General features: G+C 43.4%; 54 protein-coding genes (2 of these 54 running past the window's edge). 22 read left to right on the forward strand and 32 right to left on the reverse strand.

Features of this window, described 5'->3' with window-relative positions; all coding sequences use genetic code 11:
- On the reverse strand, nucleotides 1-706 hold the start of the coding sequence (locus ACE1TF_RS09400) for a 3-hydroxyacyl-CoA dehydrogenase/enoyl-CoA hydratase family protein (RefSeq protein ID WP_375016173.1). Its footprint begins 1,676 nt before the window's first position; the window shows 706 of its 2,382 coding nt (coding positions 1-706); the start codon lies at nucleotides 704-706; the stop codon falls past the left edge of the window.
- A 260-nt stretch (nucleotides 707-966) separates the two neighbouring features.
- Between ACE1TF_RS09400 and ACE1TF_RS09405 the strand changes: the two genes are divergently transcribed.
- Together ACE1TF_RS09405 and ACE1TF_RS09410 are read left to right on the forward strand one after the other, a co-directional pair.
- Nucleotides 967-1,203: a hypothetical protein gene (locus ACE1TF_RS09405; protein ID WP_042401308.1), complete on the forward strand. Its 237-nt coding sequence runs from the start codon at nucleotides 967-969 to the stop codon at nucleotides 1,201-1,203.
- Nucleotides 1,200-1,526, forward strand: coding sequence for a spore coat protein (locus ACE1TF_RS09410; protein ID WP_375016175.1), 327 nt, complete (start codon nucleotides 1,200-1,202; stop codon nucleotides 1,524-1,526). The genes ACE1TF_RS09405 and ACE1TF_RS09410 overlap by 4 nt, the downstream gene beginning before the upstream one ends.
- 102 nt (nucleotides 1,527-1,628) lie before the next feature.
- Here ACE1TF_RS09410 and ACE1TF_RS09415 read toward each other — a convergent pair whose 3' ends face one another.
- The 3 genes from ACE1TF_RS09415 to ACE1TF_RS09425 all read right to left on the reverse strand — a co-directional run bounded on the left by ACE1TF_RS09415 (nucleotide 1,629) and on the right by ACE1TF_RS09425 (nucleotide 5,069).
- Entirely contained in the window at nucleotides 1,629-2,069 is a 441-nt protein-coding gene (locus ACE1TF_RS09415; protein ID WP_375016177.1) for a hypothetical protein, read from the reverse strand.
- Nucleotides 2,070-2,087: 18 nt separating this feature from the next.
- The gene (locus ACE1TF_RS09420; RefSeq protein ID WP_375016179.1) at nucleotides 2,088-3,167 is read right to left on the reverse strand and encodes a response regulator aspartate phosphatase; all 1,080 of its coding nucleotides are present in this window, start codon (nucleotides 3,165-3,167) and stop codon (nucleotides 2,088-2,090) included.
- Between the two features lie 768 nt (nucleotides 3,168-3,935).
- A complete protein-coding gene (locus ACE1TF_RS09425) occupies nucleotides 3,936-5,069 on the reverse strand; it encodes a M20 family metallopeptidase (RefSeq protein WP_375016181.1) in 1,134 nt (377 codons plus the stop codon).
- A gap of 293 nt (nucleotides 5,070-5,362) precedes the next feature.
- On the opposite strand from ACE1TF_RS09425, the gene ACE1TF_RS09430 reads away from it, so the two are divergent.
- The 7 genes from ACE1TF_RS09430 to ACE1TF_RS09460 all read left to right on the forward strand — a co-directional run bounded on the left by ACE1TF_RS09430 (nucleotide 5,363) and on the right by ACE1TF_RS09460 (nucleotide 13,425).
- Nucleotides 5,363-6,943, forward strand: coding sequence for an ABC transporter substrate-binding protein (locus ACE1TF_RS09430; RefSeq protein ID WP_052364183.1), 1,581 nt, complete (start codon nucleotides 5,363-5,365; stop codon nucleotides 6,941-6,943).
- A gap of 81 nt (nucleotides 6,944-7,024) precedes the next feature.
- Nucleotides 7,025-7,942: an ABC transporter permease gene (locus ACE1TF_RS09435; protein WP_375016184.1), complete on the forward strand. Its 918-nt coding sequence runs from the start codon at nucleotides 7,025-7,027 to the stop codon at nucleotides 7,940-7,942.
- Nucleotides 7,943-7,963: 21 nt separating this feature from the next.
- Nucleotides 7,964-8,881, forward strand: coding sequence for an ABC transporter permease (locus ACE1TF_RS09440; protein ID WP_375016186.1), 918 nt, complete (start codon nucleotides 7,964-7,966; stop codon nucleotides 8,879-8,881).
- Nucleotides 8,882-8,899: 18 nt separating this feature from the next.
- On the forward strand, nucleotides 8,900-9,892 hold the full coding sequence (locus ACE1TF_RS09445; RefSeq protein ID WP_375016188.1) for an ABC transporter ATP-binding protein: 993 nt from the start codon (nucleotides 8,900-8,902) through the stop codon (nucleotides 9,890-9,892).
- Entirely contained in the window at nucleotides 9,885-10,880 is a 996-nt protein-coding gene (locus tag ACE1TF_RS09450; RefSeq protein WP_375016190.1) for an ABC transporter ATP-binding protein, read from the forward strand. The genes ACE1TF_RS09445 and ACE1TF_RS09450 overlap by 8 nt, the downstream gene beginning before the upstream one ends.
- A gap of 12 nt (nucleotides 10,881-10,892) precedes the next feature.
- Nucleotides 10,893-12,251, forward strand: a complete 1,359-nt coding sequence (locus tag ACE1TF_RS09455) for a M20/M25/M40 family metallo-hydrolase (protein ID WP_375016192.1) — start codon at nucleotides 10,893-10,895, stop codon at nucleotides 12,249-12,251.
- A 1-nt stretch (nucleotide 12,252) separates the two neighbouring features.
- Nucleotides 12,253-13,425 (forward strand): M20 metallopeptidase family protein, encoded by a 1,173-nt coding sequence (locus ACE1TF_RS09460; RefSeq protein WP_375016194.1) that lies wholly within the window; start codon nucleotides 12,253-12,255, stop codon nucleotides 13,423-13,425.
- A gap of 1,417 nt (nucleotides 13,426-14,842) precedes the next feature.
- On the opposite strand, the gene ACE1TF_RS09465 is transcribed toward ACE1TF_RS09460, so the two are convergent.
- Nucleotides 14,843-15,448 carry a YajG family lipoprotein gene (locus tag ACE1TF_RS09465; protein ID WP_375016196.1) on the reverse strand — a complete coding sequence of 202 codons (606 nt, stop codon included), beginning with the start codon at nucleotides 15,446-15,448 and terminating at the stop codon, nucleotides 14,843-14,845.
- A 76-nt stretch (nucleotides 15,449-15,524) separates the two neighbouring features.
- Between ACE1TF_RS09465 and rbsK the strand changes: the two genes are divergently transcribed.
- Nucleotides 15,525-16,400 carry a ribokinase gene (rbsK, locus tag ACE1TF_RS09470; protein ID WP_375016199.1) on the forward strand — a complete coding sequence of 292 codons (876 nt, stop codon included), beginning with the start codon at nucleotides 15,525-15,527 and terminating at the stop codon, nucleotides 16,398-16,400.
- A gap of 153 nt (nucleotides 16,401-16,553) precedes the next feature.
- Entirely contained in the window at nucleotides 16,554-17,321 is a 768-nt protein-coding gene (locus ACE1TF_RS09475; protein ID WP_042402536.1) for a C40 family peptidase, read from the forward strand.
- Between the two features lie 25 nt (nucleotides 17,322-17,346).
- On the opposite strand, the gene ACE1TF_RS09480 is transcribed toward ACE1TF_RS09475, so the two are convergent.
- The 3 genes from ACE1TF_RS09480 to ACE1TF_RS09490 all read right to left on the reverse strand — a co-directional run bounded on the left by ACE1TF_RS09480 (nucleotide 17,347) and on the right by ACE1TF_RS09490 (nucleotide 20,305).
- A complete protein-coding gene (locus ACE1TF_RS09480; RefSeq protein ID WP_375016201.1) occupies nucleotides 17,347-18,537 on the reverse strand; it encodes an iron-containing alcohol dehydrogenase in 1,191 nt (396 codons plus the stop codon).
- 133 nt (nucleotides 18,538-18,670) lie between these two features.
- Nucleotides 18,671-19,429, reverse strand: coding sequence for an SDR family NAD(P)-dependent oxidoreductase (locus tag ACE1TF_RS09485; protein ID WP_375016203.1), 759 nt, complete (start codon nucleotides 19,427-19,429; stop codon nucleotides 18,671-18,673).
- Nucleotides 19,430-19,444: 15 nt separating this feature from the next.
- The gene (locus tag ACE1TF_RS09490) at nucleotides 19,445-20,305 is read right to left on the reverse strand and encodes an ROK family protein (RefSeq protein ID WP_375016205.1); all 861 of its coding nucleotides are present in this window, start codon (nucleotides 20,303-20,305) and stop codon (nucleotides 19,445-19,447) included.
- A gap of 146 nt (nucleotides 20,306-20,451) precedes the next feature.
- Between ACE1TF_RS09490 and manA the strand changes: the two genes are divergently transcribed.
- The 3 genes from manA to ACE1TF_RS09505 all read left to right on the forward strand — a co-directional run bounded on the left by manA (nucleotide 20,452) and on the right by ACE1TF_RS09505 (nucleotide 25,316).
- Nucleotides 20,452-21,411, forward strand: coding sequence for a mannose-6-phosphate isomerase, class I (gene manA / locus ACE1TF_RS09495; RefSeq protein ID WP_375016207.1), 960 nt, complete (start codon nucleotides 20,452-20,454; stop codon nucleotides 21,409-21,411).
- An 11-nt stretch (nucleotides 21,412-21,422) separates the two neighbouring features.
- Entirely contained in the window at nucleotides 21,423-23,294 is a 1,872-nt protein-coding gene (locus ACE1TF_RS09500) for a BglG family transcription antiterminator (protein ID WP_375016209.1), read from the forward strand.
- 90 nt (nucleotides 23,295-23,384) lie between these two features.
- On the forward strand, nucleotides 23,385-25,316 hold the full coding sequence (locus tag ACE1TF_RS09505) for a fructose-specific PTS transporter subunit EIIC (protein ID WP_375016211.1): 1,932 nt from the start codon (nucleotides 23,385-23,387) through the stop codon (nucleotides 25,314-25,316).
- Between the two features lie 37 nt (nucleotides 25,317-25,353).
- On the opposite strand, the gene ACE1TF_RS09510 is transcribed toward ACE1TF_RS09505, so the two are convergent.
- The gene (locus ACE1TF_RS09510) at nucleotides 25,354-25,581 is read right to left on the reverse strand and encodes a hypothetical protein (protein WP_042402521.1); all 228 of its coding nucleotides are present in this window, start codon (nucleotides 25,579-25,581) and stop codon (nucleotides 25,354-25,356) included.
- Nucleotides 25,582-25,773: 192 nt separating this feature from the next.
- Here ACE1TF_RS09510 and ACE1TF_RS09515 point away from each other — a divergent pair, with 192 nt between their 5' ends.
- Both ACE1TF_RS09515 and ACE1TF_RS09520 read left to right on the forward strand, forming a co-directional pair.
- The gene (locus ACE1TF_RS09515; RefSeq protein WP_375016214.1) at nucleotides 25,774-26,268 is read left to right on the forward strand and encodes a hypothetical protein; all 495 of its coding nucleotides are present in this window, start codon (nucleotides 25,774-25,776) and stop codon (nucleotides 26,266-26,268) included.
- 53 nt (nucleotides 26,269-26,321) lie between these two features.
- On the forward strand, nucleotides 26,322-27,119 hold the full coding sequence (locus ACE1TF_RS09520) for a sulfite exporter TauE/SafE family protein (protein WP_375016216.1): 798 nt from the start codon (nucleotides 26,322-26,324) through the stop codon (nucleotides 27,117-27,119).
- A 38-nt stretch (nucleotides 27,120-27,157) separates the two neighbouring features.
- Here the strand turns inward: ACE1TF_RS09520 and ACE1TF_RS09525 are convergent, their stop codons facing one another.
- The 6 genes from ACE1TF_RS09525 to ACE1TF_RS09550 form a co-directional block, all read right to left on the reverse strand.
- Entirely contained in the window at nucleotides 27,158-28,339 is a 1,182-nt protein-coding gene (locus tag ACE1TF_RS09525; RefSeq protein ID WP_375016218.1) for a thiolase family protein, read from the reverse strand.
- 1,154 nt (nucleotides 28,340-29,493) lie between these two features.
- Entirely contained in the window at nucleotides 29,494-30,279 is a 786-nt protein-coding gene (locus tag ACE1TF_RS09530; RefSeq protein WP_375016220.1) for a tyrosine-protein phosphatase, read from the reverse strand.
- A gap of 225 nt (nucleotides 30,280-30,504) precedes the next feature.
- On the reverse strand, nucleotides 30,505-31,155 hold the full coding sequence (locus tag ACE1TF_RS09535) for an ABC transporter permease (protein ID WP_042402507.1): 651 nt from the start codon (nucleotides 31,153-31,155) through the stop codon (nucleotides 30,505-30,507).
- Nucleotides 31,156-31,182: 27 nt separating this feature from the next.
- Nucleotides 31,183-32,061 (reverse strand): glycine betaine ABC transporter substrate-binding protein, encoded by an 879-nt coding sequence (locus ACE1TF_RS09540; protein WP_042402504.1) that lies wholly within the window; start codon nucleotides 32,059-32,061, stop codon nucleotides 31,183-31,185.
- Between the two features lie 12 nt (nucleotides 32,062-32,073).
- Nucleotides 32,074-32,727: an ABC transporter permease gene (locus ACE1TF_RS09545; RefSeq protein WP_042402501.1), complete on the reverse strand. Its 654-nt coding sequence runs from the start codon at nucleotides 32,725-32,727 to the stop codon at nucleotides 32,074-32,076.
- Nucleotides 32,727-33,872 (reverse strand): ABC transporter ATP-binding protein, encoded by a 1,146-nt coding sequence (locus tag ACE1TF_RS09550; protein WP_375016223.1) that lies wholly within the window; start codon nucleotides 33,870-33,872, stop codon nucleotides 32,727-32,729. The genes ACE1TF_RS09545 and ACE1TF_RS09550 overlap by 1 nt, the downstream gene beginning before the upstream one ends.
- A 225-nt stretch (nucleotides 33,873-34,097) precedes the next feature.
- On the opposite strand from ACE1TF_RS09550, the gene ACE1TF_RS09555 reads away from it, so the two are divergent.
- The 3 genes from ACE1TF_RS09555 to ACE1TF_RS09565 are packed head-to-tail and all read left to right on the forward strand — an operon-like array spanning nucleotide 34,098 to nucleotide 36,635.
- A complete protein-coding gene (locus ACE1TF_RS09555) occupies nucleotides 34,098-34,940 on the forward strand; it encodes an ABC transporter ATP-binding protein (RefSeq protein WP_042402498.1) in 843 nt (280 codons plus the stop codon).
- Entirely contained in the window at nucleotides 34,873-35,655 is a 783-nt protein-coding gene (locus ACE1TF_RS09560) for an ABC transporter permease (RefSeq protein ID WP_042430862.1), read from the forward strand. Before ACE1TF_RS09555 ends, ACE1TF_RS09560 begins: the two co-directional genes overlap by 68 nt.
- The gene (locus ACE1TF_RS09565) at nucleotides 35,652-36,635 is read left to right on the forward strand and encodes an ABC transporter substrate-binding protein (RefSeq protein ID WP_375016226.1); all 984 of its coding nucleotides are present in this window, start codon (nucleotides 35,652-35,654) and stop codon (nucleotides 36,633-36,635) included. The genes ACE1TF_RS09560 and ACE1TF_RS09565 overlap by 4 nt, the downstream gene beginning before the upstream one ends.
- Nucleotides 36,636-36,679: 44 nt before the next feature.
- Here the strand turns inward: ACE1TF_RS09565 and ACE1TF_RS09570 are convergent, their stop codons facing one another.
- Complete coding sequence (locus tag ACE1TF_RS09570; RefSeq protein WP_375016228.1) at nucleotides 36,680-37,033, reverse strand: DUF2200 domain-containing protein; 354 nt, start codon at nucleotides 37,031-37,033, stop codon at nucleotides 36,680-36,682.
- 126 nt (nucleotides 37,034-37,159) lie between these two features.
- Between ACE1TF_RS09570 and solA the strand changes: the two genes are divergently transcribed.
- Nucleotides 37,160-38,302, forward strand: a complete 1,143-nt coding sequence (gene solA, locus ACE1TF_RS09575) for an N-methyl-L-tryptophan oxidase (RefSeq protein WP_375016230.1) — start codon at nucleotides 37,160-37,162, stop codon at nucleotides 38,300-38,302.
- Between the two features lie 28 nt (nucleotides 38,303-38,330).
- Here the strand turns inward: solA and ACE1TF_RS09580 are convergent, their stop codons facing one another.
- The 6 genes from ACE1TF_RS09580 to ACE1TF_RS09605 all read right to left on the reverse strand — a co-directional run bounded on the left by ACE1TF_RS09580 (nucleotide 38,331) and on the right by ACE1TF_RS09605 (nucleotide 44,764).
- Nucleotides 38,331-39,617 (reverse strand): GntP family permease, encoded by a 1,287-nt coding sequence (locus ACE1TF_RS09580; protein WP_375016232.1) that lies wholly within the window; start codon nucleotides 39,615-39,617, stop codon nucleotides 38,331-38,333.
- Between the two features lie 321 nt (nucleotides 39,618-39,938).
- Nucleotides 39,939-40,853 (reverse strand): N-acetylmuramic acid 6-phosphate etherase, encoded by a 915-nt coding sequence (gene murQ / locus ACE1TF_RS09585; protein ID WP_375016234.1) that lies wholly within the window; start codon nucleotides 40,851-40,853, stop codon nucleotides 39,939-39,941.
- 13 nt (nucleotides 40,854-40,866) lie between these two features.
- On the reverse strand, nucleotides 40,867-41,625 hold the full coding sequence (locus ACE1TF_RS09590) for an HAD family hydrolase (RefSeq protein WP_375016236.1): 759 nt from the start codon (nucleotides 41,623-41,625) through the stop codon (nucleotides 40,867-40,869).
- Nucleotides 41,625-42,449 (reverse strand): carbohydrate ABC transporter permease, encoded by an 825-nt coding sequence (locus tag ACE1TF_RS09595; RefSeq protein WP_042430845.1) that lies wholly within the window; start codon nucleotides 42,447-42,449, stop codon nucleotides 41,625-41,627. Before ACE1TF_RS09595 ends, ACE1TF_RS09590 begins: the two co-directional genes overlap by 1 nt.
- 11 nt (nucleotides 42,450-42,460) lie before the next feature.
- The gene (locus ACE1TF_RS09600) at nucleotides 42,461-43,402 is read right to left on the reverse strand and encodes a carbohydrate ABC transporter permease (RefSeq protein ID WP_375016238.1); all 942 of its coding nucleotides are present in this window, start codon (nucleotides 43,400-43,402) and stop codon (nucleotides 42,461-42,463) included.
- A gap of 63 nt (nucleotides 43,403-43,465) precedes the next feature.
- Nucleotides 43,466-44,764 (reverse strand): ABC transporter substrate-binding protein, encoded by a 1,299-nt coding sequence (locus ACE1TF_RS09605; protein ID WP_375016240.1) that lies wholly within the window; start codon nucleotides 44,762-44,764, stop codon nucleotides 43,466-43,468.
- 248 nt (nucleotides 44,765-45,012) lie between these two features.
- Here ACE1TF_RS09605 and ACE1TF_RS09610 point away from each other — a divergent pair, with 248 nt between their 5' ends.
- The gene (locus tag ACE1TF_RS09610) at nucleotides 45,013-46,344 is read left to right on the forward strand and encodes an oligosaccharide flippase family protein (protein WP_375016242.1); all 1,332 of its coding nucleotides are present in this window, start codon (nucleotides 45,013-45,015) and stop codon (nucleotides 46,342-46,344) included.
- A 1,419-nt stretch (nucleotides 46,345-47,763) separates the two neighbouring features.
- Here ACE1TF_RS09610 and ACE1TF_RS09615 read toward each other — a convergent pair.
- From ACE1TF_RS09615 to ACE1TF_RS09660, 10 genes are all read right to left on the reverse strand, one after another.
- The gene (locus tag ACE1TF_RS09615) at nucleotides 47,764-48,612 is read right to left on the reverse strand and encodes a polysaccharide deacetylase family protein (protein ID WP_375016244.1); all 849 of its coding nucleotides are present in this window, start codon (nucleotides 48,610-48,612) and stop codon (nucleotides 47,764-47,766) included.
- A gap of 15 nt (nucleotides 48,613-48,627) precedes the next feature.
- Nucleotides 48,628-49,386 carry an SDR family NAD(P)-dependent oxidoreductase gene (locus tag ACE1TF_RS09620; protein WP_193744246.1) on the reverse strand — a complete coding sequence of 253 codons (759 nt, stop codon included), beginning with the start codon at nucleotides 49,384-49,386 and terminating at the stop codon, nucleotides 48,628-48,630.
- Nucleotides 49,376-50,566, reverse strand: a complete 1,191-nt coding sequence (locus ACE1TF_RS09625) for a M20 metallopeptidase family protein (protein ID WP_375016246.1) — start codon at nucleotides 50,564-50,566, stop codon at nucleotides 49,376-49,378. The genes ACE1TF_RS09620 and ACE1TF_RS09625 overlap by 11 nt, the downstream gene beginning before the upstream one ends.
- A gap of 15 nt (nucleotides 50,567-50,581) precedes the next feature.
- A complete protein-coding gene (locus ACE1TF_RS09630; protein WP_375016248.1) occupies nucleotides 50,582-51,568 on the reverse strand; it encodes an ABC transporter ATP-binding protein in 987 nt (328 codons plus the stop codon).
- Nucleotides 51,552-52,562: an ABC transporter ATP-binding protein gene (locus tag ACE1TF_RS09635; RefSeq protein WP_375016250.1), complete on the reverse strand. Its 1,011-nt coding sequence runs from the start codon at nucleotides 52,560-52,562 to the stop codon at nucleotides 51,552-51,554. Before ACE1TF_RS09635 ends, ACE1TF_RS09630 begins: the two co-directional genes overlap by 17 nt.
- A gap of 8 nt (nucleotides 52,563-52,570) precedes the next feature.
- Complete coding sequence (locus tag ACE1TF_RS09640) at nucleotides 52,571-53,461, reverse strand: ABC transporter permease (protein WP_375016252.1); 891 nt, start codon at nucleotides 53,459-53,461, stop codon at nucleotides 52,571-52,573.
- 26 nt (nucleotides 53,462-53,487) lie between these two features.
- Nucleotides 53,488-54,438 carry an ABC transporter permease gene (locus tag ACE1TF_RS09645; protein ID WP_042428202.1) on the reverse strand — a complete coding sequence of 317 codons (951 nt, stop codon included), beginning with the start codon at nucleotides 54,436-54,438 and terminating at the stop codon, nucleotides 53,488-53,490.
- An 81-nt stretch (nucleotides 54,439-54,519) separates the two neighbouring features.
- Entirely contained in the window at nucleotides 54,520-56,118 is a 1,599-nt protein-coding gene (locus ACE1TF_RS09650; protein WP_375016254.1) for an ABC transporter substrate-binding protein, read from the reverse strand.
- 24 nt (nucleotides 56,119-56,142) lie between these two features.
- Nucleotides 56,143-56,526, reverse strand: a complete 384-nt coding sequence (locus tag ACE1TF_RS09655) for a RidA family protein (protein WP_375016256.1) — start codon at nucleotides 56,524-56,526, stop codon at nucleotides 56,143-56,145.
- Entirely contained in the window at nucleotides 56,519-57,184 is a 666-nt protein-coding gene (locus tag ACE1TF_RS09660; protein WP_042402484.1) for a helix-turn-helix transcriptional regulator, read from the reverse strand. The genes ACE1TF_RS09655 and ACE1TF_RS09660 overlap by 8 nt, the downstream gene beginning before the upstream one ends.
- 421 nt (nucleotides 57,185-57,605) lie before the next feature.
- On the opposite strand from ACE1TF_RS09660, the gene ACE1TF_RS09665 reads away from it, so the two are divergent.
- A protein-coding gene (locus ACE1TF_RS09665; RefSeq protein ID WP_375016258.1) for a FadR/GntR family transcriptional regulator crosses the window boundary here: on the forward strand, nucleotides 57,606-57,671 show its 5' end (the start). 609 nt of this gene lie beyond the right edge of the window; the window shows 66 of its 675 coding nt (coding positions 1-66); its start codon is at nucleotides 57,606-57,608; the stop codon falls past the right edge of the window.

Below are 57,671 nucleotides of genomic sequence, written 5' to 3' on the forward strand. Positions count from 1 at the left end.
CGACTTCTGTGATGGACAAGCCGTTTTTAACCATCTGCTCGACGGATACGAGTAGACCGTACGTCCCGATCCGGTTTCCAATAAAGTTCGGCGTGTCCTTCGCTTCCACAACACCTTTACCGAGGGCATCCTCAGCAAACGCTTTCATAGAAGCGAGCACTTCAGAATCGGTATCTTTCGTTGGAATGATCTCCAGCAAATGCAGATACCTCGGTGGGTTGAAGAAGTGTGTCCCAAGAAAATGTTTGCGGAACGTCTCTGAACGACCTTCTACCATCGCATTCACAGAGATTCCTGACGTGTTGGAACTCACAATCGTCCCAGGCTTTGTATGTGCTTCTACTTTTTCAAACAATTGTTGTTTCACTTGTAAGTTCTCAACGACCACTTCAATAATCCAATCAACATCGGATAATTTCTCTAAGTCGTCTTCTAAGTTTCCAACTTCAATGCGATGAGCATTTTCCTTTGATGCAAGTGGCGCTGGTTTTTGTTTGAATAGCTGCTTTTTCGCCTCTACCGCACGCTTATTGCGGATCGATGCATGTTCAGCCGATAGCCCTTTTGCTCGTTCTTCATCCGTTACGTCTTCTACTGGTAAATCCAAGAGAAGAACGGATATGCCTTGATTTGCCAAATGTGCAGCAATTCCTGATCCCATCACGCCTGAACCAAGTACAGCAGCACGTCTAATGTGAATAGTCATGTTCGGCCTCCTTTTTTGAATGAATCCTCATTCATTATATTCGCTAATACAAGAGCACTCACGATTGTAAATGCTCTTCATCCGTCGGAATTGGTTAAATTGCGAATATATTATCTACCTACACTATATAAGATTTTTAACCGTCTGACAACTAAAAAATTTTAGCGTAAAGCGCATACAGCTTTTTAATATCGGTGATGCTACACGTTGATTAGATTTTCTTTAGGAGGGCTAATATGGATCTTCACAATCAACAACCGATGAACCAACAAAACCAAACGATGAGTCAACCCCCTGCAATGATTTCAACGAAAGATCAACTGTATCTGTCTGATATGTTGAACTGGAACTTAACTGCCGCGAAGAAAGCACGTTTTTATGCTCAACATGCGATGGACCCAAAAATTAAAGAAACGCTTGATCAAGTAGCTGGGATGCACGAAAAACATTACCAACGCTTACTTCCACATCTCAATAGTCAAGGAGGTACACAATGACAAAAATCCAAAACCCAAAAACAGAAGTACCGAACTCAAAAGAGATGAATGACAAAGATTTTATGACTGACATGCTAACCACTGAAAAATATATGGGATCGTCCTACACAACGGCGATGACAGAAGCGAGTCATAAAGCGTTATATGATGAGATTTCTTCAATTTGCAACGAGACAATTGACTGTCAACGCAACCTTTACAATCAAATGTTCGCAAATGGCTGGTATGCGTTGGATACGGCACCAGGTCAAGCCATTCAACAAGCACATCAAGAATATGCCGGCATGACGAACCAACTTCCAGGAAACGGGATGGCTCATTAATCATCCAGCGGAATAAGCATCGAAAAAGCCCAGGTTATGTGAACCCGGGCTTTTTCGACAATAAATCAAACCATCTACCAATGGTTTGATTTATTGATTAGGCTATTCAATATCTACCCGGCCATTTAAAAATGCATCATTGTTTTCTTCGATATCTACCCGTCCGTCCGTTGATGAATCATCATGCTTTTCGATATCTACTCGGCCATCCGTTGATGAATCGTCATGCTTCTCAATATCTACCCGACCATCCGTTGATGAATCGTCATGCTTCTCAATATCTACCCGACCATCCGTTGATGAATCGTCATGCTTCTCAATATCTACCCGACCATCCGTTGATGAATCGTCATGCTTCTCAATATCTACCCGACCATCCGTTGATGAATCGTCATGCTTCTCAATATCTACCCGACCATCCGTTGATGAATCGTCATGCTTCTCAATATCTACTCGTCCATCGGACTCCTCGTCGGCAAGAATGATGCCAGTAGGGGACACAGCAAGCAGCAAAACAAGCACAGAAGCAATCATTTTTTTCATTGATAAAATCTCCTTTTTTTAGGTTAAAATTCCTTCTTTTTGTTGATCAGATATCGTTTCCAGTAACATTGAAGAGTACTTGTGAGCGGTATGAAAGTCTTCATCATTAACGTAGTGCAGTCTCACCTCCCTTACTAGCTCACCGAGATCATAATGAAGTCCATGGCTAGACAACATTTCCAATGACTGATCAACCTGTTCTTGATTGAGTCCATTTGGGTGAAAAAAACCTTCCATAAACATACATCGAGAGATCTGTTCGATCAGGCCAGCTTGTTCAGCCTGATGTCTCGCGTTGTTTAAATAATGAATTCCTTCAGTGTGAAAATCCAATTTAAAGCAAACATATGCCAAATCACACTCTGTTTTGATCGACAATGTGCCGCGATGATTGATTTGCAATTTTAACGCATTTTCGAATGCCCGTTTACTAATGTGCAACTTTTCCTGCTTCATAAAATAAAGGCCTTTTGCTCGAAATACAATCGATTCAGTATACGAATCATCAGCAGCATGCATCAAGCAGTCATCAAAATATTTATTAGGTAGGTCAAATGTGAATGTGTCTTGCTTGATGCCACTAATAAGAACCATCGTGTTCACAGTCTGCCGATAATGCTTCTTGCTCGGCTTAAATATCCGCTGGGCTTCTTTTGCATATGCCAATGCCAAAGGGTATTGACTCAACCGATAGTAACAAGCACTTGTTCTGAGGTAAAAATCGGCTTGTTCTAGCGGATTAATATTGGAGAGCAACCGCTCCGCTTGAATGAAACTTTCAAGTGCCTGTGAATATCTCTCGTTACTAAAATCCGAGAAGCCTTTGACATAGTAACCCAAATACTGAATGGCTGTATCAGACTCCCGAATTGCGTCTTCAATAAAAGTCTTCGGTTGTACAGGCTCGTTTAAAACTTCTCGTGTCATGACTTTATGACGAAATTGAACAAGGTTAAAATATGTTTTAAGAGGTTTGCTGTTAGTTAATTGGATCCTTGGCTCAGCTTCGGTTCTATAAGCTTCCGCTCCCTCCTTATCCTCAATTAATATGCACTGATACCAAGCGTGTAAGATGTTAAAGAAATCTTCTTGGTGCAAAAAATCAACCCCTAAGACAATTGTCATTGGTAGAGTAGCAGATAAAATGACAAGAAGGAAGGAAATCATTTAAATATGTTGATAATTCGATTATTTTCGACAATAATTGCTATTATCGGTGATTCAAACTTCCTAGTTCACTGGGAATTAAGCTATAAAGGATGAAATAAAGTCATTCATTGACTGGCAAGATGTAGAAAATATATCATGATTTCATATGATTTGACCTTTATGACAGGGGGGTCTTCATATCCCTGTCTCGTAGCTAAATCACTCCAATAGTTTTTGTACCGAGAAGTGAAGGAGGTTCGACTCAATCGTCACGGGAATGCGAGGACAAACATATACACCGCTTTGGAACTAAATTGTCGTTCACTTGCCCTAACGTGATGATTCTGATTCCATAAACAGATGTTTGGAAGGAGATGGCCATCGATTGGAACCAGAACGAGGCAAAACAGTCATATCTGAGTGAATCTGGTTCCAATTGATGATCTTTGGAACCAGATTCATCCGTTCGAAGTTTAAAGGTTCGTAAACTTATCACTTTATAAGTTCCTCGTTAACCGCAGCTAACGAGTCTGCTCTATACAAGGATTCGGGGAACATATCGCGTTGCGAGTGTACATGATTTCATCATCGAATCGTTGTTAGATAATTTTTCAAGCAAAATTACTCGTATACGTCTTCCAATTTGCTTTTAAGCACCTCCCCATCACCGATGCTGGGCACTGAGCAAGGTGATCGACCAGTACTATGGTCTTTTTATTATTTCGCCAACCGCAGCAGCACTTCAGCGAGTAAGTGCGTTCGTTCGGGCAAGGTAGGTAGCTCTAAATACTCTTCGCTACTATGAGCCCCTCCACCAACAGGCCCCATACCATCAATTGTCGGGATCCCCATTGCACTTGTAAATGAAGCATCAGAACTTCCGCCTGTGCCTACCTCGGTTACGTGTAATCCGATCTCTTCACCCGCTTGTTGGATGAGCGCTAACAATTGAACGGTTTGTTCGTTACGCTCCATCGGTGGTCTGCCAATCCCACCTGTAACCGTCGCTTTCGTTCCATCTAAAGACTCTTTGTTACATATGGCTGTTATTTGATCCGTAAGTACTGGACCTTGCTCGGCGCTCGAAATTCGTAAATCAATTTCTGCATGGGCATGCTCAGCAACTGTATTGACTGTCGTTCCACCTGAAATGATCCCGACGTTCACACTCACACCGTTCTCATGGTCAGAAAGTGCATGAAGCTCTGTCGTTTTTCTCGCCAATGCTTCAATTGCACTGCTTCCTTCTTCAGGATTGATGCCTGAATGCGCAGCGATTCCTTTGATATTTAATACGAAGCGACCTCCTCCGCGACGAAATGTAACGAGTGATCCATCCTTTCTAGCTGGCTCCATTACAAGAACAGCCTTCTTCCCTTCGGCGACGCGTTCAATAATATTTCTCGAGGAAGGCGCACCAATTTCTTCGTCACTCGTAAATAAAATTTGTGTATGTTTAACCGCCTGTTCTCCCCCATGCTCGAGTAACGCTTTTAATGCATACAACATGGAAATATGGCTGCCTTTCATATCAATGACCCCAGGTCCATAGGCCCGGTCTCCAGAAATGCCAAATGGCCGGGCAGCAACCGTCCCTTTCGCAAACACGGTATCCATATGAGCAAGTAGCAATACGTCAGGTGTTGCGTCCGGATAGGAGAGCAAAAAACTATCTCCATATTGCTCATCGGCGAACACTTCAGTGCGGTATCCTAGTTCGCTAAACCAGTCTTGTAAAAGATTACCGACACGGTCAATTCCTTCTTTGTCATGGGAACCGCTGTCAATGTTCACAAGTGTTTCTAACTGCTCAATCATCAATTCAATTTGTGAATGAATATACTCTTTCATGTAAAATCACTCCATATGTAAGATTTTCTTACTGCGATATTATAATTTTCTAAATATAATATTGCAAAATGAATATTTTAACTTTAATATAGTATTACACAATCGTAATAAAGTGTATAGACTTGATTTACTAGAGGGGGTATTGGCAAGAATTTTCAGCAAATTCAAACGAAAATCGGTGTTTCTCAAGGGGAACAGAATCATCATTCATTACTACAGAGACGAAAGAACCCACTGCTATTAGTGAATACCAATGCTCTATGATTTTCTTACAATTATTAGGGGGGATTACATTGAAAAAACATGCATGGATGATTGCGTTTGCTCCTGTTGCACTTTTAAGTATGGCTGCATGTGGTAATGGTGGGGATGGAGATGAAGCCGCTTCAAGTGAGATTGATGAAGATATTGAAATGGATGTGGATGAAGATAGTCGTGACTTAACGATCGCACTTGGTACAGACATTGTCACGTTTGACATTCATGACCATAACAACACTTCTACTGAGGCTGTTCACGTAAACATGTTTGACTACCTCGTTCAAAATGATCATGAGAATGAAGAATTCATCCCTAAATTAGCAGAAGATTACGAACTTGTTGATGATTATACGTGGTCTTTCACTTTGCGTGAAGGGGTTACTTTTCACAACGGCGATCCCCTAACATCAGAGGATGTGAAATACACATTGGAGCGAGTGGCAACCGATGAGTCTCTCCAAGAACATTCTCTTTATAACGTCATTGAAGAAGTTGAAGTTATTGATGAGTTAAACTTCAACATCATTACGGCTGAGCCCGAGCCGATTTTACTTAATCGACTTTCGAGAATTGGCTCTGGCATATTGCCAAGTGAATATATCGAAGAAAATGGTTGGGATCATTTCTTAGAAAACCCGATAGGGACCGGGGAATTTCAATTTGTGGAGTGGGCTCGTGACGACCGCGTCGTGTTTGAAGCTTACGAGGATTATTGGAATGGCCAAAACGAAGAGTGGGATACGTTGACATTCCGAATTATTCCAGAAAATTCAACGCGTGTCGCTGAACTTTTAACGGGTGGCGTTGATATTGCGGTAAACGTACCCCCTAGTGAATGGGAAAGAATCGAAGATGCAGACGGCGTGTCTTTAATGTCAGAATCTTCCAACCGAGTGCTCATGCTCATGCTTCGAAATACAGAAGGGTACCCAACTTCTGACCCGCTTGTCAGAGAAGCCATTGACCTTGCGATTGATAACGAAGCCATTATTGAAAGCATTTTAATGGATGCTGGAACCGCTACGAGAACGCGGGTGACACCAGGAAATAATGGGGCCAATGAGGACCTTTACGAAACGAATGTGTATGACATCGACCGAGCACTAGAACTCATGGCCGAAGCAGGTTATGAAGAAGGGTTTGATATGACTCTTCATTCTCCAAGAGGACGCTACCTCCAAGACACTGAAGTCGCAGAACTTGTCGCTGGAATGCTTGCAGCGATTAATGTGAACGTGAACTTAGAATTTATGGAATGGAGCAACTTCGTTGATTTAAGACAGAGCGGTTCACACGAAGACAGTTTCATGATTGGCTTTGGAAACTCAATGGCAGATGCCGATAACGCACTTGATCGCTACTACTCCACCGAGTCTGAAGGAGAACATGATTATGTGAATGCCGAAGTGGACGAGCTACTTGACGCTGCAAGACAGAACATGGACTTAGATGAACGAGCAGAGCAACATCAGCGTGTGCAAGAAATCATTGCTGAAGAACGCCCTGACATTTACCTTCATCAAGAGTCCATAAACGTTGGTGTGAACGATCGATTAAATTACACGCCAACGTTTGATGAGATGTTCTACGTAGATACGATTACACGAAACTAAAATTGCCTGACCGAAGAAGAGCACAAGGGTGTGTGTATTCCCTTGTGCTTCATTTACTACATACTAAAAGAGGTGAAGCCGATGACACGGTATTTATTTTGGAGGATCCTGCAGATCATTCCTGTTCTGTTCATCATCTCTTTCATTGTATTCTTTCTCGTCTATGTAGCTGGAGATCCAGTTTCGTTGATGCTACCAGAAGATGCAACTGAAGAAGATCGACAAGTACTCCGAGAAGCATTAGGGCTGGATCAACCGTTTATCGTTCAGTACGGAAACTACGTGTGGGGCATGTTACAAGGAGACTTCGGGACGTCTTATCACTACGGTGGCGATGCCATGAGCATCGTTCTTGAGCGACTTCCCGCAACATTCGAGCTCGCACTCGCAGCCATCGCTTTTGCCATCATCATTGCCATCCCGCTCGGTGTTTGGTCTGCTACCGTCAAAAACTCCCCAATTGACCTTGTTGCAACAGGAATTGCTGCACTCGGTAAAGCGATGCCAAACTTCTGGCTAGGCATTATGCTCATTCTTTTCTTTTCCGTCACTCTCGGTGTGTTGCCAGTGTCAGGTCGGGATTCAATGAGCCATTTGATCTTGCCTGCGATCACGCTCGGAACCGGAATATTCGCAGAGATGACTCGCCTTATTCGTTCGAGCATGTTAGACACGCTAAACCAAGACTATATTCGAACTGCCAAAAGCAAAGGCCTGAAAAACCGAGTCGTTATTTTCAAACATGCGTTTAAAAATACGCTTATTCCTGTCATTACGATCACGTTTTTACAAACGTCTACGCTTGTAGGAGGTACGCTCATTACTGAAACAGTATTTGCTTGGCCAGGCATCGGACAACTCATTATCCAAGCTGTCAACACGCGTGACATGGCGATCGTCCAAGCGAGTGTATTCATTATTGCACTCATTGTTATTCTCATGAACTTAGTAGCAGATATTCTTTATCGACTGTTTGATCCACGTGTGAAATATGACTAGACATGAAGGAGGTGTCCACGAATGCAAACATCAGAAGCAACAAACCAAATAGATAAAAAACCGACAAGCGGATTTTCAAAATCATTTAAACGATGGCGATTCCTTCTCTTTAAAAGTAAAACCGGTACCGTTGGCGTGTTCACGCTCCTAATCATCACGCTCATTGCGATACTCGCCCCCCTCCTATCTCCACACGCACCAGACGCTGTGAATGCCGTCGATCGGCTCCAACCACCGGTGTGGCTTGAAGGCGGGACGATGACTTATATTCTCGGTACCGACCACCTTGGACGAGATATTCTTACACGGTTATTCTATGGAGCTCAAGTGTCTTTACTCGTTGGCATAAGTTCAGTTGTTGTTGCAGGAATTATCGGCGTAACGGTTGGTTTAATCGCTGGCTACTACGGTGGATTCATTGACAATGTGTTTATGAGAATTGTTGATTCCTTTTTATCCATTCCTAATATTCTATTTGCCCTCGTCATCTTGAGTATATTTAGTCCAGGAATGTTGACATTGATCGTTGTACTCGGGGTCACAAACTGGGTGAATTATGCAAGACTGATTCGTGGTGAAGTCTTAACGTTAAAAGAGAGAGAGTTTATAAAAGCTGCAACTTCTATTGGGGTGCGCAAAGGGAAAATTATCGTCCGACACCTTTTACCAAATGTGATGTCTTCGTTTATCGTCATATCAACACTTACGGTGGCGACAACGATCATACTTGAAACATCCCTTAGCTTCCTCGGCTTGGGCATTCAACCACCTCAAGTATCATGGGGCGGCATTTTAGCAGATGGCAGAGACTATCTAGCGACGAGCTGGTGGCTTGCGACTTTTCCTGGCATTGCCATCACCATTACTGTCCTTGCTGTCATCTTCGTAGGGGATTGGCTTCGAGACGTATTGGACCCTCGATCAGTAGCGAAAAGGTAGGAAAGAAAGGTGATAGAAATGGAACAACAGCCCTTACTTACAGTCCAAGATTTGCGTACTCATTTTCATACCGAAAACGGTATCATCCCTTCTGTTGATGGGGTTTCCTTTACGATTAAACAAGGGGAGACCGTTGCACTCGTCGGTGAATCTGGCTCTGGGAAAAGCGTTACATCACTGTCCATTATGAAATTGATTGAAGACCCTGGTGAAATTGCCGGAGGGAAGATCGAATTTGAAGGCACTGACCTCGTGAAAGAATCTGAAAAGAAAATGCGGCGAATTCGCGGCAACGATATCGCAATGATCTTTCAAGAGCCACTTACTTCATTAAACCCTGTTTTTAAAATCGGCAATCAGCTTTCTGAAATGCTCATCTTGCACAAAAAGATGTCCAAAAGTGAAGCAAAAGAAAAAGCGATTGAAATGCTCGAGCGTGTGGAAATTCCTCGTGCTCGTGACATTTACAATTCTTATCCACATTCACTGAGCGGCGGAATGCGCCAACGAGTAATGATTGCGATGGCACTTTCTTGTGATCCAAAGCTGTTAATTGCCGATGAACCGACAACGGCTCTTGATGTGACCATTCAATCACAAATCTTGCAGCTCATGAGAGAAGTGACAGATAACTTCGGGACGTCGATCCTTTTTATTACGCATGATCTTGGGGTCGTTGCGGAAATGGTTGATAAAGTGGTCGTCATGTATGCTGGTCAAGTCGTTGAAATGGCTGATGTGTACAGCATTTTTGCGAAGCCAAAGCACCCGTATACGAAAGGACTGCTCGATAGCACCCCGAAAATACATGAAGAAAAAGATGAACTCGAATCCATTGCAGGTGTCGTGCCGAATCCGTTAGAAATGCCGACGGGTTGTCGTTTTGCTCCCCGCTGTCCGCAAGTGATGGACATTTGCACTCAAAAAGAGCCCCATCTGCTCGACGAAGAAGAAGGGCAAGTACGTTGCTGGTTATTTGCGGAGGAAAGCGAGGGGGTTGCCAATGCCTAACGTAGAAGACAAAATCTTAGAAGTGAACAACCTGAAGAAATATTTCACCATCAAAAAAGGATTGTTCGGGAAAAAGAGCGAGCAATTAAAAGCGGTTGACGACATAAGCTTTTTCGTGAATCGCGGGGAAACGCTTGGCATTGTTGGAGAATCCGGCTGTGGGAAATCAACTACAGGCAACGCGATCATGCGTCTGCTCACCCCAACGTCTGGTGAAATCTTCTTCGATGGTGAAGATTTTAGTAAACTCTCATCAAAGGCGTTACGTGAAAAGCGAAAAGATATGCAAATGATCTTTCAAGATCCATTCTCATCGCTGAATCCACGAATGAAAGTTTTTGATATTATTGCAGAACCATTACGTACTCATCACTCGTATTCAACGAAACAATTAAAATCCGAAGTGCTTGATTTAATGGGTAAAGTCGGACTAAGTGAAGCACAAGCGTATCGCTTTCCCCACGAGTTCAGTGGCGGTCAACGGCAACGAATCGGCATTGCTCGTGCCATTGCTTTAAAGCCGAAGATCATCGTTTGTGACGAGCCCGTCTCCGCACTTGATGTATCTATTCAAGCACAAATCTTAAATCTATTAAAAAAGCTGCAAAAAGACATGGACTTAACGTTTGTATTTATCGCCCACGGACTGCCTGCAGTTAAACATTTCAGCGACCGTGTCGCTGTGATGTACCTTGGAAAAATTGTAGAGATGACGACCAAAAAACAGCTGTTTGATCAGCCGATGCACCCATACACAATCGGACTGTTAGAAGCCGTTCCTATCGCTGACCCAACGAGAAGAAAGAAACACGAACGGCCAGAAATTAAAGGGGATATCCCAAGTCCAATCAACCTTCCAACTGGTTGCAGATTCCATACTCGCTGTCCTATGGCAGCGGAGAAATGTAAAGTCGAGATTCCAGAATTTGAAGAAAAAGAAGCTGGGCATTATGTCGCTTGTCACTTTCCCGTCCGAAACAAAGACTAGGAGGCTCATAATATGAAAGAAGTGTATCAGTATATCGACGATCATCGTGAGGAGTACATTGAATGGCTACGTGATTTATGTAAGCAACCAAGCGTCGCTGCCCAAAACCGCGGGATGGAGACGACCGCTACTATGGTTGAAGATTACTTACAAAAGAAGACAGGTGCCGTATCAGAACAATTGGAGACGAGTGGCTTTCCCGTCGTTTTTGGTGAACTAGACACCGGTGCAGAAAAGACGCTCTCTTTCTACAATCATTACGACGTCCAGCCAGAAGACCCCATTGAGTTGTGGGAAAGTGATCCTTTCTCTGCGGATATTCGCGATGGCAAAATGTATGCACGAGGGGTCGCTGACAACAAAGGAAATTTGATGGCGAGAATTTGTGCGGTACATGCCTACACGAACGTGTATGGCAAACCGCCTGTAAATGTGAAATTCATCTTTGAAGGTGAGGAAGAAATCGGGAGTGTTCATCTCGAAGAATTCGCGGATCGTTACCCGGACAAACTTGCGTCCGATGGTTGCATTTGGGAATTCGGCTACAAAAATCCGAACGGACAGTTGCAAGTCTCTCTAGGTGTGAAAGGGATGCTTTACGTAGAACTAGAAGCAACAGGAGCAAACACCGACTTACACTCGGCAAATGCCGCTGTTATCGAGAATCCCGCATGGCAATTAATTTGGGCCTTAAATACGTTGAAAAACGAACAAGAAGAAATCCTCATTGATGGTTTTTACGACCGTGTGCATGCACCAACACCGATTGAAAAGAAAATTCTCGAAGACATGAACTATGAAGAAAATGCTACCCTCTCCGCTCTTGACCTTGACGGCTTCTTGCTAGGCTTATCTGGTATGAGTTTGAAAGAAAAGTTGTTATTCCAACCGACATGTACAATCTGTGGTATCGAGTCAGGGTATACCGGGGAAGGCTCAAAAACGGTTCTTCCGTCTAAAGCAAAAGTAAAGCTAGATTTTCGACTCGTTGGTGACCAAGATCCGAATGAAATCCTTGATTTGCTGAAGAATCATTTAAATCAAAATGGGTTTTCTGACATCAACGTGACGAAATTATCCGGATGCCACCCTGCCAAGACGGATCCGAGTGACCCACTCGTTTCAACGATCGTAAACAATGTCGAACGAGTATACGGTGAAAAGCCCGTCGTTCTTCGCAACACACCAGGCACCGGTCCAATGTATGACATCTGTCAAAAACAAGGAATTCCAGCAGTGTCACTCGGTGTTGGCAATGAAAACTCAAGAAATCATGCACCAAACGAGAACATTGCCATCGAAGACTACATTGATGGCATTAAGATGATGGCAACCATCGTGCATGAATTCGCAAACGATCCGGAGGAATAACATGAATACACGTAAACGCGCAGAAGCAATAAAACGAGAACTCATCACGTGGCGAAGACAGTTTCATCAACATCCAGAGCTTGGTTTTGAAGAGTTTGAGACGCGCAATTATGTAGAGAAGCAGCTACAATCGTTTGGTTTGAGCGCGACGCGACTTGCAAAAACGGGGCTCACTGTATTCATTCCAGGAAAGTCAAACGGCCCGACTGTCGGCTTGCGCGCAGACATGGACGCACTTCCGATGCAAGAAGCCAATGAGCAGTTGGACTATCGCTCTAAACATGATGGCATTGCCCACATGTGTGGTCATGATGCGCATACGGCAATGTTGCTCGGTGCCGCGAAACTTCTCGCAGATGAACCACCTGAACGCGGGAATGTAAAGTTGCTATTCCAACCTGCAGAAGAAGGGTTACGTGGGGCAGAGCGCATGATTCAAGACGGGGCACTCGACAACCCGAAAGTGGAAGCGATTGCTGGTACACACGTGTATGCCAAAAATGAGATTGGTACGGCATCGGTTACAAAAGGACTGAGCTCCGGAGCTGTCGATGTATTTTCTGTAAAGATTGTTGGTAAGGGCGGGCACGCCGCCCACCCTTACCTTGCAACCGACCCAATCACGATAACGGCCGAAGTCATCTCTTCACTACAACAAATTGTTAGCCGGCATGTCGATCCATTGTCCTCTGCTGTCTTGTCGATCACCCGTATTCACGGGGGTTCTGCAGACAACGTCATTCCGAACGAAGTCGTCTTTGGTGGTACCGTGCGAACGTTAGAACCTTCCGCCCGTGACCTCGTTGAGTCGGAAATGCACAGAATTGTTAAAGGAATTACCGAAGCATTTGACGCGCAATATGAGATGGATTACCGACGCGGGTTTCCTTCCGTATACAACGACCCACAGCTCATCCCGGTCCTTGAACAATCGGTGGAGAATGTGCTCGGTTCTGGAGCGCTTCATTACGGAAAACCGTCCATGGGCGGAGAAGATTTCTCATATTATACCGAGCAAATTCCAGGCACAATGTTTCGCCTCGGTGTTGGCAACAAAAGCAAAAACATCGACGCTTCTCTTCATTCCCCCAATTTCAATATCGACGAGGATGCCTTGCCACTCGGCAGTGCCCTGCTCACTGAATGGGCGTATCGCTATTTAGCTGCCCGTTAAACGTGCGTAAAGGTGGAAGGAGCTTCGTTTCATATTGAGCTAAGCAATACATGCTAGTGGGAACTCAAAACATCCAAGCATATGAAGAAGTTTGAGTGTGCAACCTCTCTCTACAGCGGTTGAATTGGTGTTTGCTCACATAAAGGGCGATTTGCCTACCAACTGGGAATATTCAGGAGATCGGCAATCTAGATTGCCCCCGAAATGATCTAGATCGCGTTAAAACGATGGTTTATTCCAGATACTTTGCGATCTATATAGAATGACCTTAACATTTTCCTAATTGCGCAGTTTGTTGTTGCCTTCCACTGCATGCGGATGCTTGCACTCCGGAGTACAAGGGCAACATCGGAGGTCAAAAGGCGACCACCGTGTTTGCTATACAGTCCAGACTATAAGGGCAACATCACCTCACCCTGCGCTGCAGCTTGTGTTCGCTGTGTCTACTTGATACTCCAGAGCATAAGTGCAACAACGGTGGTCAAAAAACGCCCAACAGGTTTTCTTGACACTCCAGAGCACAAGGGCAACACGGTTCACGTTCCTGCTTCCTGGCTACGGTGTGTGGAAAGAAGTCCAAATGCCCCATATATTCATTAATGTGACACTTGAGAAAGAAAAATCATGATTTTAAACGTGAATGCGCACATAAACGGTTTGAGGGCTGGATTGTCACATACGTGACCGGCCATCACTTGCTTGTGCCAGGTGGTGAGCCTCGGTCCCAACTTTTTACCCTTTGGCAAACGTTTTTCGTGTTGCCCGAAACCCTTGCAGTGACGAACAACGATCGGCAATGAAGTTGCCGAAGTGCAACGAGATGAATTTCAACAGACAATATGCAAGCAATCACCCGCAAAGACCGATCTCGGTCATTCGATTCAGTGAATTTCTTTCGTTCAACTTATATAGATCGTTTTCATGATGATCTAGATCGTGCTAAAAACAACTAAGTACTGTTAAAATATGCTGAGTTACTGAACTTCTCACGATTTTGCACCCACTCATCGTGAGTGAGGCAAAGTGTGTAAGTGTTTGAGAGAATAGTCCTAGTTTTTGGAAATAGATTGTCGGTTATTCTCATTAAAGTGCTTGATCTGTTTCCATAAACGCCTGTTTGGAATGAGACGGCCATCGATTGGGAACAAAGCCCAGCCAAACCGGGCACGGGTGGGTGATTAGGTTCGCAATCAAGGAACTTTGGAAACAGCTAAAAAACAGTTATAAGATTCCCTCATATCCCCGATTATCATCTATAGATAGAAAACAAACGTTTTTCAAAATGGTATTGTTAAACCCGAGAGAACTTCAACTGGTTTTTCCGCCCTTGGAAAGACAGTTCCATTCAAAAAAATTTAACGTTTATCACACATCCATTTCCCTTTCTCTGGACACCTACCCCTACTACCCTCATCATCTAATCACCCTTCTCCGCTCCAAAACTCACGACATCAACCAGCTCTGTAATATAGTTAGGTTTTGATTCTTCTAATCTCACTTCACTGAACACTTCTCCGACTCCTGGACAGAAATAGGTTCTGCCTACTTCAACATGTGTATCGTTGGACTGTACTTGGGCAACACATTTTTCGTAGTTTTGGTTTTTTATGTTCACTTCATAAAAATGTTTGTCTACTTCAAATGTAAAAAGTTCATCTTCCCACGGTTCAGACTGAAGTAACGTGTGCGGAGCATCTTTTTCGGACCTTAATGTTCGCTTGCCTTGCAGCGAGTCTTTCGTCAATTCATACTGTCCGCGACTCGTCATTTCTTGATTAACAGTTTGTGTAATTGTATAATGCATACTTGTTGTCGGCTCGATTTTACGTTCTTTCAACGTTCGATCATCGGACCCTTCATAGTGCATTTCATATTTCAACGTAACCGCATCGGTCGGTAAATACTTCGAAAAGTTGAGCTGTTCAAAATCAATCACATCTCTTTCTGTCACACGAACCGCTTGTGAGGAAAAAGAACAGCTCGTAAGTATGAGTAAGACAAACAAAAAACTGAATCTCTTCAAATGATCCACTCCTCTACTCTCTTCTATTCAGGTAAAGAAGCAATCATGACTTTAACATTCAAAAGGGGTACGGATAATGATTACTGTTATTGGCAGTGTGAATATGGATTTGATTACGTCTACAAAGCAACACCCCGCAATCGGCGAGACGGTTCTAGGTGAACGGTTCGCTATCTCTCCTGGCGGAAAAGGGGCTAATCAAGCCACAGCAGTTGCACGACTTGGCGAACACGTTCAACTCGTCGGACGCATCGGCAAGGATGAGTTTGGCCGCGCTATATATGAACAATTGCATCAAGAATCTGTAAACGTGGACGACGTTCGTGCTGTTGAAGAACATACAGGCATCGCGTCGATCACCGTCCAAAACAATGACAATTCGATCATTGTCGTCCCAGGTGCGAATTTTACTTGGGCGGCAACTGACGCTGAAGCCTACCGAAGTGTGATTAAAAACGCTACGACTCTCCTTCTTCAACTTGAAGTTCCTATCCCATTCGTTGAAGAAGTCGTACGTATTGCTTGGGAAGAAAAGACGACCACGATTTTAAACCCTGCCCCAGCACAACGACTGCCCGAAAAGATGATTGATCGTGTGGATTATTTAACGCCAAATGAGTTGGAATGCAAGGCGTTGTTTAATCTAGCGGCTGAGGAAGCTGTTGAAAAGTATCCGAATAAACTTATCGTCACAAAGGGAAAAGATGGGGCAATGTTTCACGATGGAAACGAACGGATTATCGTGTCTAGTTTCCGAACAAATGGGGTGGATAGTACGGGTGCAGGTGATACGTTTAATGGTGCCTTTGCTGTTGCGCTAAACACTGATCAGACATTACGAGAGTGTATCGCGTTTGCGAACGCTGCCGCCTCATTATCGATTGAAAAGAGCGGAGCCCAAGCGGGGATGCCAACAGCCACGCAAGTTTGGGAGCGACTAGGCACAAAGTAATGTCACTTTGTGTCATATTTTGACTAAAATTGGAATATTATTGTAATCAGTATGTCATGAAACCGACATTCTTTCGCAATCTATCTTCCTTATGATGAGGGTGTTGCTTATTTACCTCGTCACGGAAATACATAGAAAAAGGATGTTGAATTCATGCGTTATACTCGTCTAACAAAATTTGTCGTTACGACTAGCTTTGCTGCTAGTTTGTTCGCTTTTTCACCTTCTATTTTTACTGAAACTGCTTCTGCTTCTGCTCCTGCAGGAGACACAGCAGCCGTTGAAACTGTAGCTGTGGAAGCGAGCGCTACAGGCATTGTCCAAAGTGGAGATCGTGGACAATCGGTCGTAGACCTTCAGTCTGCTCTACAAGACTCCGGTCATTCTCACGTAAACGCCGATGGTATTTTTGGACCGATTACGGAAGAAGCGGTTCGGAGCTTCCAACAAGCACAAGGGCTTTCTGTCGACGGCATTGCAGGGCCAAATACATTCCAAGCGTTGACAGGTCGTTCAGAAGTGAAAAGTGTGTCAACAGAAACGTCTACTTCAACCGAATCGAGTACATCAGGTGTCATTGGCACGGCACAAGGGTTAATAGGAACTCCATACTCTTGGGGCGGAACGACGCCAGCTGGATTTGATTGTAGTGGGTTTTTAAACTACGTATTCGCGCAGAACGGTCAATCATTACCTAGAACAACACAAGCGATCTATGACGCAGGCACGCCAGTGTCCGCTCCAGCTGTTGGAGATCTCGTGTTTTTCCAAGGAACGTATAACACGTCTAACACGGCAACACATGCCGGTATCTACATTGGCGGCAACGAATTTATTCACGCAAGCTCTAGCGGAGTGCGTGTAGACAACTTAAGTAGTAACTACTACCAAAACCATTTCTTAGGTTATCGCTCAATGTAAAATAAACCGCTGAAGCCAGATGGCTTCAGCGGTTTATTTCGTCCAATGCAAAGTATTGATAAGCATACGCTCGCTCGTAGAGCGTGACGATTTCTTTCTTATCTGGAACTCTCGGGTTATTGCCTGGACTGCCACTCAATAGCGCTTCTTCTGCCATCTTCTCCCGAGATTTCATGTAATCTTCTTCAGAAATTCCGTATGATTGGAAATTTCCGATATTTAAATCTTGGCATAACCGCAACAGATCTTCCACGAGTGCTTTCGCCCCGTCTGCTTGGGATAGGCTTTCTCTTTCTGGACGAACCTTACAGGCAAGCTCATATAGTCGTTGTTCGCACGCTGGCACAGTATATTCTAATACAACTGGAAGTAACATCGCATTTGAAATGCCGTGAGGAACATGGAATTTCGCACCAATTGGTCTAGACATGCCGTGCACAAGGCAAAGGGAAGCGTTCGAGAACGCCATACCTGCAAGCATCGCTGCATACATCACCTGATGGCGCGCTTCATAACGGTCTCCGTGGTGATAGACGTCCCGAAGGTTATCTAACAAAAGTGATAATGCATTTACGGCTAGTTGATCAGTAAACGGATGGGCATCTTTTGATAAATAGGCTTCAAGTGCATGCGTAACTGAATCAATCCCCACTGCTGCTGTAATCTCTCGAGGGGTCGTGAGCGTTAGGCGCGGATCGACGATCGCAACTTCTGGCATAAATGCCGGTTGCTTAATCATCATTTTCATTTCATCGGAAACATCGGTAATGACCGTAGCATCGGTCACTTCCGAACCTGTTCCCCCAGTCGTAGGAACAGCAATCAAAGGAAGTCCCGGCTCTATAGCCATTTTCGCTTGATTCATATAGTCACGAATTTGACCACCGTTCGTATGCACAACAGCTGCAGCTTTCGCCGTATCAATGCAACTGCCCCCACCAACCGCAACGATATGGTCACACTGTTGCTGTCGAATAAGTTGTAAGGCATCTGTCACATACGTATCTTTAGGCTCACCAGCAATCCCAAGATACACAACCGAGTCTATGTTTTGATCGTATAATAATTCTGAAACTTCAGCGACGACACCTAACTCTCTCATGACTTCATCACTAATGATCAATGCGCGATTTCCTAGTTTCTTAGATAAAAGCCCTACTTGTTGTAACGAGTCCTGGCCATACACAAGTTCCTTTGGAAACTGCATCGTGTGCATACTTTTCCTCCTCACTACTTTGTAAAGCGCTTTCAATTGTTAATAATTTGAAAAATCAATATTTTAACATTGTAGCATATCCCTAAATAAAATCAAGCCACTTCGCTAGTGTTGTAGCAAAGTGACTTCTTTTTTAACGAACAGAACCACCGTCAATCACAAGTTCATCTCCGGTCACAAACCTCGACTCATCAGAAGCAAAATATAGTGCACCATAAGCAATATCTCGGGCTTCCCCGTAGTAAGGTGGAAGAGGAACAACGTCTTTATTCCGTTCAGCGATTGTTTTTTGGCGCTCTCCCATAATCGGTGTCTTAATAGGACCTGGGAAAATGGCATTCACACGAATCTGATCTTTGGCAAAGTGGTTGGCGGCGTGTGTCGTTAGCGCACGGACAGCTCCTTTTGAAGCACTGTACGCTGTCCCGTTTCCAGCAGCTGCACCACTGCCGGTCAATGCCGCCACTGAAACGATGTTAATGATTGACCCTTTTCCTAATTGTTGCATATGTGGAATCGTCTGCTGCATCCCGAGAAATACACTCGTCGCATTCGCATCCATTACGTTATGCCACACGTCTAGCTCTGTGTCCAACAGCTTATCCGGGCGATGAATACCGGCATTGTTGACCAAAATATCTATTTTGTGATACGTATTAAGCGCACACTGCACCGTGTGTGCCCACGCTTCTTTTTTTGTCACATCTAACGTGGACCTTGTGACGGACAATCCTTCGCTTTGCAAATTGTCTACTTCCTGTTTCAGTAGCTGCTCGTCAATATCGGCCAGAACAACATTTGCCCCTTCTTCTGCAAACAATCTGGCAGTCCCTAGCCCGATGCCGCTCGCTGCTCCCGTAACGATGGCGGTTAGCCCTTCCAATCTCGACATGTTCGGATCCCTCCGTTATTCGTTATACGCTTCGTTTCCTAATAGAATTGCCCCTCTTGCCCCCGACTCTCCTTTTAATCCAGGGGAAACGATAAACGACGCCACCGAAGGAATATCCACATACCCTCCTAAATGACGAAGAAACGCTCGACGAACCTTCGGCATAATTTCCGGTTGGTTCATCACGCCGCCACCGATGATAATCTTTTCTGGCATGAGCATGAACGTGTATTGCGCGAGCGCTTGTCCGAGGTAATCACTTTGTAATGACCACACATCTCCTCTTTCGGACAAGTCAGACCCTTTTTTCCCCCATCTCGCTTCAATTGCAGGGCCAGAAGCCATACCTTCAAGACAATCTTTATGGTAAGGACAAATCCCCTCAAAATTATCTTCAACGTTTCTCTTCACTTGAATATGTCCCATTTCAGGGTGAGAAAACCCTTGCATGACGTTTCCGTTCATAATCGCTCCTGCACCAATTCCGGTCCCTACCGTGATGTATAGACAACTATCCAACCCTTTGGCTGCTCCTTCTTGATGCTCAGCGTAGGCGGCTGCGTTCACATCTGTAGTGATTTTGACCGGAATATTCAACTCATCAGCAAACACTCGATAGAGCGACACTCCAATCCATGGAATTTTTGGTGTATTTCCGATCACACCGTAATTGTCGTCTTGAAGATGGACAGGCCCAAATGATCCAATTCCGAGCGCATCAATCTGTTGCTCTTTGAAAAATTGAACGAGTTGTGGAAGTGTCTCCTCTGGTGTTTTTGTCGGATATGTCTCCCGTGCAACAATCTGACCTTTTGCGTCTGCCACCGCACAGACCATCTTCGTTCCTCCTGCTTCTAACCCACCAATACGAACCATTCACATCACTCTCCGCCGTCGTGTTCCTTGAGTTTTAATATATCAAACAGAGATTCCAAGAACAACTCGGACGTTTTCTATTAGGCAAGTGCCAAACAAATATGATAGTTTCTACATAGATTGTTACACAGAGGAGTGACCAACTCATGAATGAACCAATATTTTTTACACCTGTATTTAAACACCGTGTTTGGGGAGGAAAAAACTTGCAGTCTTTCGGGTATACGCTCCCTTATGAACGCACAGGGGAGTGCTGGGGAATTTCCGCGCACCGAAATGGAGAGAGCATCGTCAAGGGGGGGCGGTATGACAACGTGACACTTCGCGATTTATACCGAGACGAACCTGCCTTATTTGGTGAATCCTTAACGAGCGAGGAGTTCCCACTGCTCGTTAAACTCTTAGATGCTACAGATGATCTGTCTGTGCAAGTTCACCCGAATGATGAGGAAGCAAAACAACTCGAAAACGATGAAGCCTACGGAAAAACAGAATGCTGGTACGTCGTCGATGCTCGTCCTAATTCAGAACTTATCCTCGGTCATCACGCCGAAACAACGGAAGAATTTCAGAAGAAAGTTGCTGAAGAAGACTGGCATGGTTTATTGAAAAAAGTGCCTGTTCAAAAAGGAGACTTCGTCTACGTTCCGAGCGGCACAATTCACGCCATCGGCAAGGGGATTATCATTCTCGAGACACAGCAAAGTTCCGACACGACGTACCGTGTGTATGACTTTGACCGAGTTGAATCCGATGGCAAGAAACGCGAATTACATTTAGACAAAGCCATTCAAGTAACGAACACACCCGATAAACAAGAGATAGGCCGAGAGAACACGACCATTTCTGCATCTGCTGGAGGCATTATCAACCGACTTGTCCAAGCACCATCCTTCTCCGTTTACGAATTATCGGTCAGAGGAGAATTTCAATTTGAACGCCCAGGATCTTATCTGCTCGCAACGGTCGTCCAGGGGGAAGGAACGTGTCACACGAATCAACAAGCATTTTCTCTTGCGGCTGGTGACCACTTTCTTCTACCGAATGATTTGAGAAATATTGTGATGGACGGGGATATGACGATCATTTGTAGCCATCCAAACTAAGGAGCGACACTATGACTTCAAGACAAGTGGCCATTGTTCTCTATTTATTCGTCCAGAACGGCCCTGTATCCATTCAGGCAATTGCCGAGACGATCAATTGCTCGGATAAAACCGTCCGTAATGAGTGGTCAGCTATCGATGAATATTTTCAATCGCATCAGCTCGGACGCGTCGTTAGAAAACAGAGTAAGGGCGTGTACCTTGATCAAACCGATGAAGAAGCCGATCGCTTACGAGAGTTACTCTCATCTGAAGGAGCCCCTAAGCAAACAAACCGTCACGATGAACTTGCGAGAATGTTAGTATCAACGCGTGACTCGCTGACCGTTACACAACTTGCCGACCATTTTTATGTGAGCCGCTCCGTTATTCGTGAAGATTTAACAGGTGTTGCCGTTCAAATGCAGAAGTTCGGCATCGGGTTGGAACGAAAACCGAATGTCGGCATTGTCATCACCGGTGAAGAAAAAGATCGCCGCTCCTTTCTTGCCGAGCTGTTCCATCGATCATTTCAGGCTTCGGGCCAGATTCGAGACTGGTTCTCCCCATTTGACTGGGCTGCTGTCGAACGAGTCATTCGGTCTATTGAGAAAGAGCGGAATTGGACACTCACCTACCGAGCCAGAACTTCGATCATCGTTCATATTCTTTTATCAGAGAAACGAATCAAACAGAAATTCTTCATAATGATGAGTGAACATGACAATTGTTACCCCGATTACATGAACGACCTTATCCACCAGTTAGAATCCTTATTCAACATTCGGTGGAAAAGTGCCGAGAAGCGCTATTTGTTTTACCATTTCCAAAGTGCTCGTATCGAATTGAATGAGTCTTCTTCAGAGCACAGCTTCCTAACACTCACTTTGAGTGATTCAACCTTACGATTTACAAACCAATTAATGGATGATGTAACCGAACGAACCGGGTATCCATTCAGAAATGACCAGAATCTATTTCGTTCTCTTGCACTTCACTTAGAAGGAAGCTTAATCCGCATTCAGCAAAATTTCCGAATGCACAATCCGCTCGTGTTTGATGTGCGCAAACAATACCCGTATTTATTTGAGATGATCTTGCAATCGCTAGAACGATTAGACCTTTCTCTTAACTGGCATCATGATGAAGTCGCCTATTTAACGATTCATTTTCAAGTTGCGCTTGAACACTTGGACGACCGAGTTGAAGACCCTGTGCGCATCGCGATTGTATGTCCAGAGGGTCGAAGCATGGGGAAACTTTTAGAAGCGAAAATCAAACAGTTAAATCATTCCGTCACCATTGTGGCCACAAATTCAGAGCCTGAGTACATCCGTTCCGCAGAAGTTGACCTGATCGTCTCAACCGTACCGATAAACTCTGCTGAAAAACCTGTCATTGTCGTATCTCCATTTCTAAAAGCTCATGAGCATGACTTGCTTATTCAGGCAATCGTCAACACGCAAAAGCCAGAAGTGTCCGCACTCAAAACGTTGTTAGGCAGTGCCGATAATATCCATTTTTTATCTTCCACTCATCGTTTTCAAGTAATAGAAGACCTTGTACAACCACTCATAGACACGGACAGAGTTAATACCGTTTACATGGAGAGTACATTCGCTCGAGAACAGCGGTCGTCTACGTATATCGGCGGTGGCATCGCTATCCCTCACGGAAGTCCCGATCATGTGTTTACACCTACTTTGAAAATGGGCATCTTACCTGAACCAATCGATTGGGACGGCAACCAAGTCCGTATCGTTCTCTTGATCGCCGCTGATCTTCAACACGGTGAAGACATGAAGCAGTTATTCCGAGAAATCTCGCAATTGAGTGACCACCCTGACCGTATTCACCGATTTACCGTCATGACAAATGCTTCTTCTATTTTTGAATTGCTTTAATCGTTTCCGTAAGTGCACACCATTCCGGTAAAAAAACGTTTACATTCTCTCTCTTACGAAGTAGTATGATTGGAACGAGGAGGGAGAAACATGAAGAAAATTGTTGCTGTAACGGCATGCCCCACTGGCATCGCCCACACATACATGGCGGCTGAGAACTTACAAAAAGCAGCCGCTGAGCTCGGCGTAGAAATTAAAGTTGAAACACAAGGCTCTGTCGGTGCGGAAAACGTGCTCACGTCTTCTGACATTCAAGATGCAGAAGGTGTGATCTTCGCAGCGGATAAAACGATTGAGAAAGACCGTTTTCAAGGCCTCCCCTACGTGGAAGTCGGTGTACAAGATGGTGTGCATCGACCGAAAGAACTTATTGAGCAAATTCTACAAGGTGATGCCAAAACAATCCAAACCGGTAATGGACAAGAAACAAAGAATGAAGACAAGCAACAAAACCCGATTTACCGCCACCTTATGAACGGCGTTTCATTTATGATTCCGTTTATCGTCGTCGGCGGGTTACTCATTGCCATATCCATCTCACTAGGTGGTGTGCCTACCGAAGATGGAATGGCTGTTCCAGAAGACTCCGTCTGGAGCATTATTGAAGCCATCGGGGCAAGCGCCTTCACATTCATGGTTCCAATTCTTGCCGGTTTCATCGCAATGAGCATCGCCGACCGGCCTGGACTCGCGCCAGGAATGATCGGCGGGTTGCTCGCCGCTGACGGTTCCATCTACGGTAGTGAAGCAGAAGCAGGGTTTATCGGCGGCATAATTGCCGGTTTTCTCGCCGGCTATGTTGCCCTCTTAATTAAGAAGATTCCTGTACCTAAAGCGGTGCAGCCAGTAATGCCGATTATATTTATACCCGTTCTGTCCTCACTCATCGTCGGACTTCTCTTCGTCTTTGTCATCGGAGAGCCTGTTGCCTTCGTCTTTGATAGTTTGACCCAATGGCTAGAAGGATTAGAAGGAACGAATGCAATATTACTCTCCTTAATTCTTGGAGCGATGATTTCCTTTGACATGGGGGGGCCAGTCAATAAGGTTGCCTTTTTATTCGGTGCTGCGATGATTACCGAAGGAAACTTGGCCATTATGGGCGCTGTAGCAACTGCGATTGCAATCCCACCGATCGGACTCGGTCTCGCAACATTTATCAACCGCAAAAAATACGACCAGTCCGAGAGAGAAACTGGAAAAGCCTCATTTACGATGGGCTTGTTCGGAATTACAGAAGGTGCAATTCCTTTCGCTGCAAGAGACCCATTCCGGGTCATTCCTACCATCATGATTGGTTCGATGGCCGGAGCAGCGATTGCAATGGCTGCTAATGTTGGCGGCAGCGTTGCCCACGGCGGTCCGATTGTTGGTGTGCTCGGTGCAATCGACGGTGTGATTATGTTCTTTGTCGCAATATTGGTCGGTTCTGTCATTACAGCTATACTTGTGAACCTCATAAAGAAAACCGTAACAGAGAACACCGGGTCAGCCCCTGCTGTGAGTGCGTCTAATGATCAAGCGAAGGAACAAATTGCACCTACTCAGCCTTCGACGGTCTCTTTTGAAAAACTCACAGACCTGATCAACAAAGATTTAATTGTACCTACCCTTCAAAGCAACACACGCGATGGGGTCATTGATGAACTCATCGACAAACTGCATGAAGAGGATGTCATTACTGACGTACGAGCGTTCAGAGAAGTAATTCTTGAACGTGAAGCCGAAGGCTCAACGGGGTTAGGCATGCAGATTGCGATCCCGCACGGAAAGTCTGATCACGTAAAAGAACCTGCTGTTGCTTTTGGAATCCAACGTGACGGTGTCGATTGGAACAGCCTTGATGGTGAGCATGCAACACTCATCTTTATGATTGCTGTTCCAAAAGAAAGAGAAGGCGATGATCACCTTAAAATCCTGCAATTACTCTCACGAAAACTAATGGACGATAAATTCAGAGAAGACTTGTCCAAAGCAACATCAATGGATGACATCTACGAGCGCTTAGATGAAATACGCTAAAAAGGAACAAGCTGAGGACTCACCTCGGCTTGTTCTTTTAGTTCCTATACTCATCTGACCAAGAATCCGTTGCCCGTTCGAACCCTCGATTTATTCGCTTAAATCGCTCATCTGTATCCTTTTCAAACTGCTCATCGATTTGTTGAAAGCGACGGTCTGCGTCATCAATTCTCTTGTTCATTCCCGAGAATCGATGATTAAAATCACGTTCAAAAGTTTTTAACGAGCGTCTTAAATCATTGAAGAAGTCATTGGAATGTCTCAAATAAACGCCCCCTCAACGCTAAACTATGCACGAACTCACGCCGAAGTGTACTGACGATCACTGTTGGAAAATTAGGTCTTAATGCTTAATTTGTGCGATTGATGCATCCATTTACATTGTTTTATCGTATTTTCTTACAACTAGGTAATCTATGCCTGTCCAGGCATTACCAAATTGGGAAGGATGACAAATATGGACCATCACATTGAAATTAGCGGATCCATGTCACTTCACCCTCAAGACAATTACATGATTGGCTATTTGACATTGCAATATTTTGACGTTGGAGCTGAAGAAATGATAGCCATTGGCTCTTGTCAGTATTATTTGTTCAATGAAACGAGCATGTCTAAATTGCCTTCTAAAGGAATTTCTAAAGATGTTTCCTCAGTATTGAAGGTATTGTCAAAAATAGATGATGGGGTGAAGGAATGGGGAAACTTCGCAGTTGTAGAAGAAATGTATATCGAAACGAGCTTTGACAGCTTAACGATGAGAGAGTTATTTCTAAAAAAGATCGTCCAGTACTTTCAATGGATGAACGTGAAGCATTTATACGTGACTGCAAAAGTTTTTTTTCGCAACACGTCATACGACTCTCAACATATGAATCACCTTTTGTCTCGCGACTTTTGTTTCGTTCGCGCACAAGGTGAGCCGCTCATTCTCCACCAGTACCCATCATAGCCATGTTACAATTAAGGGGTGTTGTAACGTTCGGGTAGGAAGGAGTGGGGACGGTGTCCATTTTAATTTTTACGATTATTGGCATACTCATTGGGGTACTTTCTAGCCTGTTTGGTTTAGGTGGTGGACTCATTGTTGTACCGATTTTGTTTGCATTACTACCTGAATCAATTCCTGCATCTTACCTCATGCATACAGCCATCGGAACGTCTCTCGCGGTAATGATTATCAATTCCTTAAATTCAACGCTTAATCATTCTCGTCAAAACAATGTTAAATGGCCGATTTTTCGGTTTTTCGTGTTGACGATCTCGATGGGGGCATTCGTTGGCGGTGTGATTGCCAGTTACGTGCCGAGTGACGGGTTACGCTATGTATTTATCGCATTTCTTATTTATGTAATCATTTCAAACGTGGCAAAGCGGACGTTTACAAATGCCTTTACAGAACATGCTTTCACCTATCCGAAAAAATCCTCCGGTGCCATTAGCGGCATCGTTATCGGCTTTGTTTCCACACTGTTAGGAATTGGTGGCAGCTTAATGACCATTCCCTACCTACGAAAACGGGGGCTACGCATGCTACACGCCGTTGCACTCGCAACCCCGCTCGGTTTACCCATTGCTATTGTAGGTTCAATTACGTACCTCATTACAGGATTACAAGCTGAAGGCATGCCTGACAGTACCGTAGGCTTTATTTACTTACCTGCGCTCCTTGGCTTCACGCTTGGTGGATTTGCCGGAGTTCCTTTAGGAAGAATCATCGCTCAAAAACTTCCAGATGGACTATTCTCCAAAATATACTTACTTCTGTTAGTGCTCGTTGTCTTGATGATGATTTTCGGATAAAAGCGTGCCTGCCATTGTTTTGCAGGCACTGCTCTATATCAAACCGCTTCCACAACGATGGTAACCCCTTGCCCACCTCCGACGCAAAGGCTAGCTAACCCAAGGGATTTCTTTTGCCGATGAAGCTCGTGAAGTAAAGTGACGACAATTCTTGCGCCCGAACAACCTACAGGGTGGCCCAGTGCAACCGCTCCACCGTTGACGTTAATCTTCTCATCAGGAATTTTAAGCTCACGGTTCACAGCGATCACCTGTGCCGCAAACGCCTCGTTCAGTTCGAACAGATCAATGTCTTCTAAGCTTAATTTCGTTTTTTCCAATGCTCGCTTTGTCGCTGGTACAGGTCCAATTCCCATAATTGCTGGGTCGACAGCCGCACTGGCAAACGACGTGATCTTCGCTAACGGAGTGAGTCCGTATCGCTCGACAGCTTCTTTAGACGCAAGCAGTGTCAGCGCCGCTCCATCATTTAAGCCTGAGGCGTTACCTGCAGTAACTGACCCTCCCTGTTTAAAAACCGGTGATAAGCTCGATAGCTTTTCGAGCGTCGTATCCCGAGGGCCTTCATCTACGTGAAATGTGCGGGTTTCTTTTCTCTGTTGGACCGCGAGCGGAACAATCTCTTTTTCAAACTTGCCTGCTTGAATAGCAGCTAGCGCTTTATTCTGACTGTTTAGCGCAAACTCGTCTTGCTCTTCACGTGAAATCCGATACTGGTCGACAAGATTCTCAGCAGTCACACCCATATGATAGTTTTCCATCGCACAGTGCAAGCCGTCGTATGTAAGCGCATCGACGAGCTTCGTGTCGCCCATTTTCTGGCCGTCTCTTGAACCAAATAACAGTCTTGGAACACGAGTCATGCTCTCCGTTCCGCCGGCTAACACGAGTCCCGCTTCTCCAACAGCAATTTGCGTCGCACCGAGCGTCAGCGCTCTCAGCCCAGAAGCACATTGTTTATCAATGGTCATTGCTGGCGTTTCCACACTTAGCCCAGAGCGCACACCGATTTGCCTTGCAGGGTTGCCCTTTAGACCTGCTTTAAACACATTGCCAACAATCACTTCATCTACTGCATCATAAGGGATCCCTGTTGATTCTAATATCGATTCTGCAACAGGCACAGCAATATCAATCGCTGATTGTCCTTTTAACGTCCCCAAAAATGTGGCAATAGCTGTTCTTTTTGCATCTACGATATACACATCATTCATGATCATCACTCCTTATTTACTAATGAAGATATCGGAATTGATATAATTTTATCATAATATAAAAAGATCAGTTCAAAAATGTACGTAGCATTGTTTTCTAGATACTCTTAACCTTCCTCGGATATCACCGTCCCATCAAAGCGATTATGTAAGCTCACTGAAAAAATCGCTTCTCACACTCTAAGTTACTCGTGAACGCGAACGACCGAACTCGATCTATATAGAATGAACTTAAGATTTTCCTAATTGCGCAGTTTGTTGTTGCTTTCCACTGCAGGCGGATGCTTGTACTCCGGACGATAAGTGCAACATCGGTTCACGTTTTTGCCTCCTGGCTACGGTGTGTGGAAAGAAGTCCAAATGCCCCATATATTCATTTATGTGACACTTGAGAAAGAAAAATCATGATTTGAAATGTGAATGCGCACATAAACGGTGTCAACTGTCACAAATATTGCGATTTGTGACAGTTGCGTGCCGAAAGTGCCCGGTTTGAGGGCTGGATTGTCACATACGTGACCGGCCATCACATGCTTGTGCCAGGTGGTGGGCCTCGGTCACGACTTTTCACCCTTCGGCAAACGTTTTTCGTATTGCCCTCAACCCTTGCAGTGACGAACAACGATCGGCAACGAAGTTGTCGAAGTGCAACGAGATGAATTTCAAAAGACAATATGCAAGCACTCACCCGCAAAGACCGATCTCGGTCATCCGATTCAATAAATTCCTTTAGTTCAACTTATATAGGTGGGGATTTCAGCTACATGGCGCGTTGTGATCGTTAAGAATCCCACCATAGAACCGTGTATGTGGGAATATAGACTTTCTATGTGGGGATTCCTTGCTGAAAATGGTTCCCCATTCAAGAAAATCCCATCATAGGCAGAGTCTATGTGGGATTATTTATTGATAACAAGCGAAACACGGTTATACGTATTTCTATTCCCCTCTTTCGGTGAGCTGAATGGCTTTACACGTAAAAAGAAGTGAGACGTGGGATGAAACTATTAGAATAAAGAGTGACTAACCAATCGCCTCAACACATCAGTCCTCCGCTGTATAGTAGACTAAGCGAACAAAGTTGGTACTGCACTTATAGTCAACACAACCTACCTAAAATGTGAGCGTGAACACTTACTTGCACGCGCAAAACCTGTCCGTCATTGCACCCTGTACTTATTGTTAGCCGTCCATAAAAACACCCGTTTCCCAGAGAGGCGCACTGGGTCCTCACGCTCTATGTGTTGACTGTGGATGAGCAAGTCAGCATTGTCTTTGTAATAATCAACTTTCTGGCTACCGAATTTTCGAGCGATTTCTTGATAGGATTTCTGTAGTCGATGCTTTCGACCGCCATGGGTATCAGAGCCAATAAAATGCGTTAAGCCGCATTTAGCCAATTGGTAAGCGAACTTCTTCGTGCCGCCTCCATAATCACCAAGCAGGCTCCCAGCTGCTAGTTGAACAGCGATCCCACTTTGTACGAGGTCGAACAACCAGTCAGGATCACTTTGAATCGCCTTGTTCTTTTCTGGTTGAGCAAGCACCGGGATGATGCCATGTTGTTGTAATGTGAGCAACTCATCTGCAGCAAACGTAGGGATACTATTCTTCGGTAAGTCAATAAGCAAGTATTGTCCCCGATCAGCAAGAGTACACAACTCTCCATTCTCGAGCCCTTGGATCATATTTTCAAAAATAAGCGGCTGCTGACCTGCTAACACTTTCACGGGTACACGTTCACTATGCAGCCGCATATGCAAACGACGGGTCGCATCAAGAATCTTCCCTCTCGTATTCCGATACGACCCCACCCCGTGATGAGGTGTGAGTACCATATGAGTAATTCCTTCGCGAGCCGCCTTTTTCGCATCTTCGACACTCTTTAAAATGTAACGCGATCCATCATCAATATGCGGTAGAATATGACTATGAATGTCAATCAAATGACTCTCCCCTTTTCCACAATCGAGCAATTAACTAGAACTTTAATCCTATTATACATAACCTTTTTGATTATTTACACTGTTTTTTTATTGTTGGTATGTTTAAAGACCTACACCGTTAGTACGAATGCTAAAATTGTATGGGGCGATTATTGAAGGATATTAATCGTGACAAAATATAAAAAAAGCAGAAAGATCATCATTCTGATCTTTCTGCTATTCCATCTACGTAGCTGGGCTCGTTTTTCTTTTCGTATATTTTTCAAAGAAGCCTAGAATCACATCGGCAAAAATTGCGAGCAATGCTGCTGGTATAGCCCCTGCATAGATGCGAATGTCATTCATCGTATTAATACCTGCAAAAATCTCACGCCCTAAACCATCTCCACCAATCATTGGCGCAAGTGCAGCGACGCCTACAGCAATGACGGCTGCGACACGTAAGCCAGCCATAAGAAACGGTAAAGCAAGGGGAAGTTGCACTTTGCTTAAAAGCTGCATACTCGTCATCCCCAAGCCTCGTCCCGCTTCAGAGATACTTTTGTCAACTTCTTTTAGGCCAACATACGTATTGCGAATGATTGGCATTAATGAGTAGAGAAACAACCCGACAACGACGGTGTAAAACCCAAGGCCGAAATAGACCATGAGAATGGCTAACAAAGCTAAACTCGGTATGATCTGAATGATGTTAGCAATCGATAAAATGACTCCGGCGACTTTTTGGAAACGGGCACAAATGACCCCTAATATAACGCCAACGACGAGTGCCATCCCTACACCGATGAGCACCATGATGAGATGCTCAATCGCTAAGTCTAGCAACAAGTCCCAGTTTCGTGTCATATACTGAAAAAGTTCTGTTATAAACTCCATCGGACCCCTCCGGACGGTGCGATATGATTAGTCAAGCAGCCCTTGTTCCTCTAAATACTCGCGAGCAACGTCGCGCTCACTTCGGTTGTTAATATCTACCTCATAACTTAGTTCTGTAATTGCTTGTTCATCAAACATGCCAGTGAGTGTGTTGAGCACTTCTTCAAGTTCTGGGTATTCTTCTAACGTTTCATTTTTTGCAACGATAGAAGCATCAAAAGGCGGGAAGAATTGTTGATCATCTTCTAGCGTGACAAGATCATACTCAATGAGTCTCGGGTCCGTTGAATAGGCCAAAACGATATCCACTTCTTCATTGGCGACTGCCGAATAGACGAGGTTAATGTCCATTGAGTTTGTATCCGCAAAGCTAAATCCGTAATGGTCAACAAACGATTGGTATCCGTCCACATCACGCTCAAGCCACGTTGTATCTACTCCAAGACTCAGTTCGTCTGCCACAGCCTCAACGTCAGATACCGTCTCTAAGCCGTACTCGTCAGCAAGGTCTGCACGCACCGTCATAATGTACGTATTCTCAAAGCCTAGCGGATCAAACCACTTGAAATTAAAATGCTCATCAAATCCTTCTTGTGCCATTTGCAACACAGCCTCAGGATCATTCGTCTCTTCAACCTCAAAATGATTGTTAAACACTTCTCCACTGTAGAGTAAACCAATGTCGAGCTCTTCTTCCTCTAGCGCACTAATAACCATTGGACTGGCTGAGATGTCCGGTGTTACATCTGCACTTAAGTCAGTATGAGCTTCAATTAGCGCCTCATTCATGTAAGCTATAAGTTTTGTTTCTGTATACGTTTGTGCGCCAATTTCAATCGTGTCTCCACCTCCACATCCAGCAGCAAAAACAACGACAGCACCGAGTGGCAATATTGACTTCTTCATGATGAATCCCTCCTAATTTTCATTAATCGCTTTCGATTTTTTGTATGTGCGGTTTTCAAGTTTTCCTAAAATGAGATCAGTAATAAGTGCTAAAATAATGGCAGCTATAGCTCCTGTAACAATTAAGTACGTGTTATTAATTCCGATACCAGAAACGATAAAATCACCTAGCCCTCCCGCACCAATCAACGCAGCTAACGTTGTCCAACTAATAATATAAACAGTTGTTAGGCGAATTCCTGACATAATGTACGGAAATGCTATCGGTAGCTCGATCTTGTAGAGCCGCTGAAAGGTATTAAAGCCCATTCCCTTAGCTGCAGTTACGACGTGCTCGTCAACAGACTGAATGCCGGCATAAGTATTTCGAAGAAGAGGCAACAACGAATAGAGGAAGAGGGCAAAAATCGCCGGACGCATACCGATCCCAAATAACGGCAACAACAGTGCTAATAGTGCGATTGTCGGGATCGTTTGGAAAATATTCGCAATTGTAAACGTAATCGTCTGTAACACTTTTACATGTTGCAATCGGCTTAAGATGATTGCTGTTGGAATCGCGACACAAGCGCCAAATAGCACAGCTAAACCGGCAATTGTCATATGTTGTCCCAGCAGAACAAAAATATCTTGGTAGCGCGATTGCAAAAATTCTAGATAGGCCATTAGGACACCACTCCACTTGCTTCAGGAGTTCGGGTGTACATGTCGTTCATCAAGCCAACAATCGTGCCTCTTGTGATGACCCCGAGCAACGTCTCGTTGTCACCAATTACTGGCACGTAAGACAACTGATGTTCGGTCATTAACGTTAACCCTTCTTCGACTGTCTGATCACGCGTAAGTACATGTTCCACTGGTTTTAAAATATCCGCGAGTGACATCGCTTCTTCTTCATAGTTGTCGATCACATCAAATATGCTCACGTACCCTTCGAGACGTTTTTCTTCACTAACCACTAAGAGTGAGTCCACTTTTTGACGTCGCATCACGCTTACTGCCCGAGCAAATCCCATATTCATATCTGCCGTTACCATTTTCTCGTTGAGCAATTCTTGTAAAGGCGGAAGCTCATCTGATTTGTGCAGTCGGTTCGTCCCGATGAAGTCCCGAACAAAATCATTTTTGGGACGGCGGAGCACTTCTTCAGGGGTGTCGTTTTGAACGATTGTCCCTTCTTGCATAATGATAATTCGATCCGCAATCTTTAAGGCCTCATCCATGTCGTGTGTCACAAACACAATCGTCTTCTTCACTTTCTTCTGTAAATCAACAAGTTCATTTTGCAATTGTTCACGGCTGATTGGGTCTAGAGCGCTGAATGGCTCGTCCATGAGAATGATATCCGGTTCAGCCGCAAGTGCACGAATGACGCCGATGCGCTGTTGTTGTCCACCTGAAAGCTCTGATGGATACCGGTCACGATATACGCTCGGATCTAACCCTACCATCTCGAGTAGCTCGTCTACTCTCTCCTTTGTTTTCCCTTTCTCCCATTTCAAAAGCTTAGGCACAACTGAAACATTTTGAGCGATCGTCATGTGAGGAAATAAACCGATGTGTTGAATCACATAACCGATTTGTCTACGAAGTTCAACTGGATTCATCGTTGAGATTTCTTTATCCTTAATATAAATTTCACCACGAGTAGGATTAATCAGTCGATTCAGCATCTTCATCGTTGTCGTTTTTCCACAACCACTTGGCCCAATCAAGACATTAATATGACCGGAGTGCAGTTCTAAATTAATATCTTTAAGTGCAACAAATCCGTCATCATACTTCTTCTCCACTGCCTTCAATTGAATCATTCCATCACCCCTATTCACTATTTAGTAATAGTAAAGCTAAGTCTACCATATATTTTCAAAAAAATAAGCCTTTATGCACTTTTCGGTCATTCATTTCTACCCATTTGTTCGTTAATCAAACAAGTAGACAAAAAAATGGCGGAATTGAAATCATTGTTGACGGACCATCCGCATATAATATACAATTCATATAAATTTACTATGATATAAATGAGGTGGTCGTTAATGAAAGTACGTATAGATGGTGTTCATAAATCGTTTCGAAAAGATAAACACCAACAACTTGAAGTGCTTCGCGACGTCTCCATCCAGATTAAGGATGGAGAATTTGTATCGTTGCTCGGTCCGTCAGGTTGCGGAAAATCGACCATCTTAAACTTGGTCGCTGGTTTAGACTCACCGTCTGAAGGATCAATTACTGTGGATGGAAAACAAGTGAACGGTCCAGGGACTGACCGGGTCGTTGTGTTTCAACAAGGTGGGTTATTTCCTTGGATGAGTGTCGTTGATAACGTGAAATACGGTTTGCGCCTAAAAAAAATTAGTGCCAAAGAAGTTGATGAACGAGCTGATGACGTTTTGAAGATGGTGCACTTAAGTAAATTTAAGGGGCATTTTCCAAATGAGTTATCGGGGGGGATGCAACAACGTGTCGCCATTGCCAGAGCACTCATTATGGATCCCGAAATCTTGCTTATGGATGAACCTTTTGCGGCGTTGGATGAACAAACACGCATGATTATGCACCAAGAATTGCAAGAAATATGGCAAAAAACAGGCAAGACGATTCTTTTTATTACGCATAACATCCGCGAGGCATTAACGCTTTCTGATCGCGTGTTACTCATGAGCACTCGTCCTGGACAAATTAAGAAGACCTTTACCGTGCAAGCAGGACGTCCTCGAGATCCTTCTGACAGTGTACTCGTGCATATTGAAAAACAAGTGATGAAAGAATTGGAAGAGGAAATGGAAAAAGTGTTGAAGGAGGAGCTCGGGGATGACTACCGTTTTAAGACGAGTGCTTTTCGTGATCGTAATCGTGACCACATGGGAGATCATATCTAAGTCGGGCATCTTCCCGACATTCATGTGGCCCCCATTATTTATACCGAACACGCCAGATGGCCCTACCGTCTTTGGGACACTATTTAGCGGGCTCGTATCTGGGCAAATTCTAACGGCAACAGGCGTAACACTCGGAAGAATGTTACTTGGTTTTCTTATTGCGATCGTACTTGGGCTCACACTTGGATATTTAATTTCTCGCTATAAATGGGTGGATGATACACTCGGTTTTTTTGTTACCGCATTGCAATCGATTCCGAGTATCGTCTGGTTCCCTTTGGCAATCGTTTGGTTTGGACTCGGATTTGCCTCAATTTTGTTTATTATCACAATTGGTGCAACGTGGACGATGACGGTGAATTCAAGTACCGGCTTTAAAAATGTACCGCCGATTTATTTAAACGCAGCACGTACGATGGGCTCATCAGGGGGTCACTTGTTTCGAACGGTCATTCTGCCTGCCTCCTTGCCTCACATTATTTCAGGTCTACGCGTTGCCTGGGCATTTGCATGGCGAGCGGTAATGGCAGCTGAACTTCTTGGGGGAAGTGGTGGTTTAGGTTACCTCTTAAATATGGGACGCTCCATTCAATCGATGGACCTTGTCCTTGCCATCATGATTATTATTGCTGTTATCGGAACGATTATGGACAATCAAGTGTTCCTGCGTATGGAACGATCAATATCTAGAAAATGGGGGATGGGCGCATCATGAAACGAACAACGTTAGCATTAGGCAGTATACTATTACTCGGCTTAGCCGCTTGCGGTTCTGAAGAGGAAGCAGATGAAGTGACGATTGGGTATTTTCCAAACTTCACACATATTACAACGGTCATTGCTTTAGAAAATGGCTTTATGGAAGAAGAATTAGGGGATGACATTACGATCAACACGAATACATTCCCTGACGGCGGTGCTTTTATGGAGGCGATGTCAACACGAGACTTGGACATCGGTACAGTCGGCCCCTCCCCTGCAACCCAGACGTATATCACAAACCCTGAACACTCAATCATCGCTGGCGCTGTAAATGGTGGCGCTGTTCTCGCGGTTCGAGACGGGTCAGGAATTGAGAGTGTCGAAGACTTGGACGGTGCAAATGTCGCAATCCCAACGATCGGTTCTACACAAGACATTATGCTTCGCCATGAGTTAAATGAGGTTGGGCTTACACCTGTCGCCGACGGTGGAACGGTTAATCTTATGCCTCAAGCACCTGCGGATACGTCCACATTATTCTTACAAGGAGATGTTGATGCAGCAGCCACACAAGAGCCGTGGGGAGTGTTTTTGGAGAATCAAGCGGATGCCACGATTCTTCTCGATGAAGAAGAATTTGCTTGGGGAAGAGAATCAACAACAACCGTCGTCACCGCAAGAAACGCCTTCTCAGAAGCAAACCCAGAAATTGTCGAAGGCTACCTTCGCGCCCATATTCGCGCCGTGGAATTTATTGAGGAAAATCAAGAGGAAGCTGTGAGTGTTTTCGTTGATCATATAGAGGAAATCACCGGAAGTGGCTTAGACTACGACGAAACATTAGAAGCAAGCAATCGCTTAAACCCTACGTATGAAATCAATGAAGATGTGCTGCAGCAAATGGCTACAATTAGTGTTGAAGCCGAATATGCAAATTCTGATGAGATTGACGGACTTGTTGATTATACGTATTTGGACGCTGTTTTAGAATAATGTGCGGCTGCCACGGCCGAGCTTAGCCGTGGCAATTTTTCTTTTTAGACGTTCGTTCGCAGGATTTTGGGCATTGCCTTACCTTTCGCCAATTCATCAATAAGTTTATCCAAATAACGAATTTCCTGCATTAACGGTTCCTCAATGTCTTCGACCCTCACACCGCATATGACACCTGTAATGTTTGTACGTGCCGAATTCATCTGCGGTGCTTCATTGAAAAAATCTTCTACCGTCGTTTCTTTATCCAACTCATCTCTTAGCTCCTGCTCACTATAGCCTGTGAGCCAATGAATAATCTCAATCACTTCTTGCTCTGTACGACCCTTTCTATCTGCTTTCTTAACATAATGGGGGTACACACTCGAAAAGCTCATTTTATATATCTTGTGACTCATCTTTTTACCCTCATTTCATCCAGTCTTTATCGCTATTATAGCAAATCGCCGTACCGCTCACGATGTTTTTCTCTCAACACGAAAGGGAAAAGGTTTCCAACTTGATTACTGGATAGGAGTGCAAATATGAAACAAAACTTTGATGTGATCATCGTTGGGGCGGGAACAATGGGAATGGCTGCCGGCTATTATCTCGCCAAGCGAAGCAAAAAAGTATTGCTGATCGACCAATTTGACCCTCCTCATGAAATGGGGAGCCATCACGGTGAGACCCGTATTATTCGTCACGCATTAGGAGAGGGAAAAGCGTACACCCCGCTGGCGCTGCGTTCAAAGCAGCTTTGGGAAGAACTGCAACAGGTATCCGGATATGATCTCTTTCGCCAAACCGGTGTGCTTTCCTTCGGTCCGAAGGGCGCCCCGTTTATTCAAAAAACGATCTCAAGTGCCGATGAATATGGGATTCCTTATCAACGATTGAGTCACGAAGACATCCAAAAGCGCTGGCCAGGTATTGAAGCCCCTTCTGGATATGAAGGTTGTTTGGAAGAACAAGCCGGGATGTTGTACAGCGCAGCTTGTGTACGCGCTTTTCGAGAGATGGCCTTACAAGCAGGGGCTGAACTTCTCGTCAACACTCCAGTAACGAACATCTCACCGGATCAATCAACGGTGTATACGCCAGATGGAAATTATACTGCCTCTCAGATCATCGTTAGTGGTGGTGCGTGGAATGAGCATCTTTTCAATGATCTCGGGCTCGATGTCTCTTTACAGCCAACGAGGCAAACCAATGTATGGTTTGATGCGGACGAAGAACTGTTCTCAATTGATCATCCATTTCCCATTTTCTTTGCGGATCTTCCTGACGGAGAATATTACGGTTTTCCTGCCATTGACAATAAAGGCGTCAAGTCTGGACGTCACGATGATGGACCGCATGTGAATCCTTCCTCAATGGATCGTACATTCGGAGCTTACCGAGAAGATGAACAAGCTCCAAGGCAATTTCTTGAACGATTTTTACCTAAAGCTGCAGGCGCACTCGTTGATGGTCGAGCTTGCATATATACGCGCACACCCGATAATGACTTTATCATTGACCGTCACCCGAAACACCCTCACCTCTTGCTAGCAGGCGGTTTTTCAGGACACGGTTTTAAATATGCGCCGGTCGTAGGCGAGATTTTATCTGAACTCATCATTGATGGCCAGACTACTCACAATATTGACCCCTTCTCAATCGAGCGGGAAAGCTTGAAAAACTAGCTGCTTATTCAGCAGCTAGTTTTTCATTTTAGTAGATTCCAAATGTCGCAAGCATTATCGCAGGAATGACGGATAAAATCGGAATAATAACCGATACAACCGCAATATCTTTGTACGATTGTTTATGCGTCATTCCCGTCACAATGAGCAAGGTTAAGATGGCACCGTTATGTGGTAATGAGTCTAATCCACCTGAAGCTAATGACGCTACGCGGTGAAATGCCTCCGGTGACGGTCCGACAGACTGAGCGATTTGATAATACGTATCCCCTAACGCTTCAAGCGCAATACCGAGACCACCTGAAGCTGACCCCGTCGCTCCAGCGAGTACATTGGCGGCAATTGCTTGGGAAATAAGCGGACTGCCCGGTGCACTTAACAGCGCTTCGGATAATCTAGCAAATCCGGGAACACTTTGTACAACTGTCCCGAAGCCGACCGCTGCACTCGTATTAATAATCGCTAAAACTGAGCCGCTAGCTCCTTCGTTGATTGCTTTTACAAACATTTTTACTTTCGTAATAGAAATGAGCAAATTCAAAATGATTCCAAGTAGTAACGACACAATAATATCTAGTTGGACGATGTTGAGTGCAATGATAACCGTCAGTAACGGTAATACTGCTAAGTAAATCGGCGGCGGATCACCAAACACGCGATTGTCTTCTTCCTTTTCTTTCGGTTCTGTGAATACTTCTTCATTGGCACGCATCTTGTTCTCTCGCCACTTCAAGTACACATAACCGGTTACAGCCATAAACGCTGCTGCGACAAGTCCCATGATCGGAGCGGCAGCAGCCGTCGTATTGTAATAATCTGTTGGAATGAGGTTTTGGATTTGTGGTGTGCCCGGCAAAGCCGTCATCGCAAACGTGAGCGTGCCAAAAGCAAGCGTGGCAGGCATCAACCGACGAGGTAAGTTCGCCTGACGAAACATATCAAGCGCTAACGGATACACCGCAAAAACAACAACGAATACACTGACGCCCCCGTACGCAAGAACCGCACACGATAGTGCCACACCCATAATCGCCCGTTTGGCTCCGAGCACTCGGATAATGCCACTCGCAATCGATTTTGCCATGCCCGTATACTCCATCAACTTCCCAAATATCGCACCGAGCATAAAGACCGGGAACCAACTTTTTGCAAAATTCACAAACCCACCCATGTACGTATCCGTATATGCATCTAATAAATCCAACCCACCTGTAAGAGCCACGACCCCTGCACAAATAGGTGCAATCCAGATAATGGACCAGCCACGATATGCGAGTACCATTAATAGGATCAAACCGATAAAAATCCCTAACATATGTAAACCTCCCCGGTGTTTGTTAACGCTTACATTTTATCATGAAAGTATGCACGAAAAGGAACGAGCATGACTCTCATCCATCATTAAGAAGAAAGCCTGAGTCAATTCTTCTATCAGACTGGTAAGCCGACAAACGTAGGGGGAAAGCCGATTCACTTTACCTCTTTTCCAAGTTGGGATCGTAACATTTAACGTTTCTATGTCGGTCCTCTGTCGCAAGAAAAAATGATTTCCGTCATTTTTCGACAGAGATACTGCGCAGTTTGTGCAAAAAAAGCACAGCAGATAAATCTTTCATCCGCCGTGCTTGGATACTTACTAGCCCCTCGACGTGCAATTGTGAATAGCTTGTTGTACTCCGCCCTCTGACTCACCTAAAGCTCGTTTTGCCTCTTCCACAGTCACGCCAGTTTTCAATACAACGAGCGCCGTTTTTACACTCTTATCCGATGCCAATAAAGCATGCCTTGCTTGTTGTTCATTGCATCCGCTCACACGTTGAAGAATTGAAATTGCTCGTTCTTCTAACTTCTTATTACTTACATTTACATCGATCATTAGGTTTTCATAAACTTTACCTAGTTTAATCATGGTCGTAGAAGACAGCATATTCAAGATCATCTTATGGGCTGTCCCAGCTTTCATGCGGGTGGAACCTGTGATGACCTCTGGACCGACGACAACTTCGATTTGACAGTCCGAGTATTGACTGATTTTTGCGTTGTGATTTGAGCTAATGGCAATAGTACTCGCCCCTAATTGATTTGCGTAATCGAGTGCTCCAATTACATAAGGTGTCCTCCCGCTTGCTGAGATACCAACAACTACATCATTAGCCGTTACTTGGCGTTCTTTTAGGTCGAGGTGACCTTGCAGCTTTTCATCTTCTGCGCCTTCAATCGCTTCACTCATTGCTGATTCGCCACCAGCTAACACGACTTGAAAAAGGCTTCTGTCCACCCCAAAAGTGGGTGGACATTCTGAAGCATCGAGAAACCCTAACCGGCCACTTGATCCAGCGCCAAGGTAGAATACTCTTCCACCTGATTGGATTGATTTTACAAGCAGTCCTACTGCCTCTTCTATTGCCGGTAGAACACTGCGAACTGCCGCAGAAATGGTTTGATCTTCTTCATTAATGAGAGCAACAATTTCTTCTGTCGACATCTGATCAATCTGCGTTGATTTAGCGTTTCTTTGTTCTGTCACAAGGTTCAAAAAATCATTACGCATAGTTTCCCCCCATTCATAAAACGTGCAGCAACTCTGATACTGAGCCAATTACAAGATTAGGCACCCCTAATTGAGGATGAAAGTCTTTTGCAGCATGGTTTTCTGTCACCCATTTCTTTTGAAAGGCTTCCTTCATAAGAAGTGGACGTTCCTGTGGTGTTCTATTCAAGAGTGGCGCAGGTAAAGTAGATGTGATAAAGATTGAATTCCAACCAGAAGCATTGGCCATATACACGTCATGATCAACACGGTCTCCGACATGAGCGACAATCTGACCGTCGGTAAATAAACTGTTGAGCATTCTAGCATCTGGCTTAGCATATCCAGTTATATCTGGAGTTAACATGTGATCAAACTTTGGGGTTAGACTAAGAAAATCCATGACGGGCAGCTGGTATTTCAAAAAGCCGTTCGTTGCGGCTACAAGCGTATACCCCTCCGTCCGCAACTGTTCTAACACTGGAATAACTTCTTCGTCCAGCAAGTATACTTTTCCTTCGGTTGCGTGATTCTTAACTAATTGCTCAATCTCTGTATTCCAAGCTAGATTCATTGAGTCAAATAACTTCGTGACGATATCATCCCAATTATAAGCGTCGACAATTCGTCCATCACCCATGCGTTTGTTGTGTTCTTGCACGAGCAATTGTTTGACAGAGACATCTTCGACTCCTTTTTCTTTTGCAATGTCCTCAATCTCTGGAAACACATAGGAGACAAACGGGTTCTGCATTAACGTTCCATCTAAGTCAAATGTGATATATTTCTTCATTATTTCACCGCCCCTGAAGTTAGCCCTTCCATAAACTGCCTAGACGCAAACAAGAACGCGAGTATCATCGGAACTGAAGCAATTGTTAATCCGGCAAACAGAAGGTTCCACTCTGTATCGTATTCCCCAAATAACGTCATCATCCCTAATGGAATCGTAGACAATTCATCTGTCCGAATAAATATTAATGGGTAGAAAAAGTCATTCCATACATTAACCAAATTGACGATCCCAACGATCGATATTGCAGGCTTCATTAATGGTAATACAATTTTATAATACACTTGGAAGTCATTACAGCCATCAAGTCGTGCCGAATCTTCAAGCTCGTTAGGAATCGTCCGGAAGAAACCATAGAAGATAAAGACCGCAAATGGAATGCCTCCAGCAACATACACAAAGATAAGAGAAAATAGTGTATCCAATAAATTAAGGTTCATCATGATCATAAACATTGGAATTACAGCTAGTTTCATCGGTAGCATGAGCCCAACCATAAAGAAAAACAATACGTAAATGTTCCATTTAAACTTGTATCTAGATAAGTAAAACCCTGCCAATGAAGAGACAAAAAGCACAGTGAATACAGAAACTGACGTCACGAACACACTGTTCCAAACGTAATCAGAAAAGTTCACAACATTCCAGACTTCAATATAGTTATCAAAGTTAAATGAGGTAGGCAAACTTAGCGGTGATGTGAAAATCTCCATATTTGTTTTAAATGATGACGAGATCATTAGAAAAATCGGATAAGCAAAAATAAAAGTAAAGAATATGAGGATTGCATATTTGATCGCTTGAACGTACCATTTTCCTTTCATGCTCTCGCCTCCTAACGGTCGAAATCTTTCTTTTTAAAGAAAATCAGAATGGTCGCTGTCGCCAAAGCAATGATAAAGAAAAGAACAACAGATATTGCAGAACCGACACCTATTGCCTGACCGCCATCAACCGTACCAAAAGCGAGTCTATAGAAGAATGTTGCAAGCACATCGGTCGAATAGTATGGTCCTCCAGAAGCTCCCTGCATCGCAAACACGTACTCAAATGTTTCAAAAGAACTGATGAACGTCAAAATCGACATGACCATAACCGCCGGAAGCATCATCGGCAACGTAATTCGAACGAGCATAATAAATGGGTTAGCCCCGTCAATTCTTGCAGCCTCAAAGACTTCAGGTTCAATGGCTTGTAAACCTGCCAGAAAAATCAGCATAGAAAAACCAATGGATGCCCAACTATCAACGAAAATGACACTAAACAACGCTGTATCTGTACTTCCTAACCACGGCCGCGTGAGTGCTTCTAAACCAACGGCTTCAAGAATGCCATTTAACGCTCCCCGAGTCGGGTTTAAAATTAAACTAAATAAGAATCCGATAACAATAACCGACAGCAGCTTCGGGAGGAAGAAAACCGTCTTAAAAAACTCACTCCCTTTTACTTTGCTATAGATTATGTAAGCGAGGAAAAATGCAATGACTAACTGAGTGAGTACAGTAACAAAATAATACGTCCAGTTATTTGTGAAGGCATTCCAAAAGGTCGAATTAAATGGCGCTTGGGTAAACAGTGTAATAAAATTCTCTAACCCAACAAACTCATTACGATTAAAGCCATTCCAGGAATACAGACTGTTCAGTGCAGCAGAAATGAGTGGATACAGTTGAAACATCCCATACAAAAGAACAGCAGGCAGTAAAAACAAATGAACAAGGTGTTTCCGGTAACTCCCTTTCTTTTTCGGTTTTTGTGTTGTCACGTCTGTTTGCATCTTTTCACAGCCTCCTGATATGAATTGAACACAGCCCAGAGGTGAGGCTGTGTTCAATTCAGCTTAATCGTCGTCTTCGTCTACCATTTCTAGTTCCTCTGGTTCTTCTTGTTGTGCGCGTTCATTATTCGCCTGGGCTTCCTCTAATACTTCCTCTTTTGTAATCTCTCCAAGGAACATTCCTTGAAGCGCATCTTCGAAAATCGTTTTTGTCGTTGGTGATCCGTTCCCGAAATGAACGAGCATGAGGTATGGTGTCGAAGCCTCGTCTGCGTTTTCACTAATGTACTGAACCGTCTCATGTTCTGGCGTTACGCCTTCAATTGGACTTAATCGGTTGAACGTATCTGTAAACAGCTGACCAAATTCTTGTGTTGCCATAAACTCCATAAACAACAATGCTTCTTCTTGTTTATCGGAACTTTCAACCACCCCATACGATCCATCAACCCAAGTCATTACGGGTCTCTCTGCTGGATCTTCATCAATGCCTAGACTTGGAATAACGCCAACAGGCACATCTGGAATATTGCTTGCAAACGTTTCTAACCGATAATCACCATTGATATACATCGCCGCTTCTTCGGCGTAAAACATCGCTTGTGCGTCATTATCATCAAGGGCGATGAAATCTTGAGGGAAATATTCAGATAGCTCTTCTAGTCTCTCTAGCGATGCGAGTAAACGCTCATCGGTCAAGTCTATCGTTCCATCTAAAAGTTCCTCAACGAGCGTATTCCCACCATAAGCAGACGGCGCGATTACACCGTGAACCATTGACAGTAAATACGCATCACGTCCACCTTGAGCAATTGGAATGATATCATTGGCTTGAAGCTGTTGACTGACTTCAAGAAGCTCGTCATACGTTTCTGGTATGGCTAACCCTTGTTCCTCAAAAATCGATTCATTATAAAAAATAACACCAGAATTCAGCGTGAGGGGCACCCCATAAATCGAACCATCTGAACCTCTGGCTGCATCTAAATATGCATCCTCTAGATCACTCACCCCTGGGACATCATCTAAAGAAACGAGATAACCATTATCCGCAATCGTTTGAACCCCTGAATATGGACGAAGTTGCGCGATATCAGGCCCTTGCCCAGAAACTAATGAATTCGTCAAAATTGTGTTATATTCTGTGGAATCGTAAGGCTGAAAATTTATTGTTATGTCAGGATGCTGATTCTCAAACTCTTCAATCAATTTCTCATATGCAGAACGATCCTCTGTTCGCCAACTATACATCTCAAGTACCGTTTGATCCCCCTCTCCTCCAGAAGTTTGATCACTGTCCCCACCACAAGCTGCCAGTACAAACAATGATGCAGGAAGAGCCATCCAACCTACCTTTTTCATTCCTTTTAACCCCCTTTTATCATCGTACACCTTTTAATTGCATAAATATTTAGATAAATAAAAGCAAATTACTTTCTATAAGCTAATAATATTATAGAAAAACGTTTTTAAAATGTCAATTTAATATTTTTTATAAATTTAAAACATAATTTCAATAAATTCCCATTGGACATGCTATTACATAATTTTCACCCATATTTTAGACCCTTGTCTCATATTCATGTACAGACAGAGAAGAGGGTGGTTGAATGAATTCATTTTTTCGAGGTCTACTTGTTCTTTCCTTAGCGGCATTCGTCGGGGAATGCTTGGAGCTGTTTATCAATGTCGTGCTCGCAAGAGAGCTAGGGGATGAAGCATTTGGCATGTACATGGCGATCTTGCCGACGATGCTATTTGTCGTTGTGCTCGCCAACATGGAGTTGCCCGTATCGATCTCCAAACTGATTGCTGAACAAGAACCAAATTATCATTGGAGTGTTCTCATTCATGCGTTAAAACTCGCAACAGTTTGTGCAGCAACCGTTATGTTACTTGCCGTATGGATTTTGCCAATGCTTCCCGTATTTGACGATTACCACACGGGAATTCAATGGCTAATGATCCTCCTTGTACCTGTTATCTCCTTCTCTGCTGTCGTAAAAGGCTATCTCATTGGCGCACAAAAAACAGGCATGATTGCCATTGCCAATGTGTTGAAGCGGACATGCCAGCTACTTGGTCTTTTGTTTGTGTTTAGTTTCTTTTCATGGGAATCCGACACAGCAATTTTTATGGCGTTACTCGCACTGAAATTGAGTGAATTGCTCGTGCTAACGTACTTAATCACTGTATTTATTATTAATATGCGACGCATCAAAAAAGCAAAAAGTTCCACGATGCCGTGGGCAGAAGCGCGGAAGAAACTATTAGCTGTATCGGTACCTACAACTGGATTACGGGTCTTTCATTCCGCAACGTTTGCCATTAAACCGTTCCTCATTACGTGGGCACTCGGAAACGCAGGCATGATTGAAAGCATTGCCCTCGTCGAATACGGAAAGCTCGCTGGTATTGCGTTCACGATTGGATTCTTTCCAGCATTTATAGCCCATGCCCTGTTGATTGTTCTAATCCCAATCGTTGCGGACAGCTATGAAAAGAAAGATTTCCGTACACTCCACCATTATTTGAAACTATCCATCCTTGTAACCATCGTGTACGGGGCACCTGTGATTCTCGCATTTTATGCTTTTTCTGATACAATTACGAATCTCTTTTTCGAAGAATCGACAGCTTCCGCTTATTTAACGATTCTCGTGCCGTATTTCTTGTTCCACTACTTTGCCATTCCGCTCCAAGCCTACTTAATTGGCATAGGACTTGTAAGGGACGCGTTTATTCACTCGTTGTATTCAACGATTATCTCTTTTATCCTCATGCTGTATTTAGGTTCACTGCCAAGTCTACAGATGGATGGTATTATTCTCGGAATGAACATGGGTGCAGTATTATTAACACTTATGCATTATGTCACCATTTGCGAAAAGCTCGGTTTGAATGTGATGCTTGGGAGGAAGAACGGGGCTTTGCCTTCATGACGAAACCTCTAGTTCTAGTCGGGGAAACGATCTAGGTCGGCTCGTTTTCGATCTAAGTACGTTGCGCGAAAGAAATTCACTAGTTCTTGATATTGCAACTGCATAAATCTCCGTACCATTCGCTTGGCGTAAGAAATTTTACGACCCTTTTCTGTCAAAAATGCTAACGAGACGTCGGCACGAGTCATGCCGACGACCGTTCGGTTTATCTTCGGCACCTCCGGTGCCGATAGTTGCTAGTTCTTGAGGTTTAAATGAATAAACAGGGATGGCGTTCGGTATAGAAACGAACGTTGATAGAATAGCTAGTATTCATTGATTTACAGTATTCTAAAGCGATCTAGATTGTTTTGGGGTGCGATCAAGATCGCTAACCTCCTGGAAATTACCAAAAACGAGCAGCAGCCGCCACCGCAGGAGCTAAAAATCGTGAAAAAACGATCTAGATAAGTTGAACGAAAGAAATTCACTGAATCCAATGACCGAGATCGGTCTTTACAGGCAAACGACCACCTATTGCCTGTTGACGTTCATCTCACTTCAACAACTTCGTTGCCGATCGTTGTTCGTCACTGCAAGGATTGCGGACAACACGGAAAACGTTGGCCGAAGGGTAAAGAGATGTGGTTGCTGATCACCACCTGGCGCAAGGAATATTATGACCTGTCACGTATGTGACAATCCAGCCCTCAAGCCGGGCACTTTCGGCCCTCAACGGTCACATAGATCGCAATTTGTGACCGTTGACTCCGTTTATGTGCACATCCACATTAAAAATGATGATTTTTCTTTCCCAAGTGTCACTTAAATGAATATATGGGGCATTAGGATTTTTTTCCACACCGTAGCCAGTAGGCAGAAACGTGAACCGTGTCGCCCTTGTGCTCTGGAGTGTCAAGAAAACACGGTGGCTGTTTTTTGGCCACCGATGTTGTCCTTGTGCTCTGGAGTACAACCATCCGCCAGCAGTAAAAAGCACCAACTAACTGTGCTAATTAGGAAAAGGTTTAGTTCATTCCATATAGATCATGATAAAAGCGATCTAGATCGTTTCGGGGGTGATCCAGATCGTCAATTCCCTAAATATACCCAAATGTTATCCAGCTAGAGATGAATATGAGCACACACTACCTCAACATCAATAGAGCGTAGGTACAAACTTCAAACCAAACTTCTTCCTATACATGGATGTTGGGAGTTCCCGCCAGCATTGCTCCCCTAGCTCAATGGGGATGCGAACATGACGGGCTGTGTATTATTACTTGAAAACATTACGTTCAATATATATAGATCGCCCAGACACTAGAAGAAATTGGTGTTTGGAGCGATCTATATTACAGTTCTCCACAATTAACCACACTGAAGTTTAAACGTTGTTCTACTAAATTCTCTTCATGAACAATAGGCTTTATTGATTATTTATTCTGGTTCATAACTCCCAAATTTCTCACCTTGGCTAAACCGAAGCGCAATTTCTTCCATCGTTGTAAACGTAAATCCTCGTTCGATGAGTGTGTCTAACCATCGCTCAAATGCTAATAAGCGGTGACCTCGACCAGATACTTGCGGATGAAGAGTGATAACCATATTGCCGTTTTTAAAATCTCTTGACATGTAAGACGCATCGTCAAGCCAATTATCATACATGTACTCTGGCTTTTTTAAACCTGGGATAAAACCTGATGCTCCCTTCGAAAACTCAAGATACGGATAATCATCTAAAGACCAGGAAACTGGAATTTCAATAATGGTTGTTTGATCCCCGAAAATAGGTGGCTTCTGTTTTGGAAATTGATCCTGACTTCTTGAATAATAGGGGGAGTAGTCTTTGCCCATCTGACTACTATCATAGATTAGTCCTAACGATTCGATGTTTTTGATTGTTCTTGATGAGACATCCCAAGAGGGAGAACGAAATCCTTTAGGTGACTTACCCATTAAATTAGACGCCACATGAAAAGACCTATCCAAGATATCAAGTTCTTCCTGATCGTCAAGCAGATTAAAATTCTCATGATCATAACCATGTAGTCCAATTTCATGACCGTCGTCATGAATATCTAGACATATTTTTGGGTAGGTTTCCATCGTATGTCCTGGTATAAACCACGTTGACTTTAGATTTCTCTTTTTAAGTGTATGAAGGAAGCGTGGGACTGCTTCTGCACCAAATTCACCTCTTGAGATTGAACTCATTGACGTCATATCTTTTTGCAACCATAACGATATCGCATCAAAATCAAATGTAAGACATATATTCCCGCTCATCGATCACACTCCATTTTAATAAGAAGCACTAATTGTTCTGCCTCCGTCAATAATAAATTCCGCACCGGTTGTATATAAAGACTGGTCTGACAATAAAAACAGCACAGTGCGAGCAATCTCTTCACTGTTGCCAATACGACCAAGCGGAACACCTTTCTGATAATCAACCTTTTCATTCTTTTCTCTATCTTCACGATGCCTCATCATTTCTGTATCCACAAATCCTGGGAACACTGCGTTTATGCGCACTTGCTTGTCTGCATACTCTAGTGCTCCATGTTTGGTAAGTGTCCGAATTGCACCTTTACTCATTCCATATAATGACACATTTTTAGCTCCAACTAGCCCTGCTGTTGAACTGTTATTCACAATTGATCCTCCGCCGTTTTCAACCAAATGAGGGATGAACGTCTTCATTCCTAGAAATGTTCCTAGCACATTTACATTCATAATCTTATGAAAATCGTCTACCGAAGTATCGACTAATGGCTTAATTAGGAATACACCTGCATTATTAAACAGACCGTTCACTCGCTCGTATCTGTTTAGTACTTCGCTTTTCACTTGTTCCCAGCTTTCCTGAGAAGATATATCATGGGGGAGAAAGTCAACTTTACCCGGATACTCTTCATGCAATTCAGCAAATGTACGATGACCAGCATCTTCATTCTTATCAGTAATAATGACATTTGCTGATTCAAAGAGTAGCATCCTAGCTACTGCTTTCCCAATCCCATTGCCACCACCTGTAACAACAATCGTTTTACCTTTCATCATCCGCACCTTGTTTCTCTTGCAGCGCAAGTGAAATAAACATCTTAGCCGCATTTAGCATACAACGTTCATCCACATCAAATTTTGGATGGTGGTTCGGATATACAGCATTAATCTCTTCATTTGCACCACCGATAAAGAAAAAAGCACCGGGCACTTCTTTTACATAATAGGCGAAATCCTCCATTCCTGGAGATGGTAATAAATATTTTACATGAGGTTTTCCTACAACGTTTTGCGCAAGATCATCAACGTTCTTTAAAGGTTCAGGGTGATTGTATAGTGCGGGATAGCCACGAGTATAGGAAATGTTCGCAGTCCCACCTAACCCTTCACAGACAGCTGTTGTTACTTGTTTTATTTTCTCTTCAATGGTATCTCGAACTTCAGCATCAAATGTTCGAACCGTACCCGACATATTCGTGTTTTCCGCAATAATATTAAACGCTTGTCCCCCATTTATCTTACCAACCGTAATTACACCTGTCTTTAATGGGTCAACTTGTCTTCCGACGATTTGATGCAATTGATTCAATACTTGAGACGCAATATAGATTGAATCCACGGTGACATGTGGTTTTGCCCCATGTCCCCCTTTTCCAATGATTTCAATATCGAACTGATCACCAGCAGCCATCGCATAATCACCAATGATACCAATTGTTCCTAGAGGAATGGACGTCCAAACATGTGCTCCGTATATCTCATCGACCCCATCAAGACAACCATCCTCAATCATCGAAATGGCACCACCTGGAATTTGTTCCTCAGCAAATTGATGAATGAATACAATGGACCCGCTAATTTTATCTTTATGTTGACTCAGCACTTTCGCCGCACCTAGCAAGCTCGCTGTATGGATATCGTGCCCACACGCATGCATCGCACCGTCCACAGTTGATTTATAATCCACGTTCTTCTGATCTTGAATCGGCAAAGCATCAAAATCTGCTCGAAATGCAATCGTTTTTCCCGGTTTTTCTCCTTGAAGCTTCCCTACAACACCTCTGCCTCCAACTTCTGTTCTCACTTCTAAGCCTAAATCACGTAAATAGTTTGCTATTTTTTTGGGGGTGTGCACTTCTTGAAATGATAATTCCGGATTCATGTGCATCTCACGTCGAAATTCGACCATCTCGGGATATATCGCTTGCAAATCTTCAAATAATTTTTCGGTCATGACCGCTCACCCTTTCTAATATAAATGACAAGCAACCCCATGCTCACTGCTAACATGTTTAAATTCTGGAGCTATCTCCTTACATACATTCATCACGTGAGGGCATCTCGTGTGAAACTTACAGCCATTCGGTGGATCGATAGGAGAAGGTAAATCTCCTTTTAACGTAATTCGTTCTTTTTTGATACTTGGACTTGAACTTGGAATTGATGATAGCAGCGCCTGTGTATACGGATGTAGCGGGTGTTTATATAGTTCATCTGTTTCTGCCTTTTCTACGAGGTTGCCTAGGTACATTACTCCCACTTCATCAGCAATATGGCGAACGACACTTAGGTCATGCGCGATAAAAATATACGCCAAGTCAAATTCATCTTGAATGTCTTGCATAAGATTAATGACTTGCGATTGAATGGACACATCGAGTGCAGACACAGGTTCATCACATACAATAATTTCTGGATTAACTGCTAACGCTCGAGCGATGCCTATTCGTTGCCTCTGACCTCCAGAGAATTCATGCGGGAACCGAAAGTATTGGTCTTCTCTAAGGCCAACTTTGGCGAGTAGATCCATCGCTCTCGTCATTCGATCCTTTCCACTATACAGTCGGTGGATTACCATCGGCTCCTCTACCGCATTTCCGACACGCTGCTTTGGATTGATTGAACTATGGGGATCTTGAAAGATCATTTGCATTTCTCTTCTCATCTTCATGAGCTCTTTTCCTTCTAGAGAAAAGAGGTCTTGCCCTTTATATACTGCCTTCCCTCCTGTCGGCTCAATGAGCCTTAGAAGCGTCCGACCTGTCGTGCTCTTCCCACAACCAGATTCACCAACAATACCTAGTGTTTGCTTCCTCTTTAATGTGAAGCTCACAGAATCAACTGCACGTACGTTATTAATCGTTTTCCCTAGCGCATTTGTTATGGGAAAGTGTTTTTGTAATTGATCAACGACCAAAAGTTCATCTTGCACTTGTTCTTCATGTGGAACCGACATTCGTTCCTACCTCCTCTCTACTTTTGATTTCTTTATAATTCCAGCACCGCACCTTTTGGGTCCCGCTGGCAGAATCAAGAGATGGCGCCTCTGATTTGCATTTCTCTGTCCGGAAGCTGCAACGTTCATAAAACCGGCAGCCAGGAGGTATGTTATTTAATGAAGGAACGGTTCCTTGAATAACGTTCAATCGTTTGGAGCGATCACCATCAATTTTTGGCACAGACTGCAATAGCCCCCGGGTATATGGATGCAATGGTGACTCAAATAGATCATGAACATTTGCCTCTTCAATCACTTGTCCGAGATACATGACGACCACTCTTGAACATGTTTCTGCAACAACGCCAAGGTCATGTGTAATGAGAACAACACCCATGCCCTGCTTCTCTTTTAAATCTTTGATAAGATCAAGAATCTGAGCTTGAATGGTTACATCAAGCGCAGTCGTAGGTTCATCAGCAATCAATAATTCTGGTTCACAAGCTAAAGCGAGCGCAATCATTGCTCTTTGCCTCATTCCCCCTGATAGTTCATGAGGAAATTCATGGACGCGCTTTTCAGGAGAAGGAATCTCAGTAAGTCGAAGTAATTCAACGGCCTGAGTATAAGCGTCTTTCTTACTCTTATTCTGGTGAATCATGATTGCCTCAGCAATTTGATTTCCTATCGTATACACAGGATTTAGAGAACTCATCGGATCTTGAAAGATCATAGAGATTTCATTCCCTCTTACTTTTCTGAGCTGTTTTTCCTTTAGATGAAGCAAGTTTCTGCCCTTAAAAAGAATTTCCCCAGAGTAGTCCGTCGTTCTCCGGTTTAACAACTGCATAATCGATTCTGATGTAACACTTTTCCCACAACCTGATTCCCCTACAATTCCGATCATTTCACCTTTTTCTACATGAAATGAAACATCATCAACTGCTGTCATTTTTCCATTTTCCGTCGTAAACGTTGTTTTAAGCTGGTGGACTTCTAATAATACTCCCATTTGATCACCTATTTTCTATGTGGATCTAATAAATCTCGTAACCCATCTCCAAATAAATTAAGGGCCAACACCGCCATAACGATAAATGCACCAGGGAATATGGTCATCCACCATGCGGAATGCAACACGCTTTTTCCTTCATAGATAATGTTTCCCCAGCTTGGTGTTGGCGCAGGGATCCCTGCGCCTAAAAAACTTAGACTTGCCTCAATAATAATGGATATCGCAAATACATAAGTTAACTGGACAATTAAATGAGAGAGCGTGTTTGGAGCAATATGTCGCCAGATGACTCGAAATGACTTTGCTCCTTGGGCTTTTAATACTTCAATATACGTTTGTTCCTTTATAACGAGCGCGGCGGAACGAATGACACGAGCAACAGTAGGGATCATGACAACACTAAGCGCTAAAATAACATTTGTTGGGTTCGGACCCATCGCAGCCATAATGGCAATCGCTAGAAGTATTGGTGGGAACGCCATTAACCCATCAGCAAACCTCATTAACACGTGGTCAAGTGGTCGATAATACGCGGAATACAACCCGATAAGTAAACCAAAGAATGCAGAAATGGCTGCTACCGACAGACCTACATACATCGAAACTTGTGTACCGTAAACGACACGGCTAAACAAATCTCTTCCTAGATTATCCGTACCCATGAAAAACTCTGAACTCGGCGCGCTCAGACGTTCTGTTGGGTGAATATCATACGGGTCATGGGTTGCAATAATCGGTGCAAACAAACCGACAACAACAATAACAATCAGAATAATGGAACCAAAGGTTACTGAAGGGTTGGTAAGAAAACGGCGAATGAATAGCTTTCTTTGATTTCGCTTCAGTGCTTGTTTATTCAGCTGTGGTGTATTCACTTCAAGTTGATTAACCTGCATAGCATTTCCTCTCTTTTCGTTAGCTGTTACTTTCGATTAAGGCGCACTCTTGGATCAATTAATCCGTACATTAAATCAACAACTAGATTAATGACGACATAAAACGTTGCAATTAGTAAAATAGAGCCTTGCACCACTTCGAAGTCCCGTCTCGTAATTGCATTAATTATCAATTGTCCAATGCCAGGAATATTAAATACCGTTTCAATGACAACTGCACCTGCAATCAATTGACCAAACGTTTGCCCAATAACGGTGAGGATTGGAATAAAAGCATTTTTTAGCGCATGTTTAATGACGACGACCGATTCTTTCGCTCCCTTTGCAACAGCTGTTTTTACATAGTTGGAATGGAGAACTTCTAGCATGGATGACCTTGTTACTCTTGAGATTAAGGCTGCTTGAATTGCACCGAGCGCAATTGCAGGCAAGATTAAGTAACGCACATGCTCAAAAACGCCGGCGGAAAGAGGTTGGTACCCTGCAACAGGCAATAGAGAGAAATGTACAGCAAAGATTAATACTAATAGTAGAGCCAACAAAAAGTTAGGTACCGAAACGCCGAATAACGAAAAACTCATTACTAAGCGATCAAGATAAGTTCCTCTTCTACTCGCTGCGATAATCCCCATTGGGATAGCGATAAGAATAGCGATAGCTTGGGATAAAATAGCTAATGAGAATGTAGGGCCTAATTGGTCAAAAAATGCGTTCAATACTGGCTTATTCATATAAATCGACCAACCTAAATCTCCTCTTAGAACATTGAAAAACCACGTAACGAACTGTTCATAGATTGGGAGATTCAACCCCAAATTCTCTCTTAACTGTTCCACGTCCTGTTGAGTTGCTTCTGGACCGAGTATGACAGCCGCTGGATCGCCAGGTGTTAAGTGGATAATAAAAAAGACAACAACTGCCACAACAAGTAAAACAGGTATGACTGATAAAATTCTTTTGAGAATGTATGCTTTCATTATGTACTCACATCCTTAACTGTCCTCGAAAAGAAAGGAGATTTACGATAAACATTCAGATATCGTAAATCTCTGCTTTCATTACTCTTCTATGCTCATATTCCAAAAGATCGGACCCATAAATTCTGAATATCCATCAATATCATCTGAATAACTCGAGATAAAGTTCACCATACCGACGTTAATAACAGGTAAGTCTTCCCAAATGATTTGTTGGAGATCTTCGAACAGTTCGGTTGCTTCATCTTGTGAATCAGCATATCGAATACCATCGAGATGCCGATCAATCTCTTCATTATTTGTCCAGCCTGCGTATTCATTTTCAGAATGCAAAAACGGATACGATAACGGTGTAGCTACAGTTGTAAATTGCGTAAAGAATATGTCCCAACCTTCTTTTTGATCTCTTCTTTCTAAAAGCGTCGCCCAGTCTGTTGCATCCAAGGTTGCATTCATCCCAAAGTCTTCTAATGCTTGCTGGGTAATAATAGCGGAATTATAGTGGTAGCTATAATCCTCACTTGTTAGAATTGTTATTTCTTCTCCGCTGTAACCCGCTTCATCTAGCAACTGCTCAGCTTGCTCGAGATCATACACATCATAATGTTCTTCACCAGCTTGCGTATACCAGCTTGTCTGCTCTGGTCTCATATACGCAGGCTCCATTTCATAAAATGTTTCATCAGTGAATGCTAATGCTAAAAGGTCTTCATTATTCAAGCCATAATTCACAGCTGACCTTAACGACTGATCACCGAAAATTCCTTCTTTATTAAACACTAATGTTTGAAATCCAAACGGCCAAACATCATTGACAATACCATCTGCTCCTTCCAATTGATCATAGCTATCTTGCGGCAATTGAAAAGCATAGTCATATTCTCCAGTAATAATGCCATTTGTTCTCGTAGAATCATCTGCAACGAAGTAGACAAACAGATCATCAACAAGGGCTTCTTTTTTTCCACCTAACCCATTAGGTTCTCCATCTAACGATTGATAATCATCAAACTTAGAGAATTGAATATAAGAATCGTACACCCAGTCCTCCACCTGAAACGGGCCTGTCCCGATATATTGTTCAACACCAGTAGAGCCGGCGCTGTCTATAATCTCTTTTGGCATGATCGCAGCAGCTTGAGTCACATCTGCAAGTGTGTACATTACGGAGATGGAAGGCTCGTCTACGTGAAGTTTGACGGTATACTCATCAATTTCTTCCCATGTTGAATCGCCCATTGCAGCAGCCGGTGCACCACCTGACTGCCACTTCTCCATTGATGCAACAACATCATCGGCGGTCATTTCTTCATCATTATGAAAAAGAACACCTTCTCTTAAATAAAAGGTAATTTCACTTCCGTCTTCATTCTCCTCAAAAGAGTCCGCTAGCATTGGAATTGGCTCATAGCTTTCGTCAAAGGTTACGAGTTGCTCAAAAATTGGTCGAGCTAAGTCTCTTACTACATTCGTGTTTGTGACATGTGGATCGAGAGTTGGAGGCTGTGAATTCCAGGCGAGGCTAACAGAGTTTTCCTTTTCTTCAGTTGTCACAGGCGTCTCTTCATCACCTTGTTCATTTGTTCCTGTTACTGCATTCTCAGGCTCTGGATCTGCACATGCAGCGACAGTCATTGTTGATAAGATAAGAAAAGAAGACATCATGAATCGTTTATTCATTTGTAATGCTCCTCTCAAAATGGTTTAATCTTCAAAAACAGCAATTGCTTCTATTTCCACAAGAACGTCCTTGGGTAAACGACTTACCTCTACCGCAGACCTTGCCGGACGATGTTCCTGCATAAACTGACTGTACTCTTCATTGATTTCTTGAAAGTGGTTCATATCATTAATAAATATTGTTGTTTTTACGAGATTGGTTATTTTCAATTGTTGTGATTTCAAGATTGAATTAATATTCGCTAAAACTTGACGGGTTTGAGTTCGAACCTCTCTATGTACAAGTTGTTGATCGTTTGGATCAATAGGTAATTGACCTGATAAAAATAAGAAATTCCCTGCTTTAACCGCTTGAGCATAGGGTCCGATTGCTGCTGGTGCATCGTCTGTTACAATTTCTTCAACCATTATTCAATCCACCTTTTCCGATATGATACTCTTTTTCTGTTTTTATTTTTTGTAAATAATTGTATATTGTGAATTTAGAAACGTTTAAGTATTGGGCTAAATATTCAACGGCTCCTTTAATTAAAAACGCTCCCTTGTAATCGAGCCTTCGAACGATATCCACTTTCTCATCCATACTTAAATGATCAATTCCTTTGTTGAATTCGCTCACAACGTTCTCTACCATCTCTTCAATCACATCATGTACTGTTGAGTAGAATGATTCGTTTGCTTCTGTTCCGTCTTCAATAGAGAGAAATTGCTGTAATTCTTCTTGCAATGAAGATAACTTGCTAATATTTAGATTAATGCAGAGCGCCCCAACGACCCGACCCCCAATATCTCTTAAAAAGATGGTCGAGGATTTCATTATAATTCCATCATACGTCGTCGAGTAATTGGCAAGGTCTTTTACTTCTTCCGGCGGTTTTTGTAACTCTTTTAATACCAAATCAGTTGCCGGCGACCCGATATCTCTTTGCGTGAGTGTCCCTGATGAATGAATTAATGACTCATCCAAGTTACTGAAATCATGGACGACAACTTCGCAGTTAGAGCCTAACATCTTATGAATGATCTCTGCGGAGCGAATGGCTTGATCAAAAATTACACTATTCATATTTTCACCTCAAATTAAATTAATTCAGTTCACCTCACAACAAAAAATTTAAATTTTGTTCGATGATTACAATTTTTTGTATTTAACAGCTTTCCTTTTCAAACATTCATTCTTTTTGTTCTATCTTAAGCAACATAATAGTTATTTATCTGAAATTTGTCAACATTATTTGTCAGATTATTTGCTCAAGAACTAATGAATTACAAAAAAATTGTAACAATAGATCTGTGCGAAATAGTAAATTTCTACAGTATATATTTTTTTAAAATAGAGTTTTTCGGCTTATAACTAAAATACATACCCCCTATTCCAATTAGGTCTAGCCAAACACCTTCTTTAATGACTCACATTCGTATATGATGTAATCACATATCATACATCTGACCTCTTGGAGGTGAAACACATTCAAGTTCAGAAAATAATGACAAAAAGAATTTCAGAGCAAGTATCTGAGCAAATTGAAAGTTGGATAACGTCGAAAATGTAT

This window comes from Geomicrobium sp. JSM 1781026 (assembly GCF_041949955.1).
GTDB lineage: Bacteria > Bacillota > Bacilli > Bacillales > Marinococcaceae > Geomicrobium_A.

Coding starts and splice junctions, on each gene's coding strand:
- ACE1TF_RS09625 (WP_375016246.1), bottom strand. CDS start 50,566: ATGACCGAAAAATTATTTGAAGATTTGCAAGCGATATATCCCGAGATG.
- ACE1TF_RS09405 (WP_042401308.1), top strand. CDS start 967: ATGAACCAACAAAACCAAACGATGAGTCAACCCCCTGCAATGATTTCA.
- ACE1TF_RS09540 (WP_042402504.1), bottom strand. CDS start 32,061: ATGAAGAAGTCAATATTGCCACTCGGTGCTGTCGTTGTTTTTGCTGCT.
- ACE1TF_RS09630 (WP_375016248.1), bottom strand. CDS start 51,568: ATGTCGGTTCCACATGAAGAACAAGTGCAAGATGAACTTTTGGTCGTT.
- ACE1TF_RS09595 (WP_042430845.1), bottom strand. CDS start 42,449: ATGAAAGGAAAATGGTACGTTCAAGCGATCAAATATGCAATCCTCATA.
- ACE1TF_RS09615 (WP_375016244.1), bottom strand. CDS start 48,612: ATGAGCGGGAATATATGTCTTACATTTGATTTTGATGCGATATCGTTA.
- ACE1TF_RS09485 (WP_375016203.1), bottom strand. CDS start 19,429: ATGTCGAGATTGGAAGGGCTAACCGCCATCGTTACGGGAGCAGCGAGC.
- ACE1TF_RS09480 (WP_375016201.1), bottom strand. CDS start 18,537: ATGCACACGATGCAGTTTCCAAAGGAACTTGTGTATGGCCAGGACTCG.
- murQ (WP_375016234.1), bottom strand. CDS start 40,853: ATGCGTAATGATTTTTTGAACCTTGTGACAGAACAAAGAAACGCTAAA.
- ACE1TF_RS09445 (WP_375016188.1), top strand. CDS start 8,900: ATGGAACAACAGCCCTTACTTACAGTCCAAGATTTGCGTACTCATTTT.
- rbsK (WP_375016199.1), top strand. CDS start 15,525: ATGATTACTGTTATTGGCAGTGTGAATATGGATTTGATTACGTCTACA.
- solA (WP_375016230.1), top strand. CDS start 37,160: ATGAAACAAAACTTTGATGTGATCATCGTTGGGGCGGGAACAATGGGA.
- ACE1TF_RS09650 (WP_375016254.1), bottom strand. CDS start 56,118: ATGAATAAACGATTCATGATGTCTTCTTTTCTTATCTTATCAACAATG.
- ACE1TF_RS09500 (WP_375016209.1), top strand. CDS start 21,423: ATGACTTCAAGACAAGTGGCCATTGTTCTCTATTTATTCGTCCAGAAC.
- ACE1TF_RS09545 (WP_042402501.1), bottom strand. CDS start 32,727: ATGGCCTATCTAGAATTTTTGCAATCGCGCTACCAAGATATTTTTGTT.
- ACE1TF_RS09490 (WP_375016205.1), bottom strand. CDS start 20,305: ATGGTTCGTATTGGTGGGTTAGAAGCAGGAGGAACGAAGATGGTCTGT.
- ACE1TF_RS09475 (WP_042402536.1), top strand. CDS start 16,554: ATGCGTTATACTCGTCTAACAAAATTTGTCGTTACGACTAGCTTTGCT.
- ACE1TF_RS09580 (WP_375016232.1), bottom strand. CDS start 39,617: ATGTTAGGGATTTTTATCGGTTTGATCCTATTAATGGTACTCGCATAT.
- ACE1TF_RS09505 (WP_375016211.1), top strand. CDS start 23,385: ATGAAGAAAATTGTTGCTGTAACGGCATGCCCCACTGGCATCGCCCAC.
- ACE1TF_RS09655 (WP_375016256.1), bottom strand. CDS start 56,526: ATGGTTGAAGAAATTGTAACAGACGATGCACCAGCAGCAATCGGACCC.
- ACE1TF_RS09425 (WP_375016181.1), bottom strand. CDS start 5,069: ATGAAAGAGTATATTCATTCACAAATTGAATTGATGATTGAGCAGTTA.
- ACE1TF_RS09590 (WP_375016236.1), bottom strand. CDS start 41,625: ATGAAGAAATATATCACATTTGACTTAGATGGAACGTTAATGCAGAAC.
- ACE1TF_RS09535 (WP_042402507.1), bottom strand. CDS start 31,155: ATGGAGTTTATAACAGAACTTTTTCAGTATATGACACGAAACTGGGAC.
- ACE1TF_RS09600 (WP_375016238.1), bottom strand. CDS start 43,402: ATGCAAACAGACGTGACAACACAAAAACCGAAAAAGAAAGGGAGTTAC.
- ACE1TF_RS09640 (WP_375016252.1), bottom strand. CDS start 53,461: ATGCAGGTTAATCAACTTGAAGTGAATACACCACAGCTGAATAAACAA.
- ACE1TF_RS09610 (WP_375016242.1), top strand. CDS start 45,013: ATGAATTCATTTTTTCGAGGTCTACTTGTTCTTTCCTTAGCGGCATTC.
- ACE1TF_RS09460 (WP_375016194.1), top strand. CDS start 12,253: ATGAATACACGTAAACGCGCAGAAGCAATAAAACGAGAACTCATCACG.
- ACE1TF_RS09415 (WP_375016177.1), bottom strand. CDS start 2,069: ATGAAAAAAATGATTGCTTCTGTGCTTGTTTTGCTGCTTGCTGTGTCC.
- ACE1TF_RS09435 (WP_375016184.1), top strand. CDS start 7,025: ATGACACGGTATTTATTTTGGAGGATCCTGCAGATCATTCCTGTTCTG.
- ACE1TF_RS09555 (WP_042402498.1), top strand. CDS start 34,098: ATGAAAGTACGTATAGATGGTGTTCATAAATCGTTTCGAAAAGATAAA.
- ACE1TF_RS09660 (WP_042402484.1), bottom strand. CDS start 57,184: ATGAATAGTGTAATTTTTGATCAAGCCATTCGCTCCGCAGAGATCATT.
- ACE1TF_RS09620 (WP_193744246.1), bottom strand. CDS start 49,386: ATGAAAGGTAAAACGATTGTTGTTACAGGTGGTGGCAATGGGATTGGG.
- ACE1TF_RS09550 (WP_375016223.1), bottom strand. CDS start 33,872: ATGATTCAATTGAAGGCAGTGGAGAAGAAGTATGATGACGGATTTGTT.
- ACE1TF_RS09450 (WP_375016190.1), top strand. CDS start 9,885: ATGCCTAACGTAGAAGACAAAATCTTAGAAGTGAACAACCTGAAGAAA.
- manA (WP_375016207.1), top strand. CDS start 20,452: ATGAATGAACCAATATTTTTTACACCTGTATTTAAACACCGTGTTTGG.
- ACE1TF_RS09525 (WP_375016218.1), bottom strand. CDS start 28,339: ATGATCATGAATGATGTGTATATCGTAGATGCAAAAAGAACAGCTATT.
- ACE1TF_RS09455 (WP_375016192.1), top strand. CDS start 10,893: ATGAAAGAAGTGTATCAGTATATCGACGATCATCGTGAGGAGTACATT.
- ACE1TF_RS09515 (WP_375016214.1), top strand. CDS start 25,774: ATGGACCATCACATTGAAATTAGCGGATCCATGTCACTTCACCCTCAA.
- ACE1TF_RS09605 (WP_375016240.1), bottom strand. CDS start 44,764: ATGAAAAAGGTAGGTTGGATGGCTCTTCCTGCATCATTGTTTGTACTG.
- ACE1TF_RS09645 (WP_042428202.1), bottom strand. CDS start 54,438: ATGAAAGCATACATTCTCAAAAGAATTTTATCAGTCATACCTGTTTTA.
- ACE1TF_RS09565 (WP_375016226.1), top strand. CDS start 35,652: ATGAAACGAACAACGTTAGCATTAGGCAGTATACTATTACTCGGCTTA.
- ACE1TF_RS09440 (WP_375016186.1), top strand. CDS start 7,964: ATGCAAACATCAGAAGCAACAAACCAAATAGATAAAAAACCGACAAGC.
- ACE1TF_RS09410 (WP_375016175.1), top strand. CDS start 1,200: ATGACAAAAATCCAAAACCCAAAAACAGAAGTACCGAACTCAAAAGAG.
- ACE1TF_RS09570 (WP_375016228.1), bottom strand. CDS start 37,033: ATGAGTCACAAGATATATAAAATGAGCTTTTCGAGTGTGTACCCCCAT.
- ACE1TF_RS09635 (WP_375016250.1), bottom strand. CDS start 52,562: ATGGGAGTATTATTAGAAGTCCACCAGCTTAAAACAACGTTTACGACG.
- ACE1TF_RS09560 (WP_042430862.1), top strand. CDS start 34,873: ATGACTACCGTTTTAAGACGAGTGCTTTTCGTGATCGTAATCGTGACC.